Consider the following 54927-nt stretch of genomic DNA (forward strand, 5'->3'; position numbering starts at 1 on the left):
GCCTGGCCGGGTCTGACCTTGCGGTCGGGGGCGATGCGGATTGCCGTGCCGTCCTCGAGGCGGGCGGCGGGTTCACCGTTTTCGCCGTCGACCGTGCCGTCCAGCATGTTCATCGCCGGCGATCCGATGAAGGCGGCGACGAAGAGATTGGCGGGCTTCCGGTAGAGTTCGAGCGGCGTGCCCTGTTGCTCCACCCTGCCCTGATTGAGCACGACGATGCGGTCGGCCAGCGTCATCGCTTCGATCTGGTCGTGGGTGACGTAGATCGAGGTCGTCCTGACCTTCTGGTGCAGCGTCTTGATTTCCGAGCGCATCTGCACGCGCAGCTTGGCATCGAGGTTGGACAGCGGCTCGTCGAACAGGAAGACGGCGGGATTGCGCACGACGGCGCGGCCCATGGCGACGCGCTGGCGCTGGCCACCGGAAAGCTGGGCCGGCTTACGGTCGAGGAGTTCGGCGAGATCCAGCATGCGGGCGGCTTCGGCGACGCGGAGCTCGATCTGGGGTTTCGCAACGCCGGCGAGCTTCAGATTGAAGCCCATGTTTTCAGCCACGGTCATGTGCGGATAGAGCGCATAGGACTGGAAGACCATGGCGATGTTGCGTTCGCGCGGCGTCATGGCGTTGACGACCTTGCCGCCGATCGCGATCTCGCCATCGGTGATCTCCTCGAGGCCGGCGATCATCCGCAGCAGTGTCGATTTCCCGCAACCGGACGGCCCGACGAGGGCGACGAATTCCCCATCCTCGATATGAAGCGAAATGCCGTGGATGACGTCGACGGCGCCATAGGTCTTGCTGATATCGGTGAGTTCAACGGATGCCATGATTGCAGCTCCAATGGTGGTTCGGCTCAGGACTTGACGGCGCCGGCTGTCAGACCGGCGATGATGTGTCTCTGGGCGACGAAAAAGACGATGATGGTGGGAAGGATGGTCAGCGTGATGAAGGCCAGCACCAGCTGCCATTCCGTGCCGTATTCGCCGCGATAGACCATGATGCCGAGCGGCCAGGGATATTTCGATTCCGAGTTCAGCATGATCAGCGGCAGGATGTAGCTGTTCCAGCTGCCGACGAAGGAAATGATGCTGACGGTGGCGACGATCGGCCGGGAAAGCGGCAGCGAGATATGCCAGAAGAAGCGGAGATAGCCGCAACCGTCGACGAAGGCCGCCTGAAACAATTCTTCCGGAAGGTTGCGGAAATAGTTTCGAAACAGCAGGATGCTCATGCCAAGGCCGAAGGCCACCTGCGGCAGCACCACGCCCCAATAGGTATCGAGCAGGCCGAGATCGCGGATGCGGATGAAGAGCGGCAGGATCGCGGTCGCCGCGGGAAACATCAGGCCGAGCAGGAAATAATTGAGCAGGAACGACGATCCGAAAAACCGGACATGGGCAAAGGCGAAAGCCGCCATCGACGAGACGATCAGCGTCAGGAGGACGGTGAGCGACGCGATCACCAGCGAATTGCCGATCTGCAGCCAGTAGCGCTCACCGAAAAGAATATCGGTATAGTTCGCCCATTGCCACTCCGTCGGCAGGCCGAAGGGATTGGTGCGCAGGTCACCCAGCGTCTTGAAGCCGCCGAGTGCGGTCGTCAGCAGCGGCACCAGCACGATCGCGGCAATCAGGCTCAGCGACACGTAGAGATAGACGCGCGTGGACGTGCTCATGCGGATGGAAGAGCTCATATCAGTCATGGCGCATGAAAATCCTTTTGTAACCGAAGGCGAGCGTCACGCAGATGACGAAGAGCACGACACCGACGGCGCTGCCGAGGCCGACCTGCATGCGCATGACGCCATAGGTGTAGAGGAAGGTGACCATCGTCTGGGTGGAGTTGGACGGCCCGCCGCCGGTCAGCGGCATGATCATGTCGAAGAGCTGCAGCGAACCGACGACGGCAAAGAAGATCGAAAGACGCAAGGTCGAGCCGAGCAGCGGCAGGGTGACGTAGCGGAACTTCTGCCAGCCGGTGGCGCCGTCGATTTCGGCGGCCTCCAGCACGCTTTTGTCGACGGATTGCAAGCCGGCGATGAACAGCATCATGTGGAAGCCGAAATATTTCCAGACGATGACCCCAAGCACGGCATAGATCGCCACGTCCTTGTCGGCGAGCACGTAAGGGTTGGCGAAGCCGAAGAAGTTGGAAACGGCGGCAAACAGGCCATAGTCGCCATCATAGACGAAGCGCCAGATAAGGCCTGCGGCAACGTCTGCCAGCACATAGGGCAGGAAGAAGATCAGGCGGAAGCCGACGACACCCGGAATGCGGTGCGCCAGCATGGTCGCCAGCCAGATGGCCAGCGGCACCTGGATGCAGATCGAGATGACGATGATCAGGCCGTTATTGACCAACGCCTGGGTGAAAGCCGCATTTCGAAACAGAACCTGGAAATTGCGCAGCGCGATGAACTCGGTCGGCGTGCCGTAACCATTCCACTTGTAGAGGCTGTACCAGGCCGCCTCGCCCATCGGCATGATGACGAAGAGGGTGAAAAGCAGCAGCGCCGGCGGCAAAAAGATCAAAAGCACCGTCAGCCGGTCATGGGCGACCGAACTCCTGCTGTTTGCGGCTTTTCTTGCCGGCCTTGCGGCCGTCGTTATCGATGGGACTGAGATATTGGCCATGGTTCCTGCTTTCGCATCTCGTCGGCAGCAATCCCGGCGCCCGCTTTCAACAGGAGCGCCGGGAGGATCTGCAGGCGCTGGTTATTGTTCCAGTTCGAAAGCGTCCTGGATCATCTGGGCGCCGTCCTTGGAATTCATCTGACCGGAGACGATTTCCACCGATACGTCGTTGACAACACGGCCAACGGCCGCGCCGAGATCCTGGTCGAAATAGTTCTGATGCCAGGTCGAGCCGGCAAGCTGTTTTGCCGATTCGGCAAGCAGCGGGTTGGTGACGCCGTCACCGGCGCCGACGGCAACGGGCAGCAACATGCCGGCCTTGGCCATCGCCCGCTCGTTGTCGGCACTCGTCAGGAAAGCGAGGAAATCGATCGCTTCCTTGGAGGCCTTCTTGGTGACGGCCCAGCCGTTCAGACCGCCGAGCGTATCGGTCGGCTTACCGGCGCCGCCATCGACCGCCGGGAAGGCGAAACGGCCGATATTGTCGGGTGCGAGGCCCTTGCCGTCGCCGGCATTCTTGCGCTGATTGGCCTCGGTATTTTCAAAGCCGAGGATGATCGCTGCCTTGCCGTCACCGAAAACCCCGAGCGCCTGCGGCCAGGTCGAACCGAGATAGCCGGGCTGGAAAGGTTCGAGCTTTCCGAGTTCGGCAAGATCGTCACCAGCCTTGATGATCGCCGGATCGAGGAAACCTTCTCCCTGTCCCGTCTTGGCCGCTTCGAAGACCTTCTGGCCGCCTTCGCGCATGACGAGATAGCTCCAGTAGAAGTGGATCGGCCACTTCTCACCGCCGCCGCCGGCGATCGGCACGATGCCGGCCGCCTTGATCTTCTTCACTGTGTCCAGAAAATCAGCCCAGTTCTTGATGTCCTCGGCCTTCACCCCGGCCTTGGCGAACAGTTCCTTGTTGTAGAAAAAGCTGACCAGGCCGACCTTGTAGGGAATGGCCCAGGTCTTGCCGTCGAATGTCAGGCCGCTGACCGAAGCCGGGCTATAAGCGCTGCGCAGCTTGCCGCCATCGGCATCGAGTGCCGCTGTCACATCCTGGAGCGCGCCGGTCTCGGATTGCTGCTTCAGGACGCCGCCGCCCCAGCTGAAGAAGAAATCCGGCACGTCGTCGGACTGCAGCAAGGTCGGCAGCTTGGCCTTGAAGGCCTCGTTTTCGAGAAACTGCATCTGGATGTCGACGTCGGGATGCTGGGCTTCGTATTTCTTGACGATGTCTTCCCAGGCCGCGACGTATTTGGGGTCGAGCTCGAGATGCAGCCACTTGACCACCGTCGTCGCCGAGGCCGCACCTGCCCCGGCCAGCAACATGCCGGCGGCCGCGGCCATGGATGCGATGCGTCTGCCGCCGAGACCGGCGCTCTTCAACATAAAATTCATGATTTTTCCTCCCAGGGGCCTGTCCTCACAATTTTTCCCCTATGCGGATTAATTCAACGGAGCTTTGACGCAATGTCAACCCAATGCCTGTATTTTTATCAAATGCGCTTGACAGAGCCGCCGAATTGCCCGCTATTTATTTCGTAACCCGTTAAAAATATTTGGGTCCCGACCCAACGAAACGATCGCCTGGCTAGACCCAATGAAGACCGCAGATCCAGAATTAATGCGCGCGATCAATCGCTTGAACGTGCTCGATACCGTCCGGCGCCATGGTCCGATCTCGCGTATCGAGATCAGCGAGCGTACCGAACTCTCCACCACGACCGTTTCCGCCATCACCGCCTCGCTGCTCGACGACGGGCTGATCCTGCCGCGTCATGAAGGCGATATCCGCAACGAGGCTGTGCGTGGGCGCCCGCGGGTGATGCTGGAACTCAATCCCGATGCAGCCCGCGTGGTGGGCGCCAAGATCGCCGCCAACCGGATGGTCTTCGTCGTCACCAATTTCCGCGGCGACGTGCTGTCGAAGCTCGCTCTGCCGATCCGCATCGACCGGCAGCCGATCGGCGTCATCGCCGATCTGGTCGAGGATGGAGTGAGGCGCTGCGTCGTCGATGCCGGGCTGTCGCTGGAGGATGTTGACAGCGTCTGCCTCGGCTTTCCCGGCGTCATCGAGCACCGCACCGGCTACATCAGAAGCAGCCCGATCTTTCGCGACACCAATGTCGATTTCGCCGCCGAGATGTCGGCGCGGCTTTCGACGCCGACCATTGTCGAAAGTGACGCCCATGCCATCACGCTTGGCCATCACTGGTTCGGCAAGGCACGCGATCTCGAGGATATGGTGCTGATTTCGCTGGAACAGACGCTGGGGCTCGGCGTGTTGCACGGCAACAGCCTGTTTCGCGGCGCCGGCGGTCTCAGCCACAATCTCGGCGACCTCGTGCTCGGCATGGGGCCGAATGGCGTCGTGCGGCTTTTCAGCCAGGCCGGCGAAAGTGCCATCCTCGGCGAACAGCAGGCCGACGGGCGTTTTGCCGAAGCGATCCGCCTCGGTCGCGGCATGAACCATGCCCAGGCCCTGATCAAGGCCGATGACGACCGGCTGATCAGCGCCGCCATCCGCGCCGGCGAAGCGGTCGGATTGACGATTGCCAATATCGTCACGCTGTTTGCGCCGCCGCGGGTCATTCTTGTGGGATCGAGCCTGGCGCTCGGCGAACCCTTCCTCAACAGCCTGCGCGATGCCTATGCGCTCGCCATTCCGCCGTCGCTGCGCGGCGTGAGCGAACTCGTCTTCGACGATTCGAGCGATGATTTCTGGGCGCAGGGTGCGGCTGCGGTGGCGCTCTACGAACTCTACGAATCGCCCTGGAACACGACAGGGCCGGCGCTCTGACGGGCGGCACAATCAAGATTGAATGGAGGAATTCATGGACAAAGTCGGTATCGGCATCATCGGATGCGGCAATATTTCTGGCGCCTATCTCACGGCGATGGCGTCCTTCCCTATCCTGGACATCCGCGGCGTCGCCGATCTCAACCGGGAGCTGGCGGAAGCAAAAGCCGCGGAATTCAACGTTCCCGTCAAATCGGTCGAGGAGCTTTTCGCCGACCCCAAGGTCGAGATCATTGTCAACCTGACGATCCCGAAGGCCCATGTTGCGGTGGCGTTGCAGGCGCTCGAGGCCGGCAAGCACACCTATTCGGAAAAGCCGCTCGGGATTAATTTCGCGGAAGGGAAAAAATTGGCGGAGGCCGCCAAGGCCAGGAATCTGCGCATCGGCGCTGCTCCCGACACCTTCCTCGGTGGCGGCCACCAGACGGCCCGCGCCTTGATCGACCAGGGCGTCATCGGCCAGCCGGTCGGCGGCTCAGCCACCTTCATGTGCCCGGGCCATGAGCGCTGGCATCCGAACCCGGCCTTCTTTTACGAAGTCGGCGGCGGGCCGATGCTCGACATGGGCCCCTATTACATCACCGATCTCGTCAATCTTCTCGGACCTGTTGCGCAGGTTGCAGGCTTTGCGACGACGCCGCGATCGGAACGGCTGATATCAAGCGAACCGCGCAATGGCGAGCGCATTCCCGTGCATGTGCCGACCCATGTTGCCGGCATGATGGCTTTTGCCAACGGCGCCGTCGTCCAGATCGCCATGAGCTTCGATGTCGCCGGCCACAAGCATGTGCCGCTCGAAATCTACGGAACGGAGGGCACGCTTCTTGTGCCCGATCCGAACAAGTTCGCCGGCCCGGTGGAATATCTGAAGAAGGGTGGTTCGTTCGAGGACCAGCCGGTCACAGCGCCTTATGCCGACGGCAATTATCGCTCGCTCGGCGTCGCCGACATGGCGCATGCGATCCGCTCCAACCGGCCGCATCGGGCCAATGGCGATCTGGCGCTGCATGTGCTCGAAGTCATGGAAGCGTTCCATACCGCAGCCGCGACCGGCCGGACAGTGGCGATCACCACGGCAACGGAGCGCCCTGCCCCCTTGTCCGATTCCATCGTCGACGGACGACTGGCGAAATAAGTTTCAGGAGGAAAGACTATGCGTGAAGCACTGATCGTCTGGGGCGGCTGGAGCGGGCATGAGCCGCAGGAATGCGCCGAAATCATCAAGACCATGCTCGAGGAAGACGGTTTCAAGGTCTATCTCGAACACGGCACCGAGGCTCTTGCCGATCCTTCCGTCCATGATCTCAGCCTCGTCGTGCCGATCATGACGATGTCGAAGATCGAGAAGGAGGAGGTGAAGAACCTCGCCGCGGCAATCGAAAGCGGCGTCGGCATTGCCGGCTATCACGGCGGTGCGGGCGATGCCTTCCGCGATTCCGTCGACTATCAGTTCATCATCGGCGGCCAGTGGGTGGCTCACCCCGGCAACATCATCGACTATACCGTCAACATCACCCGACCCGACGACCCTCTCGTCGAAGGGATCGCCGATTTCCCTTATACGTCAGAGCAATATTACATGCATGTCGACCCCTCGAACGAGGTTCTGGCGACGACGAAATTCACCGGCGAGCACGCCTACTGGATCGACGGCGTCGTCATGCCGGTCGTCTGGAAACGGAAATACGGCAAGGGCCGCGTCTTCTATTCCTCGCTCGGCCATCAGGCCAAGGAGTTCGACGTGCCCCAGATGAAGACCATCTTCCGCCGCGGCGCCAACTGGGCGGCGCGGTAAGGTTGTCCGGTTTGGACCCGAGACGCAGCCCCTCACCCTAACCCTCTCCCCGTAAACGGGGCGAGGGGACGTGCCCTGCGAGAGGCCAGTGGGGAACGGAGAGTTTGCGACATATCCCCTTCTCCCCGCCTGCGGGGAGAAGGTGGCGGCAGCCGGATGAGGGGCAGGCGGCGATCTCATCGGGCGAGCAGACCCCGCGCTCACCCAATAATCAGCGCAGTGCCATAGAGCCCCAATGCAAACACCGTATGAGCCAGCAGGTTGAAGCAGCGGACCTTGTTCGGGGTCGGGTGTTTGGAGGCGGCCCAGCCGATGCCGAGGCCCGGCTGCAGCAGGAACCACCCTGCCCCGACGGTGACGATGCCGAAGATCCAGGCGGGAAGAAATGTCGGGGCCGCCAACCAGGCGGAGCCCATGATGATGGCAAAGATCACCCCATAGAGAATGCCGACGGCGTAATGGCTGATCCAGCCGAGCGCCAGTTCATTGGCATAGGGCTCGGCATCGGCGATGCTGTCGTGAAAGACCTTGCCGCGGCGAAGGTGCCAGAACCATCGGCCGACCGGTGCCCAGTTGGGCGCCGCCTGGCCGAACTGGGTGAGCAGGATCGCCCAGAGGTCCATGAGGATGGTTGCGCCGGCGCCGATCACCAGGCCGCGCCACAGAATATCGAACATTGGGAATCACCGGAAAGCGTTGCGATTGCAGGAGGCTACAAAACCATTGCAGACGCGTCGGCGCAATGGCTCCGGTGAATTCACCGCCACATCAAGCAAGGATTCCGAGGTTAACCCGGTTGCGGTCCGCCCTCGCCCTGCGTTTCCCCCGCGCTGCTGCCGATATCGCCGCTGATATCCTTTGCAAACCTCCGCATGAGCCGCACGAGTTCATTGAAGTCCTGCTCGTCCCAGGTCTCGAAGATGGCGCGGCCGATCCGCTCGCGGGCGACATCGATGCGATCGGTCATTGCCTTGCCCTTGGGGCTGATGACCGCCTCGCGCACGCGCCGGTCGGCGGCACTGCCGCGGCGCTCCACCAGATCGAGGCTTTCGAGCTTGGCGACCTGGCGGCTGACGGTGGTGTAGTCGCGTCCGGCGCGGTCGGCGAGTTCGACGACCCCGATGGGACCGAGCCGCTCTATCGTGACCAGCAGCGGAAACAGGGCGCGATCGAGCGAAATGCCCGCCTCGCGGACCATCTGCTCGTCGCGCTGCGGGCGGTTCATGACGCTGACGATCTCGATCAATGCTCCATGCAACTCGCGCAGCTTCTCGCTTATATGTGTATTTTGCACATTCTTTGTTGACGCCATGCCGATTCTCCTATTATGTGCATAATACACATATGGAGAAAACAATGACAGAGAATTCGACAGTCGACGTGCTGATATCGGGCGCCGGTGCGGCCGGCCTGACGCTGGCGATCGAGCTCGCGCGGCGCGGCGTATCCTTCCGCCTGATCGAGAAATTGAACGACCCGTTCCGCGGTTCCCGCGGCAAGGGCATCCAGCCGCGAACCCAGGAGGTCTTCGAGGATCTCGGCATTCTCGACCGGATCGTCGCACTCGGCGGCGCCTATCCCCGACAGCGGGAATATCGCGATGACGGCAGCTTCTGCGAATCCGACGCCGTGGTGGGTGAGGAGCCGACGCCGGCCGAGCCCTATCATCTTCCGCTGATGGTGCCGCAGTTCCTCACCGAAGGCGTGATGCGCGGGCGCCTGCTCGAGCTTGGCCACCGGCCCGAATTCGCCAGCGAACTCATCGGCTTCGAACAGGATGAGGCCGGCGTGACTGCGCGGCTCAGCGGTCAATCCGGCGAAGAGACCGTCCGCGTGCGCTGGCTGGTCGGCGCCGACGGCGGCCGCAGCTTCGTGCGCCATGCGCTCGATGTCGGTTTTCCCGGCAAGACGCTCGGCGTGCGCGCCATCGTCGCCGATGTCCTTCTAACCGGACTGGATCGCGACTCATGGCATCGCTTCGGCCAAGGTGACATGCAGCGGCAAATCGCGATTTGCCCGCTCGCCGGAACGGATCTGTTCCAGATCCAGGCACCCATCCCGCTCGAAGGCGAGGTCGATCTTTCCGCGGCAGGCTTGTCCGCCCTAGTCAAGGAGCGCAGCGGCCGCGACGACATCGAGGTCCAGTCGGTCTCATGGGCTTCGGCCTTCAACATGAATGCAAGGCTTGCCGATCGCTACCGGCTGGGCCGCGTCTTCCTGGTTGGCGATGCCGCCCATACGCATCCGCCGACCGGCGGACAGGGTCTCAATACCAGCGTTCAGGACGCCTATAATCTCGGATGGAAACTGGCGGCGGTCGAAGCGGGCGCCCCCGACGCGCTGCTCGACAGCTACGAGGAAGAGCGCCGCCCCGTCGCAGCGACGATGCTCGGTCTCGCCACCAGTCTTCTCGACGCTCTCAAACGCGGCGAGATGCGGCGCGGCCGCGAGGTCCATCAACTCGACATCGGCTACCCCGAATCCTCCTTCGCGCTGGAAAAGCCGGAGCGACATGGCGGCCTGCTTGCGGGCGACCGTGCGCCGGATGCGCCGATGCGTGGCGCCGCCGGCCAGCCGGTGCGTCTGTTCGAGCTGTTCAAGGGCGCGCACTGGACGCTGCTCGGTTATGAAGTCGAGCAAGCCGCCTTGCCGCCGCGCACAGGCCTGCACATCCACCGGATCGGGCGGGGCGGCGATCTGATAGACCACGGCGGCCATTTCCGTGACACCTATGCCCCCACAGCGGGCGACTGGGTGCTCGTGCGTCCGGACGGCTATGTCGGCGCCATCGTCGCCTCCGCAGATGTGTGGGCGCTGGAGGCCTATCTCGCGAATGTCGGCCTGACGGGATAGGCGCCAATTCAAAGAGGCCCGGGGTCATCGCCGGGTCCGATAACAGGCGGCGCGGAGCCCCGGCTGCGGGAAAACCACCGCGATCGCGGACGAGCCGGATGTGTACGCCTATGCGGGTTTTTCGGAACGGGCGCATGTCACGCGGCCGATTGCCGCTCCGGATCGCCTCCGTTTCAGAGGGCGTCGCGCTCGTATCGCGGCGTCCAACCGCGGGCCATTCCGCGGCTCATCATGCTTTCCGCCAGCGCCAGTTGCTGGCGGAGATGTTTGCAGTCGTCGAGCAGCGAGCGTATCGCCGCCTTGGCATTGTCGTCATGCCAGGCAAGCACGGCTTCGACTTCCCAAGCCTGATCGGGCCAAGCTTGATCCGAGGAGGCTTGATCAGGCCCAGCTCGGTCGGACAATGCCTGTTTCGTGCTTGCCCGATTGGGTTCCAAGATCGTTGCCGGCTGCATCAGTTCAGCGCCAGCGGCAATTGAACCGGACGCGGCAAAGGCGGCAGCGGCCGGCTGAGTTCGACCTTCTTCTGCCAGGCGGCACGCCGCAGCTGATCCCGCTCGCGCGCTGCGCGGGACGCTTCGACAAGCGCAAGGGCGTTGGCGATCACCTGTTCCGTATGCGTCATGATCATCTCCAATGTTCCTGTTTTGTTCTAAAATAGAACTTTGGCCGAAGAAGTCAAGCGCTGGGTGATTTCGGGTTCGGGACGGGCGTATCAAGCTGGCGGCTTGGGCGCGGCCAACATTCAGTCCGCAGCCTCTATGACGGCGATGCCCGCCTCCTGCGCCGCCCGGATGAATGCCGCCCGCACTTCGTCGGGCGGGAGATCGCCGATGATCGCATCCAGGCATGACTTGACGGCCTCGAGATAATCTTCGCCGTCATCGACGGGCCAGTCGTGCAAAAGCGTACGCGCGGCGTCCCACACAGAGTTGATAACGGCATAATGACCGAGCCCCATCGAGGCCAAGCCGACCGGTCGAAAATGTGCCGTCTGTCTCACTTTGCTACAGCTTTTCCCAATTTCGGTGGAGCTTATGAGTGCGATGCAATTTGCGTGCCGTTGCCAGGCTGGGTACAGCCGAAGCGTGGTGCACGGATTTGATGTTGGAACAGACGTGTCTCTCCATCCCTTCAGTCTCCCGGCCCTGCGGTGTCCCGGCCCGCCAGATCTCCCGGCGTCCTTGAAGATGAAACGCCTGAAGCCTGCTGAACGGCCGCCAGAGTCCTGCGATCAGCCACTAATCGATCAATTATGGTAAAAATCGGGTTCACATCCAGGGTTGACTGATTAAAACTCAAACATCTCCTTTCTATACTCCAAATGGTTTACAGCAACGCCATGTTTTTCTGAAAGAAAGAGCATTTATGATCATTCCTTGACTGTGCCATAGATGGACGGAGTTGCCTCCAGGTCGTACAATGCCGTCCATCTCTCACGCGGCGGATCTGGGAGGAGCGCGCGATGCCTATCTTCATGGACCGGCACTATCTCGAGGGAACGTCAGCCGCCGACGTCGCCCGGGCGCATCGCATGGATCTCGACATTCAGGATCGGTACGGCGTCAAGTTCCTCACCTACTGGTTCGATCAGCGGCGCGGAACCGCCTTTTGCCTGGTGGATGCGCCGGACGCGGAAACCGCGCAATGTGTGCATCGCGAGGCGCACGGCTTCGTCGCCAACGAGATCGTCGAGGTCGCCTTGTCAGCCGTCGAGGCTTTCCTCGGCCGCATTCACGATCCTGAGCCGGCGCCCGGCCAATCCTCTGTCGACGTGGATCCCGGCCACCGGGCAATCCTGTTTACCGATATCGTCGGCTCGACCGCGATGACATCACGCCTCGGCGACCGCATGGCGACCGAAATGGTCCGGGCTCATGACGCGATCGTGCGCCGGTGCCTCAGCCAGAATTCAGGCCGGGAAGTGAAGCACACCGGCGACGGCATCATGGCGGCCTTTGCCACGACGGCTGCAGCGGTGGAATGCGCCATGGCGATTCAGCGCGAATTCGATCGTTACAACGGCGGAAACGCCGAGCCGATTCATATCCGCATCGGACTGGATTGCGGCGAACCGGTCGAGGACAGCAATGACCTTTTCGGCTCGACCGTGCAACTTGCCGCGCGTCTCTGCGCAGCAGCCTCCAGCGACCAGATCCTCGTCTCGGAGAATATTTTTCGGGAATACGGCGCCGCCGATCTTTTCGGTCACGCAACGCGCCGACGGCTCAAAGGGTTTTCGAAGCCTGTGCTGGCCTTCCGATGCGACTGGGCCAGTGCGGGCGCGGCCTAAGTCTGCTGAGAACCGACAACCGCCTGCCTCTTACAGGTGCTTGTCGCGGTGCTTTGTGGCCAAGAAATAGGCGATGGTCAGATCCGTAAATACCGAGACCAGAACGCGCCGCAACTGATGTTACGGCGCGTCCTCGCCTGCGGGATAGGCCCGTTGACGAGCCTATATCTCGTTAAGCATTGCCGACAGTTCGCTCGTTCATCAGCCGCTCGAATTTGGGGGCAGCCTCGACGTTTGCCAGCACGCCCGACATTTTCAGAAAACGCCGAAAATTCTCGCGCGTGGCGCTCAGCGGGAAACGGCCGCTGGCCGTATCCCTGCACGCCTTCAACAGCGTGTCATATGCCAAACCTCGTTTGTCCTCCGGCCATTCGTCCAGGAAATCCAGGATTTCATCGAGGCACGTGATTTCATCGATGAAATGCTTGCGATGAAGCAAAACCGGGTCAAACCGAGCTGAAGACATAGTATCCTCCCATTTATAATACTTTTTATGCTATAAATTTACTGAAAAAACGTGTTTAATTCAAGTCAAAATTGGTTACGTCACGCTCAAAACGCCATTGAAACTACTTCCATAATGGCAGAATAGCCCGATTAGATTAAAGAAGAATAGATTTGAACATCAATCGAGCCTCGACGCATCACGAAGTGAGATCGATTGATCAATGTAACGAATGCTTCAGATCAAGTGAGCGTGATCAAGCCGGCCGGAAGTTTTCGTATAGGCTCGTGTTGGCATAATAGGTTGCGACCATGACAATCTCGCAAGGAGAATTTCAAATGAACCGATTTCTTTCATTTGTAGCCGCCGCAGCGCTGCTCGGTACATCCACGATTACTTCTGCCTGCACGTCGACGCCAAGGCCCGACAACCAGGATTTTCAATATCAACGCGATAGCTCGATAAACCCTGCCTGCGCGGGTGGATTCAGACCCGGCAATGCGCGCTCGTGCAGCTATTGAAGCACAGACGGCCGACATTCGTTCAACGCTTCGCTGCTGAGATTGTCTAACCGCCGAGGCGCAAGCAGCTGCTGAACCCTGCTTTGCAAGAAAACAGCCGTTGAACGACTGCGTCGCGAGAGAAGGCGCGCTGCAGCAATCGGAATGGTTAGGGAACCGCAAGCCCCGCCCCGCATTACGTCATCGGGTCACGGTTGGCTCGATCTAACAGGAGAACGGTTCCCCATGAACAATTTGATCTGGCTTGTCGGCGCTGTCGTTATCGTACTCGCGATTTTGAGTTTCTTCGGCTTTCGCTGATCGTCGCTGATGTAAACATGGCGGCTCGACCGCGCTTTCTCCGCCCGGCGATTCCGCCGAGTGCAACTGCAATGTCTTTTGCATTTAATTAAGAAGCGTCGAGGTCATCGAACGGCCGCCGTTTCTTCAACAATCCACAGAATGCCGAGTAAAGAGTGCATATCACCCCCTTCGACTTCCTTTACAATCCGTCGTTTCGGCCTCCGAGGCAGATCGCAAGGGGAACTCGATGGATCGTCTTATTGGCGCAGATGAAGCGGCTCAATCGGAAAAACGGGCTGCAAAGGCGGATCAACGGGATGGCCTTGCTCGGGATGTTACGACCATCAAACTCGGCGACTGCCTGCTGGGATACAAGGTCGTACAGCGACGCATGCGGGTCAGCCGCTGGAACCATTTCCGGGGCCGGGTGCGCGAGATCGAAAAACTGATCAGGCATCGTCACGGCGACATCGTGCCGGAGGCGGATGACGCATTGATCTACGTCGAGGTGATCGCCAGCCTCGCGTTCGTCGAATTCAGGCAAGAGTTCGTCGACGTGGTGCTTGGCTGGTCGGCGCGCTGGCTTCCATGGGCTGGAAAAGCCGATATAGAGGACATCATCTACGAGCGGACAAAGGTGCGTTTTTCCTCATTGTCCGCCGACGCTCTCGGTCATGCCCTGCATCTGAGTTACTCAGAGCGGAGCGCACTCGACATTCGCACCATTGGTGCATTCGATGTGCCGAAGCGGAAAAGAACAAAACTTCAAAACGAAAAGCGGCGGCAGCGGGACCGAGCCCGAAAAGAAGAGCGACGGCGTGCGGCAGGCGCGCTGCCCAGAGCTGACTATCTTGCCAACGCCCTTAGCCAAGCGCGCGCCTGGGAGGCTTTCGGCATCAGCCGCCGCACCTGGGAACGCCGCGGCAAACCGATGCCCGAGCCCGAGACGATTTTGGATTGCGGTTCGATTTCGCTCGCCGCATAGGCCAACAGCTCACAAATTCTCGGTCCTTAGCCGGCTGGTCCGAACCAGCTATTCATCGCATCTTGCAGACCATCCTGCGTCCCGTCACCCACCCACGCCACGTAGCCATCGGGCCGGATCAACACCGCGGCCGGCGCGGAAACAATGCCTAGTGCAGGCAGTTCCCATGGACCGTCATATCGGGCATCGACCAAGGTGACGCGGTCCGACCACGGCGTGATGTCGACGCTGCCGGGTGCGCCGAAATTCACGAGCGCTGGCCGTGCATTATGGAGGAGCGTAAAGAGACGCAAAGGACCATCCGGCGTGGCGAGCTCAAGGTCAGGCATGCGGCGGCCGAGCAGCGGATGGCCTTTGCCGAGATCGTAATGAATCGCCAGTCCGGACATCTCGGCCGCGATCCTTTTGCGAGGCTCCTCCATGCCTAGGAGCTCCGTTATCATCTCACGCAAGGCTTCCGTTCGATCGTCCGTCCGTTGCAACGCGACCTGCGCCATCGTCGCCCGCAACACCCGGGCGGCCACCGGATGCCGTTCGGCGTGGTAAGTATCGAGCAGGGCTTCAGGCGACATTCCTTTCACCACCTGGGCCAGCTTCCAACCGAGATTGACGGCATCCTGCACACCGGTATTGAGGCCCTGTCCGCCCACCGGAGAATGCACATGAGCGGCATCGCCGGCCAGGAACACCCTGCCCTCGCGGTATGCCGCCGCCTGGCGCGACATGTCGGTGAATCTGGAAATCCACTTGAGGCTATGGATGCCATAATCTGTCCCGCATGCGGCAATCAGGGCTTCCTTGAGATCGCTGAGCGTCGGTTCGCCCGTGCCGCCGACCGTCTTTTCCGTTACCATGACATTGATCGGGCCTTCACTGGCAAAGACGACCTTGCCGTCGCGAATTTCATACTCCTCCCGGCCGAAGGCATGCATGCCAAGGGCCGTGCGATGGATGCCCAATGGCGGCTCCTCCTCCATCTCGGCTTCGGCGAGAATGTTGCTGGTCGTCGCATCCCATCCTGGAAATTCTATGCCGGCAATCTTGCGAATCAGACTGCGGCCACCATCGCAGCCGACGAGATAACCTGCCCTGAGCGAGGCGCCGTCGGAGAGTTCGATGGTGATGCCGATATCGTCCTCAGCAAAACCCGTAACATCACGGGCGCGATAGATCGGCACCGCCAGCTCCTCGACCCAGCCGGCCAGAATGCGCTCGATATGCTTCTGCCGCAGCGCCAGCCCGTAATTGTGCCGGGTCGGAAAATCGCTGATATCCAGACGCGTGACCGCAAATCCCGTAACCTGGGCGATCTGCCCTTCGGCGAGGAACCGGTCGACGATCCCACGCTGATCGAGAACCTCGAGCGTGCGCGCACTCAAACCGCCGGCCCGCATACCGGCAAGCTCCTGGTTGGGACGGCGTTCGACGATCGCCACGTCGACGCCTGCCAAGGCCAACTCGCCTGCCAGCATCAGGCCTGTCGGACCTGCTCCCGATATCACGACGACATGTTCTTTCATCCGCAAACTCCCCTGGGCCTGGTGTCCCAATGCAATATCTCAAAGCCTCGGACAGGCGGCTTCTTCGCAATCTAAATGATCCCACCTACGTGCCGATTTTCTCTGTCGCAGGTTGTTCTCCCTATAATATTATCTTCTGACTGGTTGGAACGACTTGCGACAGGATTTCCGGCTTGCTTTCCAAAGCCATGTTGGTCGCCACTTGCGGATCTTTTGCCGAGGAGCGCGGGCCTTTCAACACGACCTGACCAGGTGCGCGCCGGATCTGGCAAGCACCTTTCCCGGTCATCATTCCCACGGCGGTCAATCCATTAACTGGTACAGCGCATCTCACTGCGGAGCCGTGGCTTTTTCCGGAATCGTCTCGGCTGCCGGTCGCTCGGACGGATCGGCGGGATGGCCATAGAGCGTGTAGACGGCGCCGGCTAGAATGCCCAAGACGAGAAGAGCGATGACGTACAGCATCATTCCGCGGATGGCCGTCTTCGGTGTCTTGTCCATCAGGATCTCCAAGATTGCTCAGCGGTCAAATTCACCGCGGGCACTTTTGGTTCCGGCGTAGCTTGCTCAATCTTTCCGTGGAGGTTGTTCAAGCGAGCAGCTACTCACGGAACGATCAGGTCCGGATCTGGTTTGCCCCAAGACCCTGGTTTCTATGGAGGTCACCATGTGGGCAATCCTGATCGGAGCCGCTCTCATCATCGGCGGGCTTCTTTTTCTATTTACGTCGGCGCTTCGTCGAAATCCGAGTAATCCGCATCAAATGATGCCGCAAGGCGGCACGACGCTGGAACCGCGGCGCCAAGGCCTCAGATTCCTCGGGATATCCCAAAACTGGCCAGCCCTGGCGGTTATCGCAATCGGCGTACTTCTCTTGGCTTTCGGTGGATATTCGTGACATCCGAGCGCCCTTGATCGCCGTAGCTCCTTCGGCAAAAACCCGGCTTTCGCCGGGTTTTTGTTCAGGCACTACCAAGTCTGGCGACCGGTCCAATCATCGATGTCGCGTTTGATACGGTCCTTTTCGATGCCATACCGCTCCTGGATCTTGCCTTCCAGCTGGTCGCGCTTGCCGGCGATCTGATCGAGATCATCGTCGGTGAGTTTGCCCCACTGCTCCTTGATCTTGCCCTTCGCCTGCTTCCAGTTTCCTTCGATCCGATTCCAATCCATGGTCGATTTCTCCTCTTTGCTGATGAGAAGAAAACGGACCGCAGCGGAAGTTGGTTCCTGAGTTCTAACTGATTTCGTAAGCCGTCGCGTCACATGACAGAGGCTGGGGCGGGCCGGAGCCCGCCCTCCGTTCACATCAAACTGCGAACAAAGTCACCAGAATAAAGAGAATCGGCGAGGAAATCCGAAAGCGGAATCCCTTTCCTTAAAGGACAACAAAGTCCATCGTGACCCCGTTAAATGAGGCCGGAGCGCACCGGCAATGATCCGGAACGCCGATCGATCTGCAGTGAAAGTCGTTGCGCGTCTGCGGCGCTGTATCCGCGTTTAAGGCGGTCCTGGCCGCAACGGTGGCGCCGGATTGATCAGAGAGGCTTGTCCATTCCGGTTGGCTTTCAGAGAGTCAGCTCCGTGGCAGCACTGCGTCACACCAGTCAAAACAGCTGGCAGTTTCGCTAACATATTGATCATGAAATATTTATGGTGAGAGCGTCGGGGTTCGAACCCGAGACCTACTGATTAAAAGTCAGTTGCTCTACCGGCTGAGCTACGCTCTCCCTCTCCGCGGGTGTGACCACCCCGGCTGGAAGTGGGCGGAACATAGGCAGGTGACCCATTGCGGTCAACCGAAAAATTTGCCTTTTTCCGACGGTCGGCACATTTCTTGCCGGCGCAAGACGGATGTCTCGCGTGCAAAGACAGATTTCTTGCGCGCGCAAAAAGGTGATTGGCAATCCCGGGCCTGCAAAGCTAGGAACATCACGCAGATTGCAGCCGGAGAGAATGCGTGTCGATTGCCGATATTTCCCTGTGGAGCGCGCTGATTGCCGGGGCGCTTTCCTTTCTGTCGCCCTGCGTGCTTCCCCTCGTCCCGCCCTATCTCTGCTATATGGCCGGCATTTCAGTCGAGCAGTTCCGCGGCGGCGGTGCGGTTGTGGTCGCGCCCGGTGTCAGGCGCAGCGTTTTCTTCTCCGCACTCTTCTTCACGCTCGGCTTTGCCACCGTCTTCGTGGCGCTCGGCGCCGGCGCTTCCAGCATCGGCATGGCGCTTCGCCAGCATCTCGACCTCCTGTCGAAGATCGGCGGGCTGATCATCATCGTCATGGGGCTGAATTTTCTCGGCCTCTTCCGAATCGGACTGCTGACCCGCGAGGCGCGCTTCCAAGGCGGCGGCAAGCCGACGACGCTGACGGGCGCCTATATCATGGGCCTTGCCTTCGCCTTCGGCTGGACGCCCTGCATCGGGCCGGTGCTCGGCGCCATCCTCGGCGTTGCCGCCTCGCGCGAGACGGTCGGCTCCGGCGCCGGGCTGCTCGCCATCTATTCGCTCGGCCTTGCCATCCCCTTCTGGATCGCCGCCGGCTTTTCCGGCGCCTTCATGCGCTTCCTGTCGCGCTTCCGCCGCCATCTCGGCACGGTGGAAAAGGTGATGGGTCTCTTCCTGGTGCTTACCGGCCTCGCCTTCCTGTTCGGATGGGTCAGCAATGTGGCGATCTGGTTCCAGCAGACCTTTCCGGTCCTGATGCAGATCGGCTAGGCCACCGGATACCGATTTTCCAGGTCGTGTGGGTGGCGGTATCGGAAGCCGCCGCGAGATCGGCTTCGTCGCTTCCTCCCGCGCCGTCGGTCGTCGTGTGCAGGATCAGACGGGCAATGCGGATTTTTGCGGGGGCCTATCGGGGAAAGTGTCCCACGTTGCGGGATCGCCCATTGGTCAAGGGGACGCTCTTCAGCATGTTGAGAATATCTGGCATCCGCACGCCGACGCTGTCATAAATTGATTTCATCGAGGGAGGCATGATGATGCAGAAGAACGCGCCGGACTTCAGCCTTGAGGGCAAGGTGACTTTGGTGACGGGAGCGAGCCGTGGCATCGGTCGAGCTTGCGCACTTGCCTGTGCCGCAGCAGGTTCCGATATTGTTTTAGGGGTCCGCGATGTCGCAGCGTCGGCGGGCCTGGTTGCCGAACTCGAAGGCACAGGACGAAGAGTTCTCCCTGTTGAACTGGACATTCCCAACAAGGCCCATATCGCGCAGGCCGTCGACGCGGCGCTTGCTACGTTCGGTCGGATCGACGTCCTCGTCAACAATGTCGGGGTGGCTCCGGGCAATCTCGCAGAACTCGTCGAGGAGAAGGACCTTGACGAGATACTCGATGTCAACATCAAGGGCACCTTTCTGATGACGCAGGCTGTGGGCCGCCACATGATCAAGCGCAATGGGGGCCGGATCATCAACATCAGCTCACAGGCCGGTACCGTCGCACTGCGCGGCGAGGCAATCTATTGCATGAGCAAGGCGGCAATCAATCACCTCACCCGCTGCCTTGCCGCCGAATGGGCAGCCTATAATGTCACCGTAAACACCGTATCGCCAACGTTCATCCACACCGATGGCACAGAACCTTTTCTGTCCGATGCCGACAATCGCAAGGCGACGCTCGATCACATTCCGCTCGGCCGGATCGGCGAAACCGATGATGTGGTGGGTGCCGTCGTCTTCCTGGCATCACCGGCTGCGAGCCTGATCACCGGCGCGAACCTGCTGGTGGACGGTGGATGGTCCGTCGCCTGAGGCGAGGCGGAACCTGCAGCGCAAATCTTGTCCGGACGAAAACAACGATTTCCCCCGACAAGGATCTCTTCGGCGACTTGCGGACGCCGATGAGGGATCTACATTCCCTGGATGAAAATCTTCGAATCCGGCGACGGCTCTCAGCAGAATTCGCTCCGCCAGGTGCTGCGAAAGCTCGATAGGGCCGACGGCAGACAGGCGGTCGCCTTTCGGCTGGTATTTGCTGCCATTGACGTTGCCATTCTCGCCTTCTTCCTGCTCGGCCCATACCTGCGATCCGGTCCGTCCTATCTGATTATCGACTATGCGATAGCAGTGTGGATCGCCGCCGAGATGGTCGGCCGGGCGATCGCCGCATCCTCCGTGCGCGAGTGGATTCGGCGGCCGATGACCTGGATCGACTTCGTGGTGCTGGCCACGCTGTTGCTGCCGGACCTGCTCTTCAATTTCGCTTTCCTGCGGATCATGCGGTTCTGGGCGATCGGCACGAGTCCGCTGCTCAAGGACTTGCTGCGCAAGGCCGGCTATTTACACCTTATCGACGTCGTCCGGGCGGTGATCAATTTCCTTGTGTTCCTCTTCATGGCAACCGGGTTCGTCTATACGTCCTTCTTCTACAACAGGGAGGGAGGCGAAGGATTCGTCGATGCGCTATATTTCACGGTCGCGACGGTGACGACGACGGGATTCGGAGACATCACGCTCCCGGGAACGCTGGGCAAGCTCACTTCCGTGGTGACGATGATCGTCGGCATCTCCCTATTCGTCAGGCTTGCTCAGGCAGTCGTCCGGCCTCACAAAGTGACCTTTGCCTGTCACCGATGCGGCCTCCAGCGCCATGACGCCGACGCCGTTCATTGCAAGGCGTGCGGAGACGTCTTGAACATACCGGACGAGGGATCGTGACCGTCGGCCCTGGCGTGAGGATGCGGCTAGACATTTGTGGCGAGCCCATTCACAGGCTTGCCGCGTTCGCTGAACTGATCGACTCCGCGCTCGTCCAGCATGCCGCCAGCAGTAAGAAGCGAGGCCCGCACCTATTCGGTGGTATGGCTTGCCCTGTCCCTCGGCCCCACCCGCCCTTATCCCTCGACCCAATCGATCGCAAACACGCCTCCATGTAGCGTCGTCGATGCCGTGTTTGAGGCGGCGGTCAGAAGGAGACGAACATGAACCTTGAGACAAAGATGAGCCTGGAAAACACCGCACACACCGGCAGACCTCGGCTCGACGAACTGGTTCCGTCGCGCTACGCGGTGCAGGTCGGCGAGATTGAGGTGCTGGTGATCAGCGATGGCGTGCTACCGCTCCCAACCGCGATGCTGGGACACAACATCGATCCCGCCGTCCGAGCGGCCTGGCTGAAAGACATGTTCCTGCCGCCGGACGCTTTGGATTGGGCGCTGAACGTGGTCGTGGTGCGCAGCGGCGACCAGACCATACTCCTCGACGCCGGGTTGGGGCTCGACCCGGACTTGCACCTGCCGCGGGCCGGGCAACTGATCAAGCGACTGGAGGCCGCCGGCATCGATCTTGCGTCGGTGACCGACGTGGTCCTGACCCACATGCACATGGACCACATCGGCGGACTGCTCGTCGACGGGGTGAAGGAGCAGCTGCGTCCGGACCTGCGGATCCACGTGGCGGCCGCCGAGGTCAAGTTCTGGGAGGCGCCCGATTTCTCCCGGGTCTCCATGCCGCCGGGGTTCCCGGACGCGCTTCGGGCGACCGCCAAGCGGTTCGCGAAAGAGTATCGCAGCCATCTCAGGCTGTTCGATGATGAGTACGAGGTGGCGCCGGGCGTGGTCGTCCATCGCACCGGCGGCCACACGCCCGGGCACAGCGTGATCCGCCTGGCGTCCGGCGGCGACCGGCTGATGTTTGCCGGCGACGCCGTGTTCGCGGTCGGGTTTGAACATCCGGACTGGTTCAACGGCTTCGAACACGACCCCGAGGAGGCGGCGCGCGTTCGGGTCCGCCTTCTGCGGGAGCTGGCGGAGACTGGCGAGCAACTGGTGGCCACTCACCTGCCGTTCCCCTCCGTCGGCCGGGTGGCGGTCGACGGCGACGCCTTTCGCTGGGTAGCGGCCTTCTGGGACTACTGACGGCCTGTTGGGTTGGGATCGTTGAGCGTGTACTCGTAGCGATAACGGGTCCACGCTCTATCGATTTAGTTTACGCAATTCCGGGGGCAAAAACGCTACACACTTTTGCTGGAATTGCTCTTGTCTCTGCGCAATTCCAGACGCAAAACCGCTACACACTTTTGCTCGAATTGCTTATGTCAGATCCTGACCCGCCGATCATCCCCGCGCACTGGAAGACCTCTTGGCCGATATCGTCAGCCTGCTATTGCCGTTCTTCGGCCTGATCCTGATCGGCTACATCGCAGCCAAGGCGACCAAACAGCCAGCCGAAGCGTTGGGATGGCTGAACACTTTCATCATCTACGCCGCCCTGCCCGCCCTGTTTTTCAAGCTGGTCTCGCGCACGCCGATCGAGGAGCTGACGCGCGTCGATTTCATCGTCACCGATATCGCGGCGACCTATGCGGTCTTCATCCTGCTGTTCGCCATCGGCCGCATTCTGCGCGGCAATTCGCTCGCCGATTGCACCATCCAGTCCTTTGCCGGCGCTTACGGCAATATCGGCTATATGGGGCCGGGCCTGGCGCTCCTGGCGCTCGGCGAAGGTGCCGCCGTGCCGGTGGCGCTGATCATCTGCTTCGAGAACGCGCTGCATTTCATCGTGGCGCCGGCGCTGATGGCGGCGGCCGGCGACGACAAGCGTTCGGCCAGCCAACTCGCCGCCGACATCGTGCGCAAGGTGGCGCTGCATCCTTTCATCCTGTCGACGGCGGCAGGCTTTGCCGTGGCCGCCCTTGATATCGACCAGCCGCTGGCCTTTCAGCGCCTCGTCGATTACCTCGCCCAGGCGGCCGCGCCCTGCGCGCTCTTTGCCATGGGCGTGACTCTGGCGCTCCGGCCGCTGAAGCGGATCCCGGCAGAGATCTCCTATATCGTGCCGGCGAAGCTGATCCTGCATCCGATCGCGGTTTTCGTCGCACTGACGGCGGTTGGCGGTTTCGAGCCGGTTTGGATCCAGGCGGCCGTGCTGCTTGCCTGCCTGCCGACGGCGACCAATGTCTTCGTCATCGGCCAGCAGTACGGCGTCTGGCAGGAGCGCGCCTCGGCGACGATCCTGATCACGACAGTGCTATCGGTGGTGACTGTTTCGCTCTGGCTGATCGTGATCCGCTCAGGCCTTCTTCCGCTTCAGCTTTTCCCGTAGAGCATCCGGAATATCCCGGAAGCCGCGGCCGGGCTCGATGCCTTCGCGCATGACGATGTTGCGCAGCGGCGGAATGGCCGAGAGAATATGCAGGCCGGCAGCGCGCAGCATCTGGACGGGCAGGAAATCCGAAAGCAGCGAGCGGTTGAGGAGATCGACGCTGGCCGTGCGCGTCATGATGTCGGCGCGGCGCCTGCGGTCGAAGCTGTCGCCGGCATCGGCCGGCACCGGCAGTTCCGCCCTGTCGCAGAGGATATCGGCGAGCGCCATGATATCGCGCAGGCTGAGATTCAGCCCCTGCGCCCCGATCGGCGGGAAGACATGGGCGGCCTCGCCGATCAGCGCGATACGTCCCTTGCCGAAACGATGCGCCATCATGCCGGAGAGCGGCCAGACCTGGACGCCCTCCTCGACATCGATCTTGCCGAGCATGGATTGCATGCGCGCCTCGACAAGAGCCCCAAGTTCGGCAAGCGGCAAATCCGCGCGGCTTGCCGCTTCCGCGGGATCCTGCACCCAGACGAGGCTGGAGCGGCTTCCCGGCAGCGGCACCTGGGTGAAGGGGCCGTGTTTGGTGTGGAATTCGGTCGAGATGTTCTGGTGCGGCAGCGAATGGGCGAAATTCAGCACCATGGCCGATTGCGGATAGGACCAGTTGCGCACGCCGATGCCTGATGTTTCGCGCAGCTTCGAGCCGCGGCCGTCGGCGCCGACAGCAAAATCGGCCGAGAGCGTCTCCCCGCCGGCAAGTGTGATCGAGACCGTATCGCTTGATATTTCGATCGATTCGGCCATGTCGGAGAAGCGAGTGATATTGCCCTCGCCTGATATAGCCGCCTCGAGGATGTCGGTCAGGGCCTTGTTGGGGAAATTGTAGCCGAAGGCATTCAGGCCGACGTCGGCGGCGCGGAAGGTGGTCGTCGGCGCGCGCAGCAGCCGGTCGGTGCCGTCGACGATGCGCATGCTGGTGAGAGGAGCGGTTGCAGGCCGAAGCTTTTCCCAGAGCGTCAACCGGTCGAGGAAGCGGATCGACTGGTCCATCAGCGCCGTGGTGCGCCGGTCTTCCTTCGGAGCGAGAGGAGCGACCAGCGCCACGTTGCGACCGCCGCGCGCCAGCGCGATTGCGGCGATCATGCCGGCAAGACCGCCCCCGATCACCGCCACTTCGAATGTCTTCATGCTACTGTTCCGCCATCGTAAAAGGGCGGACCGTCCGCTTATGCGGCCGGCTTCGCCTGACGGCGCCAACTATAACCCTTGCCGGCGTCGGCGTCACGCACTGCCGGCTGATAATGATGGGGAATGGCGGGAAGACGGTTTTCGGAAAGCCGCTTCAGCGCCGTGGCGTTGGTGACGGCAAAGCTGTCGATGCCGACGCGCAGCATCAGCGGCACCTGATCGATCAGCACGTCGCCGACGGCGCGCAGCTCGTTGGTATAACCCAGGCGCTGGCGCAGCAGCGAGGCATGGCTGAAGGCGCGACCGTCGTTGAACGCCGGAAAGGCGACGGCGACGATTTCGAGGCGATCGAGATAGGGCTCAAGCCTGCGCACATCGTCGGCCGGCTTGATCAGCACGCCGAGGCCGACATCGTTGCTTTCATCGGCCTTGGCGATCAATTCGTCGAGACCGAGCAGCGGCTTCTGCTCCTCGGTCGCCTTCACCTCGTCGGTTTCGATCACCCAGGGATCGTTTTCGACAAAACCGGTTTCTCTCCAGATCTTCGTCATCATCCCCTCCTTATGCCGCTTCGGCGGCCGAGCCGTAGAGCGCGGTCTTGAAAGGCTGTGGTCCGACGCGGCGATAGGCGGCGAGGAAGTTCTCGGAATGATCGAGGCGCAGGCCGAGATAGGTGTCGACGATCGTCTCGATCGCGTCGGTCACCCGGTCCGGCTCGAAGCCGCGGCCGATGATCTCGCCGATCGAGGTATGTTCATCGCCGGAGCCGCCGAGCGTGATCTGGTAGAGTTCGGCGCCCTTCTTCTCGACACCGAGCAGGCCGATATGGCCGACATGGTGATGGCCGCAGGCATTGATGCAGCCGGAAATCTTGATCTTCAGCTCACCGATCTCCGCCTGACGCTCGGCATTGCCGAAGCGGCGGGAGATTTCCTGCGCGAGCGGAATGGAGCGCGCATTGGCGAGCGCGCAGTAGTCGAGCCCGGGACAGGCTATGATGTCGGTGATGAGACCGGCATTGGCTTCCGCCAAGTTGATGGCGACGAGGCCGCGATAGAAGGCTTCGAGATCGGCCAGCGCCACATGCGGCAGGATCAGGTTCTGCTCATGGCTGACGCGGATTTCGTCGAAACCATATTCCTCGGCGAGATCGGCGATCGCATCCATCTGCGCATCGGAGGCGTCGCCCGGAATGCCGCCGATCGGCTTCAGCGAGATCGTCACCATGCCGTAATCGGGGTTCTTGTGCGGCTGCACGTTCTGCTGCACCCAGCGGGCGAAGCCGGCATCGGCCTTCTTCCAGCGAGCAAGGTTTTCCCAGCCTTCGGCGCGTTCGGGCAGAGCCGGCGGCGCGAAATAGGCAGCGATTGCCTGGACATCCTTTTCCGGCAGCTTGAGCTCGCTATCCTTCAGCGCGGCGAATTCGGCTTCCACCTGGCGCGTCAGTTCCTCGGTGCCGGTTTCGTGCACCAGGATCTTGATACGGGCCTTGTACTTGTTGTCGCGGCGGCCGTGCAGATTGTACACGCGCACGATAGCCGTGGTGTAGGAGAGCAGGTCTTCCTCGGGCAGGAAGTCGCGGATCAGCTTGGCGATCATCGGCGTACGGCCCTGGCCGCCGCCGACATAGACGGCAAAGCCGATCTCGCCCTTGTCGTTCCTCTTCACGTGCAGGCCGATATCATGGACCTGGATCGCGGCGCGGTCGCGCTCGGCGCCGGTGACGGCGATCTTGAACTTGCGCGGCAGGAAGGAGAATTCCGGGTGGACCGACGACCACTGGCGCAGGATCTCGGCGTAGGGGCGCGGATCGGCGATCTCATCGGCGGCGGCACCGGCGAAATGATCGGCCGTGACGTTTCTGATGCAATTGCCCGAGGTCTGCAGCGCATGCATCTCGACGCTGGCAAGATCGGCGAGCGCATCGGGAATGTCGGACAGCTTCGGCCAGTTGAACTGCAGGTTCTGGCGCGTGGTGAAGTGGCCATAACCGCGGTCATAGGTGCGGGCGATATGGGCGAGCATGCGCAGCTGGCGCGCGCTCAGCGTGCCATAGGGAATGGCGATGCGCAGCATATAGGCGTGGAGCTGCAGGTAGACGCCGTTCATCAGACGCAGCGGCTTGAACGCGTCCTCGGCGAGCTCGCCGGAAAGGCGGCGCTGGACCTGATCGCGAAACTGCTCGACGCGCTCGCTGACAAAGGCATGGTCAAATTCGTCGTAACGGTACATCGTCTTCCTCAGACTGCAATGAATTCGGGATCGGCCGGAGCGTAGCCCGGGGCATATTCCATGGTCGGCCCTTGAGCACGGATGCGCTCGCGAAGGCGAAGCGGCCATAAAATGCCGTTGGTTTCCTGAACGTCGACGACGGCGACGTCAACGACCTCGTTGTCGGCATAGGATTTCTTGCCGATCGCCTCCAGCGCCGCAACGGCTTCGGCGTGACGGGCAACGAGCGCCTCCTGCAGCGAGGTGGACCACTTCCCGTTCGCATCCAGCCAGACGGCAATGCCGTCCGTCAGCCGGTTGGCGGTCAGAACCTTGTCACCCATATTCAGCTCCTTGCAAGTTCCTCGAGCCGGGCGTTTGCGCGCACCAGGGGCTCGGACAGTTCGAAATTGGCGCCGGCGACCGCATCGCCGATAATGACCATGACAGGTCCTGTCAATTCGTCGCGGTGCTGCAGATCGGGCAGATCAGCGAGCGTGCCATGCAGCAGGCGGCGATCGGCGCGGCTGGCATTTTCGATGACGGCAACGGTGGTCTCAGCGGGAATGCCCGCCTGCATCAGCCGCTCAGCAACGGAGGCTGCAACCGTGCGGCCCATATAGACGGCAATCGTCGCGCCTGACACGGCAAGGCTTGCCCAATCGGGCAGCACGTCGCCGGTCAAATCATGGCCGGTCGTGAAGACCAGCGAGGAGGCGACGCCGCGCAGCGTCAGCGGCAGCTCGAAATCGGCAGCGGCGGCGAAAGCCGAGGTGATGCCGGGCACGACCTCATAGGTGATGCCGGCAGCGCGCAGCGCGGCCATCTCTTCCCCTGCCCGGCCATAGACCAGGGGATCGCCGGATTTCAGGCGGACGACGCGCTTGCCCTGGCTGCCGAGATCGACCAGCAAGTCGTTGATTTCTTCTTGCGATTTCGAGTGGCAGCCCTTGCGTTTGCCGACGGAAAGCCGCTCGGCATCGCGGCGCCCCATATCGACGATCGCCTGCGGCACGAGGGCGTCATAAACGATGACATCGGCTTCCATCATCACGCGCTGGGCACGCAGCGTCAGCAGATCCTCGGCACCCGGACCGGCGCCGACCAGCCAGACGTGGCCTGCGACCTTGTCCACCGCGCCCAACAGCCCATCGGCCGCGTGATGCGCCTGCGGCAGGTTGCCATTGGCGACAGCATCGGCAACGGGGCCGGAAAAGAAGCGGCGCCAGAAGACGCGGCGGGAGACGCCGCGGGGCACCCGCTGTTCAACGGCCTTGCGATAGCTGGTCGCCAGTGCTGCGAGGCGGCCGAGCGAGGGTGACAGAAGCTGATCGATCTGCGCACGAATCATCTGCGCCAGAACCGGCCCTGCCCCTTCGGTGCCAATCGCGACGGCAACGGGGGCGCGATTGACCAGCGCCGGCGTGAAGAAATCGCAGTAATCGGGCTGATCGACGGCATTGGCCGGAATTCTGGCGGCACGCGCAGCATCGACGATATCGCGGTCGTCAGTGTCAGTGCCGGTTGCGGCGAAGACGAGTGCCGAACCCTCGACCTGTTCGGCGGAGAACGCAGCGCGCACGGTTTCGATACGGTTGGCGATCAGGAAGGCGTGGTAATCGGCTTCCGGCCGCTCGGCATAGGCGACAATCCGCGCCCGTGTGTTGAGCAGCAGCCGCACCTTGGCGAAAGCTTCGTCGCCATTGCCGAAGACAGCCGTCTTCTGGCCTTCCACGCGAAAGAAGGCGGGAAATACCGAAAGCTGTTCAGTCTTGGGAGGCATCATCAATCCACTTCGAAGTTGGCGGAATATGCCCTTGATCGACAAGGGATTGAAGGAACAGAAATTCGAAAGCCCAAGCAAGCAGGTATTCTTTTGCTCGTGCCGTCAATGATTTGAGAAAAGTCACCCGTGCTGCCAAAAAGCCGCATATCTCAAGCCCGCTTGCTGCAGTGCAGTATAAAGCCTGTGACAAAAGACGTCCACCGGTGCTTGACGCATTTCACTCGCGCCGCCAAGGCGATAGACTGAGGAAAACTGGAGTGCCCTCATGCCTGATAAGACCATTGCCTCCCGCCTGCTTTCGGTCATGGAAGACAATATCCTGCCGCTGACGGAGCGTGGCGTTTCGCTTGGCAATAAGGTGTTCGGTGCGGCGATCCTGCGGAAGTCCGATCTTTCGCTCGTCGTCGCCGAGACCAACAACGAGCTGGAGAACCCGCTCTGGCATGGCGAGGTGCACACGCTGAAGCGCTTCTACGAACTTGGCGACAAGCCACCGACCAAGGATTTGATCTTCCTGTCGACACACGAACCTTGCACCATGTGCATGTCGGCGATCACCTGGGCGGGCTTCGACAATTTCTACTATTTCTTCAGCCATGAGGATTCCCGCGATGCCTTCGCGATTCCGCACGACCTGAAGATCCTGAAGGAGGTCTTCGGGCTTGAACCCGGCGGCTACCGCAGGCAAAACGCCTTCTGGAACAGCTTTGCCATCGCCGATCTCGTCGAGACCGAAGAGGCTCAACTGAGAAACGCGCTGAAGACGCAGACCGCCCGCATCAAGGCGCGCTATGACGCGCTGTCCAGCTCCTACCAGTCGTCGAAGAGCGCCAACGACATTCCGCTCAACTGAGGCAACATGGAACCTTCCAAAGATATTTCGCGGCTGATCGAGATCATGGCGGCGCTGCGCCATCCCGAAACCGGCTGCCCCTGGGACATCGAGCAGAACTTCGAGACCATCAAGCCCTATACGATCGAAGAGGCCTATGAGGTCTCCGATGCGATCGAGCGCGGTGATATGGACGATCTCTGCGACGAGTTGGGCGACCTGCTGCTTCAGGTGGTCTTCCACGCGCGGATGGCCGAGGAGGCCGGCGAATTTTCCTTCGGCGACGTCGTCAACGCCATCACCGCAAAGATGATCCGCCGCCACCCGCACGTCTTTGCCCGCTCTGCAGCGGATACGCCTGATGCAGTGAAGAAGCAGTGGGACGAGATCAAGCAGGCGGAGAAACGCGAGCGCGCCGAGCGCCGGTCACGGCGCGGTATCACCGAGGACTTCAAGAGCGGCTTCCTCGGTTCGGTGCAGCGCAGCTTCCCGGCTTTGACGGAAGCGCTGAAGCTGCAGGAACGCGCCGCCAAGGTCGGTTTCGACTGGTCGGCACCCGAACCGATCCTCGACAAGATCGAGGAGGAGATCGGCGAATTGCGCGTGGCGCTTCGGGAAGGCGACCAGGCCAAGGTCAGCGACGAACTCGGCGACCTGATCTTCGCCGTCGTCAATATCGGCCGGCACGTGAAGGCGGATCCGGAACAGGCTGTGCGCGGAACCAATACAAAATTCCGTCGTCGCTTCAGTCATATAGAGCATGTTCTTGAAGCAGAAGGCGAAACACTGGAAGACGCGACGCTGGAGCGGATGGAGGAAATCTGGCAGGCGGCGAAGGCGATCGAACGGGCTGTTTTGATTGGGTAGGTTGGATCGAGTTTGGCGAGAGGCCAGCCCCTTCACCGTCATCCTCGGCATTGAGCCGAGGATCCATGGCGGGCTGCTGATGGACGCGGGTGGATGCTCGGCTCAAGGCCGAGCATGACGGAGGGTGCGGCTGGCCCTGTCGCCGACCAGCGGAGGCGGAACATGCCACATCTTCCTTCTCCGCAGGGGGCCGAAGGAAGTCTTGATTTCGCTCACCGCTCCCAATCTTCCTTATCAGGCTTCGGTCCGTTGCCGATGCGGCGCTCGAGTTCGGTCGCTTCGGTTTCGGAGAGGCGCAGGTCGAGGGTGATCGAGCCGTCCTCATTGTCCTCACGACCGTCGACGATGGCATGATCGTAGAGCCAGGGCAGCAGCGCCAGCTTGTCGACCGGAAGGCGGATCTTTGCCTCGGTCATCACGCCCGACAGTCTGCGGCTGATTTCTTCCATCAGCGTATCGACGCCCTCGCCGCTGACGGCCGAAACCGCGACGACGTTGTTGGCGCCGGCGGCTTTCTGTACCATGGTATCGTGGACCTCGGGCTCCAGCCGGTCGATCTTGTTCCAGACCTCGATCAGCCGCTTGGCCGATTCGGCTTCGTCGATGCCGAGGTCGTTCAGGATGCGCATCACATCGGAGCTCTGCGCCTGATTGTCGGCATCGGACATGTCGCGGACATGCAGGATGAGATCGGCTTCCAGCACCTCTTCCAGCGTCGCCCGGAATGCGGCGACGAGGTGGGTCGGCAGGTCGGAGATGAAGCCGACGGTGTCGGACAGGATGACGGTGCGGCCGTGCGGCAGCTTCATGCGGCGCAGCGTCGGGTCGAGCGTGGCAAAGAGCATGTCTTCGGCCAGCACGCCGGCGCCGGTGATGCGGTTGAACAGCGTCGACTTGCCGGCATTGGTATAACCGACGAGCGCTACGATCGGGTGCGGCACCTTGCGGCGCTTGGCGCGATGGAGCTGGCGGGTGCGCACGACCTGTTCCAGCTCGCGTTCGAGCTTGATGATGCGATCCTGCAGCAGCCGCCTATCGGCTTCGATCTGGGTTTCGCCCGGGCCGCCCATGAAGCCGCCACCGCCGCGCTGGCGTTCAAGGTGGGTCCAGCTTCGGACCAGACGGCCTTTTTGATAGTTCAGATGGGCGAGGTCGACCTGCAGCGTGCCTTCCTTGGTGGAGGCGCGGCGGCCGAAGATTTCGAGGATGAGGCCCGTCCGGTCGATGACCTTGGCGTTCCATTCCTTTTCGAGATTGCGCTGCTGAACCGGCGTCAGCGGATGATCGACGATGACGAGACCGGAATCGCGCTCATCGAGCAACGCCTTGATCTCCTCGATCTTGCCGGTGCCGAGCAATGTGGCCGGTCTCGGGTCGTTGACCGGGACGATCGAGCCGTTGACGACATCGAGGTCGATCGCCTGGGCAAGGCCCGTCGCCTCTTCGAGCCGGCTTTCCGGCGTGCGGGTCGAGGCCGATTCGGACTGGCCGCCGCGACTGCGCGATTTCAGAACCGGCACGACGACAGTCGCGCGCATGTCGTCCCTGTGCTTGGCGGCTTCAGGGATGATCGAATCGTTCTTGGTATCGCGTGTCGAAATGACGGCTGATCCTGTTAGGACGCTGCTTCTTCGCTCTCGAACATCTGCATGGGCTGGCCCGGCATGATCGTCGAGATCGCATGCTTATACACGAGCTGCGAATGGCCGTCACGGCGAAGAAGAACACAGAAATTGTCAAAAGACGTAACAACGCCCGTGAGTTTCACGCCGTTGATCAAAAAGATTGTCAGGGAAATCTTTTGCTTGCGAACAGTATTGAGAAATAAGTCCTGCAGATTCTGAGAACGTTCCGCCATCGCGCCGCTTCTTTCTTTATTGCCGACCTGATCTGGTCGGTAGAATATCAATCAACCTCACCATGCAAGACCGGCAGCACCCTCATTCCACCCGTCCAGCAAATCTTGGTATCAAATCGCAATCTTTTCCGCAACGTCGAAAAAGGCTTCGCGGACTTTCTGCGAAACACTGCCCGGATGACCATTGGCGATAGGCTGGCCATCGACGGAAACGACCGGAAAACAAATGCTTGTGGCTGCAGTCAGGAAGACCTCGCGGGCTGCGAGCATCTCGGAAACGGAGAAATTCCGCTCCGTGATTTTCAACCCGAGCTTGGCTGCGACATCCATCAATGTGGTGCGGGTAATGCCGCGCAGAATTCCGTGTTCGGCAGGCCGCGTCACCAGCGTCCCGTCCCGGTCGACGATCCAGACATTGGTCGCCGCCCCTTCCTTCACCATGCCGTCGCCATCGACATAGATCGCCTCCTGGGCCCCTGCCTCCTTGGCTTGCTGACGGGCCATGGCATTCGGCAACAGGCCGACGGATTTGATGTCGACGCGGTCCCAGCGATTGTCGGCAAGGGTGATCGCCTTGATGCCGTTGGCGTTCTTGGCAGCAATGATTTTGGGATCTGTGCTCTTGGCAGTGATGACAAGCGACGGCGGCGTGCCCTCGGCCGGGAAGACATGATCGCGGCGGGCGACACCGCGCGTCACCTGCATGTAGAAAAGCCCGTTGCGGACATGGTTGCGGCGCAGCGTCTGACGAATGACCTGGGTCAGCGCCGCCCGGCCCATCGGCCAGGCGATGCGCAATTCGCCGAGCGACCGGTCGAGACGGTTCAGATGGCGCGTCAGGTCGACGATGTAGCCGTGTCGGACCTCGCAGACCTCGTAGACGCCGTCGGCGAACTGATAACCGCGGTCCTCGATATGGACGCTGGCATCGGAATGCTTGACGTAGCGGCCATTCACATAGGCAATTCTCGGCATGGGAAACCTGGTCTTCTAAGAATCAGGATGGGAAGGATGCGGCGCGGCATCCGCCGCGCCTTCGCATGATCAGACGCCGAGCGACTTCAGCTTGCGATGCAGCGCCGAACGCTCCATGCCGACGAATTCCGCGGTGCGCGAGATATTGCCGCCGAAACGGTTGATCTGGGCGATCAGATAATCCTTCTCGAACATCTCGCGGGCTTCGCGCAACGGCAGCGTCATGATGTGATAGTCGTTCTTGGCGGAAACCTTCGGCAGCATGTCGCCGAGATCGGTCGGCAGCATGTCGGCGGTGATCGGCGCATCCGGCCCGTCGGTGCGGGCAAGGATCATCAGCCGCTCGATATTGTTGCGCAGCTGACGGATGTTGCCCGGCCAATCATGCGCCTGCAGCACCGCCATGGCGTCGTCGCCGATGCGGCGCGGACGAATGCCGGCCTGCTCTGAGATCTGGCGCATCAGCTGGTCGACAAGGAAGGGAATGTCCTCGCGCCGCTCGGCAAGCGCCGGCACCCGCACCGGCACGACGGCGAGGCGATGATAGAGATCCTCGCGGAACCAGCCTTCGGCGATGCGGCTTTCGAGGTTGTAGGCGGTCGAAGAGATGATGCGGACATCGACCTTGACGCGCTTGGAGCCGCCGACGCGCTCGAACTGCTGATCGACCAGCACGCGCAGGATCTTGTTCTGCGTCTCGCGCGGCATTTCGCCGACTTCGTCGAGATAGAGGATGCCGCGATGGGCTTCCTCGAGCGCGCCGATCTTGCGCGCCTGGCCAGGCGTGCCCTCGGTGCCGAACAGCGCCACCTCCATGCGTTCGGGCGTGATGTTGGCGGCGTTCAGCGCAACGAAGGGGCCGTTAGCGCGGGTCGACTTCTTGTGGATCATCCGCGCCACCAACTCCTTGCCGGAGCCCGAGGCGCCGAGGATCATGATGCGGCTGTTGGTCGGCGACACCTTCTCGATCGTCTGGCGAAGCTGCGAAACGGCGACCGAGGTGCCGATCAGCTCCAGCGCATCGCCGGTGCGGCGCTTCAGCTCGGAGACCTCGCGCTTCAGCTTGGAATTCTCCAGCGCGCGTTCGGCGATCAGGATCAGCCGGTCGGCCTTGAAGGGCTTCTCGATGAAATCGAAGGCGCCGCGCTTGATCGCCGAGACGGCGGTCTCGATGTTGCCATGGCCCGAGATCATCACGACCGGCAGTTCCGGATGGCGGGTCTTAATCTCGTCGAGCAGCGACAGGCCGTCGAGCTTGCTGCCCTGCATCCAGATATCAAGGAAGATCAGCCGCGGCACGCGATCTGATATCGCCGCCAGCGCACTGTCGCTGTCGTGGGCGGTGCGCGTCTCGTGCCCCTCGTCCGAGAGAATGCCGGAAACGATCTCGCGAATATCGTGCTCGTCATCGACGACGAGAATATCAGAGGCCATAAACGCTTTCCTTGTCATTGGCTGCGGGAGCAGCAGGCGACGGATCCAGGCGTGGCAGATGCACGCGGATCATGGCCCCTCTTCCCCGGTCAAAATCGGCGGGCGCATCATGCAGCTCGAGCTGCCCGCCATGTTCCTCGATGATCTTCTTGACGATGGCGAGGCCGAGGCCAGTGCCCTTCTCGCGCATCGTCATATAGGGCTCCAGAATGCTGTGACGGTTCTCCACCGGCAGGCCGCGGCCATTGTCGATCACGTCGACGGTGAAGCGGTCGCGGCTGGTATCGAGTGCGGCGCGGACGAGAATCTTGCGTTCGTCCCGTTCGTCGCTCGGCACGGCCTCGATTGCTTCGACGGCATTCTTGATGAGATTGCCGAAAGCCTGGCCGAGCATGCGGCTGTCGAACAGGCCCTCCAGCGGCTGGTCGCCGAAATCCTGCGCGAAGGTGACGTGATGATTGCCCATCTCGCGCAGGAAGATCGCGTCGCGCAAGATATCGCGCAGGTCGCCCGGCTCCTTGGTCGGCTTCGGCATGCGGGCGAAGGCGGAGAATTCATCGACCATACGGCCGATATCGCCGACCTGGCGGATGATCGTATCGGTGCACTGGTCGAAGACGGTCCGGTCGCCCTGGTCGATCTGCTTGCCGTAGCGGCGCTGGATGCGCTCGGCGGACAGCTGGATCGGCGTCAGCGGGTTCTTGATCTCATGGGCGATGCGCCTTGCGACGTCGCCCCAGGCAGTCGAGCGCTGGGCGATGACGAGATCGGTGATGTCGTCGAGCGTGATCACGTAGGATTCGCTCATGTCGCGCACTTCTTCGCGGGTGACCTGCACGCTCAGCGTCCGCACGGTGCCGCCGCGCACCAGCGCGATCTGCTTGCGGAAATCGCCGCGATGACGCGCCGCAGCCTCACTCAGCACGTGATCGACCTCGGGCGCGATGTCGGCCAGCTGCTTTCCGAGCATCTCGTCGGCCGACAGCGACATTAGCGTCTCGGCCGAACTGTTGACGATGGCGATGCGGCGGTCCTGCTCGACGCCGATGACGGCGGCGGTGACGCCCGACAGCACCGCTTCGATGAAGCGGCGGCGGTCGTCGACCTCGTCCTTGGCTTCGAGGATCTCATCGCGCTGGGTGCGGATTTCCGAGATCATCTTGTTGAAGGTGCGCGAGAGATTGGCGACATCGCCATCGACCGCGTGCACCGGCACGACGATATCCATATTGCCCGATGCAACGCTGTCGGCCGCCGTGATCAAGAGGCGGATCGGCCGGACGATGCGGTCGGCGACGGCAATCGCGGTCCAGATCGCCGCCAGGAGCACGATCAGCGCGAATCCGATATAAAGCACGGCAAAGGCGACCTGCAGCGAGAAGCGGTTGGCCTCCATCGAGCGGTATTCGGTGGCGTTCTCCTCCATCATGCGCATGGCGCCCATGACCTTGGGATCGACGGCGCGCACGGTATAGAGAAAGGTGCCCTGGATGGCATCGAGCTTGATGATGGCGCCGACGAGATTGGTGACGCCGGGCGGAATCAGCGTCGGCTGGCCGGCAGCGGCCTTTTCCAGCGCATCCTGCGGAATGGCCGGCAGCGGCTTTTCGGTGGCGATGTCGGCCTGGACGTTCACGGAACCGTCGCGCTCGACGAGGAAGGCGCCGAGCAGGCCGCGTCCCCTGGCCTGGCGCGTCATCAATTCGGCGAAACCCGTCCTGTCGAGGCTGTAGAGCGCGCGGTTGCGCTCCAGGTCGTTGGCCATGGAAACCGTCTGCCCCTGCAGGTAGCTGGCGTTCTCCATCATGTAGGCCTGGCCGATATTGCGCGACGAGCTGACGATCGACTGGGTGCGCAGCGCGAACCAGCGGTCCAGGCCGGCATTCAGCGTGATACTGGCGAAGATGGCGACGAGGATCGCCGGCGTGATCGCGACGATCGAAAAAAGCACGACGATGCGGATATGCAGGCGCGCGGCAGCCCGGCCGCGGGTACGCGCCTTGAGCAACCGTGCCACCTCGCGGCCGATCAGGGCGAGCAGCGTCAGGACGAAGAAGGAATTGACGATCACCGAGGTGATGACGACATGCGAAGTCGGCGCGATCGGCGTGAAGCCGAGCAGCACGAAAAGTGTCGCCGTCGCGCAGAGCAGCGCGCCGCCGGCAAGCACCAGGCCGGGCACGGCGAAAAGGGCGCGGCGATCGGTCACCGTCGTCACCGTCTCGCTCGCCGCCGCCGGCGATACCCCATCCTGCGTCATTCGGCCTCTCTTCAGGCGGCACCTGCCGCCCTCGCCATCGATCGAAACCAAGCAACGCCGGCTCAGAAAGCCAGCGCGCAACGACTCGATCGGGAGCGAAATACCTAAACCCTTGCGTGACCTTTAAGCAACGCATTGTGGCGAAAATGCAACGCACCCCGTCACATTGTCAAGCCGCGCCACCTCGTTCTGCGACGGTATCCACGTCCAGTCTGACGCCCGGCCGCGAGCGCCCGGTCCATTCCAGTGATGTGCCGTTGTCTGCAATCCAGCAAAGCTTTGCCAGCCCCAGCAAACTTTCGGGAGATTGGCGCGTTAACATCGCGCATTTCGACAGACAGGGACCGCAGATGATCAAAGGATCTCGATTTGATATGCTTGCCAAAGGCGGCTACGCGGCGCGCGGCATCGTCTTTCTGCTTGTAGCGGGGCTTGCCCTCTTCTCCGGCGTGGCAGGCGGCCGGCCCGAGACGAAATCGGCGCTTTCGACGCTCCTTGGTCAGCCGCTCGGCCGCGTCTGGGTCGGAGTGATCGGCCTCGGCCTTCTTGGTTTTGTTGCCTGGAGGCTTGCCCAATCGCTGGCGGATACAGACGGCCACGGGAGGGACGCAAAAGCATTGGCGATTCGGGCCGCCCTCCTCGGCAGTGCCATCACTTACCTCGGAGTTGCCGGCTATGCCCTTGGAAATGCTCTTTTCCCGGGGGGCGCCAGCGACGGTTCGGGTGAGAAGGGCCTGGCGGGATGGATGATGTCGCAGCCGTTCGGTTCCTACCTTGCGATCGCCGTCGGCGTAGGTTTTGTCATCGGCGGCGTCGTGACAGCTTTGAAGGGCATCACCAGGAAGTTCGAGCGCTACCTTCGGGTTCCTGACAACAAGGGTATCGTGACGTTCGTATGCATTTACGGCCTGGTCGCCCGCGGCGTAGTCTTCGCGGTTACCGGAATACTTTTCGCCTATGCAGGTTTCCGGGTGGATCCCAGACAGGCCGGCAGCATGGGCGATGCTCTGGAATGGCTCCACCAGCTTCCGCTCGGGTCATTTCTGTACATCGCCGTCGCCGTTGGCTTGGCGGCTTTCGGAATCTACAATCTTGTAGAGGCACGGTACCGCATCGTCCGGAGTCCATCGATAGCCGAGGCGAAGCGTTCGATCTCGGTGGCGGGTTAACGTCGCTTTGCCAGCGGCAAGGTGCCGATATACCGAGGTTGAGCCGGCAGAAACTGCGTCCGCAATGGCGAGGGCGGGACATACCGGCGTCACGGGTGAGCCACAGGCAGGTTTATTTCAACCTGAACACCTTCGCTCCGCGCGACTCGCGGAGACACCATCTTCACATCGGCTCCGATGCGATCGGCGATGGCCGTGACAATGGCAAGCCCTACACCGCTTCCCCCGATTTTGACATTCCCCCGCTCAAAGCGCTGCATCAGTCTGTTTATGGCATCGGGGGACAGCGTCGGGCCGTCATTGGCAACGATCAGCAGGCCGCCCCGCTGAAGTGAAACCTCGACCTTTCCATCTTGCGCTCCGTGTTTCAGCGCGTTCTCAACCAGATTGCGGCAGAGAATGCCGACTGCGTCCGGATCCAGCATCGAAAGCACCGGCACCATCGGCGCTGTCAACGAGACTCGTCCCTCTCCGGCCCGGGCAAAATCCTGAAGGACCATCTGCAGGACGGTTCTGAGATCGGAAGGCTCGTCACTTTGCAGACGTCCACCCTCGGCACGAGCAAGCTGCATCAGTTTTTCCGATATGCGCATCAACCGCTTCAGCGTAGTCTCGATCTCCGTCGCCCGCTGGCTCGTCAGCTTTTCCTTGGTTTCAGAGCGAATGCGTTGCGCCTGCGCGATTGCGCCGGCCACCGGCGTACGAAGCTCGTGCGCGGCATTCGCAGCAAATGCGCGCTCGGCGTGGAATGCTGCTGTCAGGCGGTCGAGAAGCTGGTTGACACCTGCCGAAATCGGAAGAAGCTCGGTTGGCAGGCCACTGTCGGTGACGGGCGACAAATCCTGCGCGCCGCGATTGGCCAGTTCCTGCCTGAGTGCGCGCACCGGGCGCAAGGAGCGGCGCACCGCGAGATAGATTGCGAGCAGGCTGAGAGGGATCACGACGATCAGCGGCAGGACGAGACCCAGCAGCATCTTGCGTGACAATTCCGTGCGATGGTCGAGCGGTTCGGCAACGGCAATTGTCAGGTTGCCGTCGAAGCTCGCATCGTAATAGAGCTGGTGCGTTTCGGTTCGAAGAAAGCCTCGCTTCGTGAACGGCGGGAAGCTTGAGGCATCAGCACCCTTCGAACCGAGCAGCACCTGCCCGTTTTGATCACGCACGATGAAGCTTACGTCTTCGCCGTAGCGTGCCTCTCGGCCGAGGCGTGCATCACCGTCGTCGTCCTCAACATTGTCGTCGTGGTCAGTCGCATCGCGGTTTTGATGGCCTTCGCGCAGGTCGTGCCGGGCAATCGGCAAAATGCGCTGCGCTGTGGCCTTCAGCCCATCGTCGAACACCTCTTCCATCTGCCCGCCTAGGCGGTGCGCCGTCACGGCTGCCGCCGCAAGCCACAGCAGCGTCACCGAAAGGCCGAGGGCGAGCGCCAGGCGCGTCTGCAGCGAAGCGCCGATTCTCATGGCCGCCCCAGACGATAGCCGAGCCCGCGCTCGGTCTCGATCACATGCGTGCCGAGCTTCTTGCGCAACCGGCTGACGTGGACCTCGATGGCGTTGCTGTCGATTTCCCTATCGAAGGAATAGAGCCGCTCTTCGAGTTGCGCCTTCGAAAGAAGCTGGGCGGGACGTTGCAGGAAGGCCTCAAACAAGACCCATTCTCGCGCCGTCAGAACCACAGCCTTGCCATTCAGCGTGATGCTTCTGGCGGCGAGGTCGATGGCAAGCGGGCCGAGCGTGATGTTGGGATTGGGATTGCCGGCATAACGGCGCGCCACCGACCCGATCCGCGCCGAAAGCTCCGCGAGATCGAAGGGCTTCACCATGTAATCGTCGGCGCCGGCGTTCAATCCGGCAATACGGTCGGAGACCTGATCGAGCGCGGTCAGGATCATGACAGGTGTCACGTCACCCCGCCCGCGCAACGCCTTCAGGAAGGGAATGCCAAGCCCATCGGGCAGCATCAGATCGAGCAGCACCAGATCGTAGGCAGCGGCAACGATCGCATCGTTTGCCTGGTCGAGCCGGTTAACCCAATCGACGGAATGTCCGTCGGCGGCGATCTGGTCGTGAATAGCCGCGCCCAGCGCCGTATCGTCCTCGATTAGCAGAACCCGCATCGCTTTTTCCGTTTCTCTCATCTCCTAGTCCACCGGCCAGCTTACGGGAAGCTGAAGCAATGTCGCGCCGCTTGTCAGGTACCGGTCAGTTTAGGACGCGATTGAGACGCTCGAAACGAGAGGAAGGTCGTCCCGCTCGATGAACGCTGCGCGGATCGCTGCCCCTCTCCCGAGCAAGATGCCCAACCGGAGATCACATATGATGTACCGCAAAATTCTTCTGGCCGCATACGCCAGCATCGGCTTCTTCGCCGCCTTTGGCAGTCAAGCCATGCCCTTCCCCCCACTGACGACGAGCGCCGGCACGGTATTGGCCGGTTACCAAGAAAGCGACGACGATGATCACCAGAAAGAACTGCAGCGCCGGCATGACGACGACGGCCGTTATGCCGCCGATGACTGCGAAGACGAGGATGTCGAGGCCTGCGGTCGGGGCAGCGCGGCGCAGCAATTGAACGCCACTCCGCCAAACAACGGCCTATTCACACCTGGTTCCAGGCCGCAAGCCCAGACGAACTGAAGCGCCAGTCCTGCCAAGGAGAATATCGATGAGAATGAAATCCTTTCTTGCCATGCTTGCAGTCACCACGGCCCTTACCGTTCCCGGCCTTGCCATGGCGCGTGAAGTGACCCTCACCACCAGCATGCGCAACTATGGCGGGGATGGCGCCTATCTCGCCTATTACGTGACCGATGCGCAGAACAAATATGTCGGCAGCCTCTGGATGGCAGGGGGCAAGACCAGGTATTACGAGCATCTCAGCGGCTGGTACCGCGCCACCGGCGGCGATACCACCCAGATCAACGGTATCACCGGCGCCAGCGTTGGTGCAGGCCGCTCACTCAAGGTCACGGTCGATCTTGCCGATACACTGTTCGATGCCGGCTATCAGCTTCATATCGATTCCGCCGTGGAAGACATGCGCGACAGCCCGAACGAGATCGTGGTGCCGCTGACATCGGCAGGCTCGGGCCAAAAGGTGAAGGGTACGCGCTACATCGCCGCCTTCACCTATGCGCGTTGAGCAGGAGGACACCGGTTATGAACCGCTCGCTCCACCGCTGGTTCGGGCTGATCGCCGCGGCGCTTCTCACCGTCCTCGCGCTGAGCGGCGCCCTACTCTCTATCTTCCCTGCCGCAGAGGCGCTCACCATGCCTGCCGCGCAACGCGTCAGCGTCGCGGAACTCGCCGCGCGAGTCCGGGCGGCAGAGCCTACGGTGGAACAGATCAGACGGGCGCCGTCCGGGCAGATCACCGCCTATTACTACGAAGGCGACCAACCCGCCTCCGCCGTCACCGACTCTGCCACCGGCATGCCGGTCGGTAGTGGCGAAACCTCGGCGCTGGAGCGCTGGTTGATCAATCTCCATCGATCGCTTTTCCTTGACGATACCGGAAGGCTCATAGCGGCTGGCGGTGCGGCCACTATGCTTGCCCTTGCAATTTCCGGACTGTTCCTGACGGCAAGGCGCGCCGGCGGCTGGCGCTTCGTTCTGAAATCCGTTCGCGGCACAGGTGATGGACGATTACATGCCGTGGTCTCGCGCCTTGCCCTGCCTGGCCTCTTCCTCTCCGCGCTCACTGCGCTCTGGATGACGGCTGCTGTTTTCGGGGTATTGCCGGAAGGCGCCGGTGCACCGGCCTTCCCTGCCGACGTCAGCGGCAATACCGGCGTGGCGCTCACCTCTGTCCCTCTGTTTCGAGAGACGCCGGTCGATGATCTGCTCTCGTTGAATTTCCCCGCTACGGGCGACGCGACCGATGTTTTCACACTCAAGACTGCAAGGGGAGAAGCTTATATCGACCAAGGCAGCGGTGCGCTGCTGGCCTGGTCGGACGCCGGTTGGGTCGACACGGTCACGCGCCTCATCACGATGCTGCACACGGGGCACGGGCTGGCTTGGCTCGGGCTCATCCTCGGGTTCTCCGCGCTTGCGGTACCCGTCCTCGGCTGGACAGGCCTATGGGTCTGGCTCAGGGGACGCCGCGACCCGAAGCTCGCCTCGGCTGCCGCTAGCGAGGCCGATACAATCCTGCTTGTCGGCAGCGAGAGCGGCACGACCTGGGGTTTCGCCAATACGCTGCAGACCGCTCTTTCCGCACAGGGCGTTCGCGTCTACGTCGGCCCGATGTCCAAATTCGAGCCGGGCCGCTGGTTGAAGGCGCGGCGTGTGATTCTGTTTGCCGCCACCTATGGCGATGGTACAGCACCCGCCTCCGCCAAAGGCTTCATCGAGCGCTTCGGGGGAGCGCATGCAAGCGCCGGCCTGCCGCTCGCGGTACTCGGTTTCGGGGATCGCAGCTTCCCGGCCTTCTGCGGGTTCGCCGCCGAGGTTGCGAGAATTGCCAAGGACAAGGGCTGGGCCTCCCTTATACCTTTCGACACGGTAGATCGCCAATCGCCACAGGATTTCGCCCGCTGGGGACGGCGCCTGGCCGAGACGCTTGGTCTCGATTTCGAACTGAACCACCAACCGACTGTTCCGAAGACCTGGAGATTGCCGCTCATATCCCGCCGCGACTATGGCGCAAGCATACAGGCCACCACCGCCATCCTCTGCTTTGCCCTGCCGAAGACTTCGCTCTGGCAGCGTCTGGCGGGCAAGGCATTCCCGCGGTTCGAGGCGGGAGATCTGGTCGGCATCGTGCCGCAGGGCTCGGATCTGCCGCGCTTCTACTCGCTTGCTTCCGGTCTCAAGGATGGCTTTCTCGAAATCTGCGTCCGCGAGCAAGTGGGAGGGCTTTGCTCGAGCCAACTCATCGCATTGAAACCCGGTGATACCATTGCGGCCTTCGTGAGGCCAAACCCCTCGTTCCGCCCGGCCCGGGGAGGCAAACCCGTCATTCTCATCGGCGCCGGCGCCGGAATCGGTCCTCTTGCCGGCTTCGCCCGCCGAAACCGGGCGGGCCGCGCCATGCACCTCTATTTCGGAACTCGCCATCCAACCAGCGACGCGTTTTACGCCGAGGAGCTTTCCCACTGGAAAAAGGATGGCCGGCTGACCTCGGTATCGACCGCCTTTTCGCGAACTGCGAGCCCGGCCTACGTGCAGGATATTCTGCGCAAGGACGCCGAGCGCATCGGCAAACTGATCGCCGCAGGCGGTCAGGTTCTCATCTGCGGCAGTCGGGATATGGCGGCGGCGGTCGCCGCCGTGCTCGCCGACATATTGGCGGCGCAGGGCTTCAACCTCACACGCCTGAAAGCCGACGGCCGCTATGCCGAGGACGTCTACTAAGATGAAGCGCTACACGATCAACGGTCCGACCATGGGTGCGCGCTGGTCCGCCGTCTTTCACATGCCATCGGATTTCGATGTCTCTTCCGCCCGCAGGGCGATGATCGACGCCGTGACGGAAGTCGACAAACAAATGTCCAACTGGAGGCCTGAAAGCGACCTGAACCGCTTGAACGCCGCCCGGCCCGGTGGATGGGTTGCCCTCCCCGACGGGCTGCTCACCGTGCTGGGAACTGGTCTTGCCATCGGCCACATTTCAGGCGGCGCCTTCGATATCGGCATGGGTGATGCCACCGCCGCATGGGGTTTCGGTCCGGCGGAGGCAAGCGAGGACCGGATCAGGACCGCCCGCCTTGCGAAACGCAGCCCGGCTCATGATGTTCTGGAGCTGGACAGGGCCGCCGGCCGCGCCCGCAAGCACTCCGAGATGTGCTTCGATCTCAATGGCATCGCCAAGGGCTATGGCGTCGATCAGCTGTCGAAGGCTGCGCGTCAGCACGGTATCGAAGCCGGCCTCTTCGCCATCGACGGCGAAGTGCGAGCGCTCGGCACTCAGCCCAACGGTCGCGGCTGGAGCGTCGCCGTCGAGACGCCAAACCCGGAAGTGCGCGCCGCGCATTCCATGCTCGAGCTACAGGATTGCGCTGTGGCAACGTCCGGCGACTATCGACACTGGATCGACGTCGCCGGCTATCGTCTGTCGCACACTATGGACCCGCAGCTCGGCATGCCGCTTAGAGATCCGCCTGCCTCAACGACCGTGCTCGCCTGCGATTGCATGAGCGCCGACGCCTGGGCGACGGCAATGATGGTTCTCGGCGAAGCGTGCGGTCTTGCCCTCGCCGAAAAGCTTGGTCTCTCCGTTCTCTTCCTCAAGCATGACCAGCCGACAGGAATCGGATGCGGCCTGTTTGCGCGGTGATCACCTTCCGAACGGCCAGATCAAAGGTCATCTGCCACGCAGCTTTAGACCAACCATCCAAGTGGTTTGATCCAGCGCAATGTGTGAAGCCGGGATGCATCCTACTCTCAATCGCCTCTCCAGTTCGTGGAGGATAGTGCTCAAAGAGGAGACGAAGTATGTCCATGGTCAGACTGCCAACGATCACTCTGCTGGCCTTGCTCGGTGCGGTCGGCGCTTTCGGCACCGCGTCCGCCCAGACGAAAAGTCCAGACCCGGCCTCGTCGGAGGATAAGCCTGGGGCCGACGAAACGGAAATGATGCCAGGCATGATGGGCCGCAACATGATGCCACCGGGCATGTACGAAAGAATGCGCATGATGGGACCAATGCGCGGTCATATGATGAAGATCATGTTCGCCATCACAGATAGCGACGGGGACGGCGCGGTTTCTTTCGAAGAGTTGACCGCAATCCACAAGCGCGTCTTCGACGCGGTCGACGCGAACAATGACGGTAAGGTTACGCCTGAGGAAATGCAGGCCTTTATGCAGGACATGTGATCGGAGACTCGGCATTTGCCGGCCGTTGCAGGGAAGCGACCGCCGAAAGGAGACTTCTCATGACCTATACGCTCGATAGAACCCTCTGGGCGATCAGTTTCGACGATGCGGTCGGCAGAACGAGATCCGCTCTCATCAAGCACGGTTTCGGGGTTCTGACGGAGATCGATGTCAAGGCGACCATGAAGAAAAGGATCAATGCCGACATCGACGATTACCTCATCCTCGGAGCCTGCAATCCTCGCATGGCGTTCGAGGCGCTGAAACTGGAACCGAAGGTGGGGGCGATGCTGCCGTGCAATGTCATCCTGCGCGCCGTCGACGGCGGCAATGTCATGGTCAGCGCCATCGATCCGGTCGCGTCGATGCAGGCAATCGACAACGAAATGCTGACCTCTCTGGCAGGCAAGGTCCGCTCGATGCTTGCGGATGTTGTGACGGACGTTTGAAACCCACCCAACGGAGAGCCGGCTACAGAATCCGTTTCGTATGTGGATCGGAGAATACGGTGACGGCCGCGGCAGAGAAATAGACCAATCCTCGCATCTGACCCGTCCGGTCAGACTGCGGTGCCAACCAGCGCTCCGATTCCGGCCGTCAGCGCCATCGCGAAGGCGCCCCAGAAGGTGACGCGAGTCGTGGCTCTCAGGACATTTGCGCCACCCGCTTGCGCACCGATCGCGCCCAGCAGCGCGAGGAAAGCCAAAGACGCGCCTGCAACGCCATAGACCAGCATCCAGGCGGGTGAAAGGACAACCATCATCAGGGGTAATGCAGCTCCCACCGCGAAGGTGACGGCCGACGTCAAGGCGGCCTCAATGGGCCGGGCTGCCATGTGATCAACGATACCGAGTTCGTCACGCGAATGCGCGTCGAGAACGTTATTGGCCGTCAGTTGGACCGCGACCTGCCTGGCCAGATCGTGGCTGAGGCCGCGTTTAACGTAGATTTGCGTCAACTCATCGAGTTCAGCATCGGGCTGCGTCTCCAACTCCGTCCGTTCCCGCGCGAGATCGGCTTCCTCGGTATCGGCCTGCGAGCTCACCGACACGTATTCACCGGCTGCCATGGACATCGCGCCCGCAACCAGACCAGCCGCGCCCGCGACAAGGATCTGCGAGGTTCCGGCGGATGCGGTGGCGACGCCCATCATCAAGCTCGCCGTCGAGACGATCCCATCGTTTGCGCCGAGGACGGCGGCCCGGAGCCAGCCGATGCGGGAGACGAGGTGATTTTCCGAATGCAATCTGCTCATGAGGGTCTCCAGGATGCGACATTAACGAAGGGCAGCAACATCGAACATGAGCAACGCCGCACGCGCGATCACACAGCCAATTTCATATCGGTCCTCGGCCAACAAGGATTTGACAACGATCAACTTGGCCGGGGCAATTGCGTTACATCAATGCCGAATGGCGAAGAATGGAGATAGATGATTGCAATCGTGGCGGTCCGCGAGAGATGGAGCAGGACATGTCGGCACAATATTTTCTCCCGCTATCAACATATCCCGATTCAAGTTCGGGACTGATCATTTCAAACGCTGTAGCGTTTGCCGGGCACTACGGTGCCAGTCTTCATGCCTGCGCGCTGAGGGTCGGGATTCCGCACATTCCAAACGCCTGGTCATCGCTACTGCTCGATACTCCAAAGATGATCGAGCATGCCGAGACCCTGAGCCGTGAGCGCGCCGAAACGCTGATTGCAGCAGCGACCAACCTCGCAGCGAACGCCAAGGTCGAACTATCTTGCCGAACGGTCAAAACCACCGTGCCGCTGCTGCACGAGACCTCAGCCATCGAAGCACGTTTTTTCGATCTGGCCATTCTCGAATGTGTCGCGGATGTTCCCGACACTCGTATTGTCGCCGAAGCGGTCATATTCGGCTCCGGCCGACCGGCCGTCATCATCCCCAACAAGACCCTGGCGGGTCCGATCGACCATCTGGTCATCGCCTGGGACGGAAGCCGAGCCGCCGCTCGGGCCGTCAGCGATGCAAACCCATTCATTCGCAAGGCCAAGCGGGTTACGGTCCTATCGCTGACGGGCGAAAAGCCGCTGCCGGAGACAAGCGGAGCGCACCTTGTTGAGATCCTGGTTTCGAGCGGCGTCAATGCAAGCGCAACGGCCGCTCGCGTTACTTCGCCGTCGATCGGTCAGAGCATTCAGCAAACGGCACTGGAACTGAGCGCCGATATGCTGGTCATGGGAGGATTTGGACACTCGAGGTTGCGAGATTTCGTCCTGGGCGGGGCAACCGATGGCGTCCTGGAAAAGCCTTTGCTGCCAGTGCTCATGTCGCATTGACGGAAACTGTCCGGATGGATCCATGACCTGCTTCTGCCGTTTCCGATTCAACGCCGTCGGCGAAAAGCCAAACTGAAACAGCACCTGCAAGCTGGCCTTCGCCCGAGGAAATCTCGACACTGGCCAACCGAAAGCCAGCTTGATGCGGATCAATGCGACGGACGCCCAACACGCCTAGGTTTGCGGCTCCCGTCAAGGGCAAGACTTCCCAGTAAAACAAGGTGTCGGTCGCGAATATGAGGCCGGCCGGAGAACGTCCATGCAGAAGCATTCCTCCTCGCAAACGAGGCAGCATCTCGAAAAGCACAAGGCGATCCTTGACCAACGCCGGCGCGAGCTACAAACCCGCCTGCAAGCGATCGAACATGATTTTGTGCAGCCTCGGAATCCTGATGACGATGATCGCGCCACAGAGCGCAATAACGATGAAGTCCTGGAAGAGCTCGGCGAGGCTGGACAGAAGGAACTCCTGGCCGTACAGGCGGCACTGGAACGGATACAAGCCGGAACCTTTGGCACTTGTGTAAAGTGCGGCAGGCCGATCAGCGAGAGGAGGCTTGACGCCGTTCCTCACACACCTTTCTGCCAGTCTTGCGCGCAGTCGATCTGAAGCCTGAGTTGCAGGGTCACCATGCTGGTGAAGCGATGTCCGACATCAGGCCAACTCAGTCGGAGCGTGCGCCGATGAGCCATTCATAAACGTCCTCGCGACCCGGAGCCCGGCCAGAGCCCGCTCAGGCGGTGCGGGAGCTCCTATAGACCGACACGCCAAGTTCCCTGATCTTCTTGCGCAAGGTATTTCGATTGAGACCAAGGAGATCGGCGGCCTTGATCTGGTTGCCGCGCGTCGCCGTCAGGGCGGCGAGGATCAGCGGATATTCCAGTTCGGTCAGCACGCGGTCGTAGAGGCCGGGCGGCGGCAGGTTTTCGCCGAAGCTGGCGAAGTAGGTGCGCATATTCTCCTCGACGGCTTGCGCGATCGTCATCGAGCCGCTGCGGATCGGCCCCTTGTCGATCGGGCTGTCGGGCACGTCGGAGCGCAGCTCGGCGTCGATGATCTCGCGGGTGATGACATCCTGCGGATAGAGCGCCATCAGACGGCGGATGAGGTTTTCCAGCTCGCGGACGTTGCCAGGCCAGGCATAGGCCTTCATCAGTTCCAGGGCTTCCTGATCGAAGCGCTTGGAGCCGAGGCCTTCCTTTTCGGCCTGCTGGATGAAATGGCGCACGAGATCGGGAATATCCTCGGCGCGGTCGCGCAGCGGCGGCAGGCGCAGCGGCACGACATTGAGCCGGTAATAGAGATCCTCGCGGAACAGGCCCTGGTTGATCGCCTGCTTCAGGTCCTTGTTGGTGGCGGCGACGATGCGCACATCGGTGCGGATCGGCGTGCGGCCGCCGACAGTGGTGTATTCGCCCTGCTGCAGGACGCGTAAGAGCCGCGTCTGGGCGTCCATCGGCATGTCGCCGATTTCGTCGAGGAAGAGCGTGCCGCCTTCGGCCTGCTCGAAGCGGCCGGTCGAGCGGGTCTGCGCGCCGGTAAAGGCGCCCTTCTCGTGGCCGAAGAGTTCCGATTCGATCAGGTCGCGCGGGATCGCCGCCATGTTGATGGCGACGAAGGGACCGTTGCGGCGCTTGCCATAGTCATGCAGCGCGCGGGCGACGAGCTCCTTGCCGGTGCCGGATTCGCCGGTGATCATCAGCGTCAGGTCCGTCTGCATCAGGCGGGCGAGCACGCGGTAGATTTCCTGCATCGCCGCCGACCGGCCGACGAGCGGCATGCCGTCCTGCATGTCCTCTTCGAGCTTGGCGGGCTTGCGCTTCGGCTCGGCGAGCGCACGGCCGATAATGCCGATCAGCTCGGTCAAGTCGAAGGGCTTCGGCAGATAGTCGTAAGCGCCCTTCTCCGAGGCCTTGATGGCGGTCATGAAGGTGTTCTGCGCGCTCATGACGAGAACCGGCAGGTCGGGACGCGCCTTCTTGATGCGCGGCAGCAGGTCGAAGGCGTTCTCGTCGGGCATCACCACGTCGGTGACAACAAGATCGCCCTCGCCGGCGGAAATCCAGCGCCAGAGGGTAGCGGCGTTGGAGGTGATGCGGACGTCATAGCCGGCGCGGCTCAAAGCCTGGTTGAGCACGGTCCGGATGGCCGCATCATCATCTGCAACAAGGATCGTGGCTGTCATCGAGAAGGTCCTGTCGAGCTTGCGGTAGTGGCGTCTTCGAGCGAGGCGTCCTTCGACGCCGGCATGAGAACGCGGAATGTCGTGCGGCTGTTCTGGCTGTCGCATTCGATAATGCCGCCATGATCGCCGATGATCTTGGCGACCAGCGCCAGGCCGAGGCCGCTGCCGTTCGGCTTGGTGGTAATGAACGGGTCGAAGAGATGCGGCAACAGATCGGAGGGAACGCCGGGACCATTGTCGTGGACGCAGAATTCCAGCGGCAGCGAGATCTTTTCGCGGGTGCCGGCGACCGACAGACGGATGCCGGGGCGATAGGCCGTCGTCAGCATGATCTCGCCGTCCGGCCGATCGCCGACCGCTTCGGCGGCGTTCTTCACCAGATTGAGGAAGACCTGCACGAGCTGGTCGCGATTGGCATAAACGGCCGGCAGCGACGGGTCATAGCTCTCGGTGACGCGGATGTTGCGGGCAAAACCCGCCTTGGCGACCGCCTTCACATGATCGAGCACGGAATGGATATTGACCGGCATTCGGTCGACGGGACGTTCGTCGGAAAAGACTTCCATGCGATCGACCAGCGAGACGATGCGATCGGTCTCGTCGCAGATCAGCCGGGTCAGCGCCCGGTCGTCGTCGATCGCAGACTGCTCGAGCAGCTGGGCAGCGCCGCGTATGCCGGAAAGCGGGTTCTTGATCTCGTGCGCCAGCATCGAGGCGAGGCCGGTCACCGAGCGGGCAGCAGCGCGATGCGTCAGTTGCCGGTCGATCTTATCGGCCATCGAGCGTTCCTGAAAGACGATGACGACGGCGCCGGGTTCGCTGAGCACCGGGGCGACGTAGAGATCGACGAGCTTGTCCTGGCCAAGGCGCGGCGAACTCAGGTCGACGCGATATTCGTTGACCGGCGCCTTGCGCTCGCGCACCTGATCGATCAAGGCCAGCAACGGGCTGCCGAAGGGAATGAACGTCGAAATCCGGTACCGCGCCAGATGCGAGGCGCTGGCGCCGAAGAAGGCCTCCGCTTCCCAATTGGCGAAAACGACGAAGCCGGATTCGTCGACCATGATAACGGGGTTCTGGATGGCGTTCAGCACGGCCATGGCGACGGTGGTTCCGCCGGCCTGATCGGTCGGAGATGTCATATCCTTCGTCATGCCGCCTCCCGGCTGTCGACAACACCTGCCGCCAATGCATCGTAAAGCCGTGCAGCCACCTCGCTGGGATTGCGCGAGGTCATGATCGCAGCCTTTTCGCCGCCGGCGAGATCCGGGGCGAAACGCTGGAGATACCAGCCCAGGTGTTTGCGGGCATGGCGGATCGCCACCGCTTCGCCGTAAAAATCCAGCATCATCCGATAGTGCTCGACGGCGATATCGGCGATTTCAAGCGACAGCGGCTCGGCCGCACCTGATATGACGCCGGCATGCCACGGTCTGCCCTGGCAGCCCCTGCCGATCATGACGGCATCGGCGCCGGAGCGGCGCAATATTTCCTGCGCGTCGCCTGCGGTTTCGACATCGCCATTGGCGATCAGCGGTATGGAGATCACCTCGCGGACAGCGCGGATCGCGTCCCAATCGGCACGGCCTTCGTAGAATTGCATGCGGGTACGCCCGTGAATGGTCACAAGCTGGATACCGGCCGCCTCGGCGCGGCGCGCGATGTCGGGCGCATTGATCGAATTCTCATCCCAGCCGAGGCGCATCTTCAGCGTCACCGGAATGTCGACGGCCTTGACCGTCGCCTCGATGAGGCCGAGCGCGTGATCGGGATCGCGCATCAGCGCCGAACCGGAATAACCGCCGATCACTTTCTTGGCCGGGCAGCCCATATTGATGTCGATGATATCGGCACCATGATCGGCGGCGATCTTGGCGGCTTCCGCCATCCAGTGCGCCTCGCGTCCGGCAAGCTGCACCATATGCGGCCGGAAGCCCGCAGCCCGCAGCCGCGACCATGATTCGGCCGTGTCATTGACCAATTCGCGGCTCGCCACCATTTCGGTGACGACGAGGCCGGCGCCGAAGCGCCAGGCAAGCTCGCGGAAGGGCATATCCGTGACGCCGGACATCGGCGCCAGCACAACGCGGTTCCGCACGGACACAGGTCCGATTCGGAAAGGCGCTGCGAGGTCCTTGGAAATCAAATGATTATCTTTCGGGCACACAATAGAACTGCATTATTTTTAGCCACTATTCCCTAGCTTGCCAAGGGGGCTGGGATGGGAATTGATATTTTTCGGGCAGATGCTGGAAAACGCCAAAGCAAGACGTTAGAGCACTCGGGTCAATTCCGCATAATTAGGGGATTTATGCTGCAAATGCCTTCTAAGCAACCGATATCGGCTGGAATTGTCATCGTCGCCGCCGGCCGCGGCGAGCGCGCAGGATCCTCCAAGGAAGGCCCCAAGCAGTATCGCATGATCGGCGGCAAGCCGGTTATCGTCCATACGCTTGAAAACTTCATGACATGGGAAGCGGCAAAGCAGATCGTCGTCGTCATTCATCCCGATGACGAGGCGCTGTTTGCAAGAGCTTTCCGCCACATCATCTCGGCAACGCCGATCGAAACGGTGCATGGCGGCGCGACCCGGCAGCAATCCGTGCTGGCCGGCCTCAGATACCTCAAGGACAAGCAGATCAGCCACGTGCTGATCCATGATGCCGTGCGGCCGTTCTTCGACCATGAGCTTCTGGATCGTATTGCCGACAGCCTTGGCAACGGCGCGCAGGCGGTGTTGCCGGCGATCCCGGTCACCGATACGCTGAAACGCGCCGACAGCACCGGCACCGTGCTGGCGACGGTTTCGCGCGAGCACCTCTATGCGGCGCAGACGCCGCAATCCTTCGCCTTCGAAACGATCCTCGATGCGCATGAGAAGGCGGCCGCCAGCGGACGAAGCGATTTCACCGACGATGCTTCGATCGCCGAATGGCTGGGCATTCCGGTGACGATCGTCGAGGGCACGGCCGATAACGTCAAGCTGACGGTCAAGGACGATATCGCCATGGCCGACGGTAAGCTGTCGGCTTCGCTGCTTCCGGACGTGCGCACCGGCAACGGCTACGACGTGCACCAGCTCGAAGCCGGCGATGGTGTCACACTCTGCGGCGTGTTCATTCCGCATGACCAGAAGCTCAAAGGCCACTCCGATGCCGACGTCGCGCTGCATGCGCTGACGGATGCGCTGCTTGCCACCTGCGGTGCCGGCGATATCGGCGATCATTTCCCACCGTCCGATCCGCAATGGAAGGGCGCGCCCTCAAAGATCTTCATCGAACACGCTGCCCGGATTGTGCGCGAGCGCGGCGGCACGATCATGAATGCCGATGTCTCGCTGATCGCCGAAGCGCCGCGGGTCGGCCCGCATCGCGACGCCATGCGGGCGAAACTGTCGGATTATCTCGGCATCGATATCGAGCGCTGCTCGGTCAAGGCGACGACCAACGAGACGATCGGCTTCGTCGGCCGGCGCGAAGGCATTGCGGCGATTGCGACGGCAACCGTCGTCTATCGCGGGAGAAAGTGATGAGCCTGTTTCCTCCGGATATCATTTCGACGGCGGAGACGATCATCCGTGAGTTCACGGCCGCCGGGCTGATGCTGTCCACAGCCGAATCCTGCACCGGCGGGCTGATCTCCGGGGCGCTGACTGAGATATCGGGCTCCTCCGCCGTCGTCGATCGCGGCTTCGTCACCTATACGAATAGCGCCAAGGTGGACATGCTCGGCGTGCAGGCGGAAACGCTGCAGCGCTTCGGGGCGGTCTCCGAGGAAACGGCGCGGCAGATGGTGCATGGCGCCCTCTTCCGCTCGCGCGCCGAGATCGCCGTTGCCGTCACCGGTATTGCCGGCCCCGGCGGTGGATCGGCGGAAAAACCGGTCGGCCTCGTGCATCTCGCCGCCAAATCGCGCGCCGGCGCGCTCATCCACCGAAAGATGCTCTATGGCGAAATCGGCCGCGGCGAGGTTCGGCTGGCGACGGTCAGGACGGCGCTGGAGATGGTGCATTCGCTCTTCGCCGGCTGAAAGGGTAATCGTCCCGTCAGGCCGCAGCGTAGATCCTGTTTGCCCTGGTCTCGAAGGCTTCGGTGAACATGCGGAAGGCGCGGTCGAACATCGAACCCATCAACGCGCCGAGAATGCGGCTCTTGAACTCGTAATCGATGAAGAAATCGACGGTGCAGCCGCCAGTCGGCATCTCCGAGAAGTGCCAGCGATTGTCGAGATATTTGAAGGGGCCATCGATATATTTGACCTCGATGACCTGCTCGGCCCGGTTCAGAAGCACCTGTGTGGTGAAGGTCTCGCGGATCGCCTTGTAGCCAACCGTCATGTCGGCGACGAGCAGGATCTTGCCGTCGCGCTCCTTGCGGCTTCGAATGGTCAGCGCTTCGCAGAGCGGCAGGAATTCCGGATAGCGCTCGACATCGGCGACGAGATCGAACATCTGTTCGGGCGTGTGCGGGACGGGACGGTGCGTTTCGAATTGCGGCATAGGCGGCAATTAAGCGGGCGCGTGGAGAAGATCAAGAAGCTCGCGCACCTCACGACGGGATTTTAGCTGGAGAACGGGCACATCAGGGCCGTGCTCGGCCATGCCGGAGATAATGCGAGGCACGAACTTGTCTTCGAAGGTCCAGATGAAGCGGAGAAACTCCCAATCGATCTTCTCAATGCAACCCGCCGCCATTTCCGGCCGGGTGCGGCCGATCCATCTCACCCACCGACTGACCACGCCCCAGATGCAGAGAAGCCGCGGCATGCGCACCCAGATGACGAAATCGGTGCGCGGTAGCCGAATGTCTAAGGAGGATGGGTTCGTGCCGTCCATTATCCAACGTTCTTCGAGTATCCGGCTGGCGATGATATTTCTCTGCTCGCCCCTGTCGCGCGTCACCCAGCCGGGAAGCCAAAAGACGTCGCGGTCAAGCGAAATATAGGAAAGCCGGAAGCGTGTGGCGATCTTCAACGACAGAGTGGATTTACCGCCGCCCGAGCAGCCCATGACGAGGATGCGGCGTGCTGTACCGATATGCTGCGCAGCCAGTCTGAGATCGGCGATCTGCTGTCGCGGTGTCAGCTCTGCCCTCAGGTCCATCATGCAACTCCCTTGAGCCCATGCGCGAGAACGGCGAAGCGGCGAGCTGCCTTTCGCGATCTTATGATGACAGTGGAATTGAGAAGCCGATAATCCCGAAGTGCTGCTTCGATCAAGGGGGCGGCATCCCGCTCGAAATTCCAGATATAGGCAAGTAAGCCCAGCGAGAGGTGTTCGGGACAGCCGGCAGGCAGCTCGGGACGGTTGCGCCCGAAATAGCGCAAGCCTCTCGATATTGCTCCGTACAGGCAGGCAGATCTGGGCAACCGAAGCCAAATGACGGTTTCGGCACGCGGAAGGCGCAAATGGAAGGAACTGAGCCCGGTTCCATCCATGATCCAGCATTCTTTCGCCACCGCCTTGGCGATCAGGCTGTCGATCTCGTCGCGCTGCCTCTTTCGCCACCCCGGTAGCCAGTAGAAGTCGCGATCCATCGATATGTAATCAAGGCCGAGCGCTTGCGACAGCCGCTTTGCCAGCGTGCTCTTGCCGCTGCCGGGACAGCCGATCACCAGGATACGGTCGGCTTCGACCAGCGTCGATTTCAATCCGGATGTGCCGTTCATCGTCGATTGCTTAAAGAAAAACCGCGGCAAAAATCGCCGCGGTTCATTCAAAAAGCAAGTACCGGATCTTACTCGGCGGCCATCAGCAGCTTCTTCTCCCGTGCCGCCCGCAATCGCGCGAAGTCGTCGCCGGCATGGTGCGAGGAGCGGGTCAGGGGGCTCGAGGCGACCATCAGGAAACCCTTGCTGTAGGCGACGGTCTCGTAGGACTTGAACTCGTCG

Annotated in this window: 58 protein-coding genes and 1 tRNA gene (2 of these 59 running past the window's edge); 25 read left to right on the forward strand and 34 right to left on the reverse strand. The window is 61.7% G+C overall.

Going from position 1 to position 54927, the window contains the following annotated elements; translation table 11 throughout:
• The 4 genes from FHT69_RS07610 to FHT69_RS07625 all read right to left on the reverse strand — a co-directional run.
• On the reverse strand, positions 1-968 hold the 5' portion of the coding sequence (locus FHT69_RS07610) for an ABC transporter ATP-binding protein (RefSeq protein ID WP_409527527.1). The gene continues 247 nt to the left of window position 1, outside the view; only the first 968 of its 1215 coding nucleotides appear in the window; the start codon lies at positions 966-968; its stop codon lies off the left edge, out of view.
• Entirely contained in the window at positions 854-1702 is an 849-nt protein-coding gene (locus FHT69_RS07615; protein WP_003539503.1) for a carbohydrate ABC transporter permease, read from the reverse strand. Before FHT69_RS07615 ends, FHT69_RS07610 begins: the two co-directional genes overlap by 115 nt.
• Positions 1695-2633, reverse strand: a complete 939-nt coding sequence (locus FHT69_RS07620) for a carbohydrate ABC transporter permease (protein WP_097594543.1) — start codon at positions 2631-2633, stop codon at positions 1695-1697. Before FHT69_RS07620 ends, FHT69_RS07615 begins: the two co-directional genes overlap by 8 nt.
• 81 nt (positions 2634-2714) lie before the next feature.
• The gene (locus tag FHT69_RS07625; RefSeq protein ID WP_028758106.1) at positions 2715-4019 is read right to left on the reverse strand and encodes an ABC transporter substrate-binding protein; all 1305 of its coding nucleotides are present in this window, start codon (positions 4017-4019) and stop codon (positions 2715-2717) included.
• A 202-nt stretch (positions 4020-4221) separates the two neighbouring features.
• On the opposite strand from FHT69_RS07625, the gene FHT69_RS07630 reads away from it, so the two are divergent.
• From FHT69_RS07630 to FHT69_RS07640, 3 genes are read left to right on the forward strand one after another with little or no spacing between them, the layout of a single operon-like run.
• Positions 4222-5421: an ROK family transcriptional regulator gene (locus tag FHT69_RS07630; RefSeq protein WP_028758105.1), complete on the forward strand. Its 1200-nt coding sequence runs from the start codon at positions 4222-4224 to the stop codon at positions 5419-5421.
• A 34-nt stretch (positions 5422-5455) separates the two neighbouring features.
• Positions 5456-6556 (forward strand): Gfo/Idh/MocA family protein, encoded by a 1101-nt coding sequence (locus FHT69_RS07635; protein WP_183905147.1) that lies wholly within the window; start codon positions 5456-5458, stop codon positions 6554-6556.
• Between the two features lie 18 nt (positions 6557-6574).
• Positions 6575-7216, forward strand: a complete 642-nt coding sequence (locus tag FHT69_RS07640; protein ID WP_028758103.1) for a ThuA domain-containing protein — start codon at positions 6575-6577, stop codon at positions 7214-7216.
• A 200-nt stretch (positions 7217-7416) separates the two neighbouring features.
• On the opposite strand, the gene FHT69_RS07645 is transcribed toward FHT69_RS07640, so the two are convergent.
• Positions 7417-7893: a DUF2938 domain-containing protein gene (locus tag FHT69_RS07645; RefSeq protein ID WP_028758102.1), complete on the reverse strand. Its 477-nt coding sequence runs from the start codon at positions 7891-7893 to the stop codon at positions 7417-7419.
• A 110-nt stretch (positions 7894-8003) separates the two neighbouring features.
• Complete coding sequence (locus FHT69_RS07650) at positions 8004-8528, reverse strand: MarR family winged helix-turn-helix transcriptional regulator (protein ID WP_028758101.1); 525 nt, start codon at positions 8526-8528, stop codon at positions 8004-8006.
• A 44-nt stretch (positions 8529-8572) separates the two neighbouring features.
• On the opposite strand from FHT69_RS07650, the gene FHT69_RS07655 reads away from it, so the two are divergent.
• Positions 8573-10069, forward strand: coding sequence for an FAD-dependent oxidoreductase (locus FHT69_RS07655; RefSeq protein ID WP_183905148.1), 1497 nt, complete (start codon positions 8573-8575; stop codon positions 10067-10069).
• Between the two features lie 173 nt (positions 10070-10242).
• On the opposite strand, the gene FHT69_RS07660 is transcribed toward FHT69_RS07655, so the two are convergent.
• The 3 genes from FHT69_RS07660 to FHT69_RS34105 all read right to left on the reverse strand — a co-directional run bounded on the left by FHT69_RS07660 (position 10243) and on the right by FHT69_RS34105 (position 11072).
• Positions 10243-10524, reverse strand: coding sequence for a hypothetical protein (locus FHT69_RS07660; RefSeq protein ID WP_028758099.1), 282 nt, complete (start codon positions 10522-10524; stop codon positions 10243-10245).
• The gene (locus FHT69_RS07665) at positions 10524-10694 is read right to left on the reverse strand and encodes a hypothetical protein (RefSeq protein ID WP_164735986.1); all 171 of its coding nucleotides are present in this window, start codon (positions 10692-10694) and stop codon (positions 10524-10526) included. Before FHT69_RS07665 ends, FHT69_RS07660 begins: the two co-directional genes overlap by 1 nt.
• Before the next feature lie 120 nt (positions 10695-10814).
• Entirely contained in the window at positions 10815-11072 is a 258-nt protein-coding gene (locus FHT69_RS34105) for a DUF982 domain-containing protein (RefSeq protein ID WP_028758098.1), read from the reverse strand.
• Between the two features lie 462 nt (positions 11073-11534).
• Between FHT69_RS34105 and FHT69_RS07675 the strand changes: the two genes are divergently transcribed.
• Positions 11535-12362 carry a nickel-binding protein gene (locus tag FHT69_RS07675; RefSeq protein ID WP_028758097.1) on the forward strand — a complete coding sequence of 276 codons (828 nt, stop codon included), beginning with the start codon at positions 11535-11537 and terminating at the stop codon, positions 12360-12362.
• Between the two features lie 172 nt (positions 12363-12534).
• On the opposite strand, the gene FHT69_RS07680 is transcribed toward FHT69_RS07675, so the two are convergent.
• Entirely contained in the window at positions 12535-12828 is a 294-nt protein-coding gene (locus FHT69_RS07680; RefSeq protein ID WP_047615054.1) for a DUF982 domain-containing protein, read from the reverse strand.
• 1029 nt (positions 12829-13857) lie between these two features.
• On the opposite strand from FHT69_RS07680, the gene FHT69_RS07685 reads away from it, so the two are divergent.
• Entirely contained in the window at positions 13858-14595 is a 738-nt protein-coding gene (locus FHT69_RS07685; RefSeq protein WP_183905149.1) for a hypothetical protein, read from the forward strand.
• A gap of 26 nt (positions 14596-14621) precedes the next feature.
• On the opposite strand, the gene FHT69_RS07690 is transcribed toward FHT69_RS07685, so the two are convergent.
• On the reverse strand, positions 14622-16115 hold the full coding sequence (locus tag FHT69_RS07690; protein WP_047615052.1) for an FAD-dependent monooxygenase: 1494 nt from the start codon (positions 16113-16115) through the stop codon (positions 14622-14624).
• Positions 16116-16445: 330 nt separating this feature from the next.
• Positions 16446-16616, reverse strand: a complete 171-nt coding sequence (locus FHT69_RS07695) for a hypothetical protein (RefSeq protein WP_179874667.1) — start codon at positions 16614-16616, stop codon at positions 16446-16448.
• A 166-nt stretch (positions 16617-16782) separates the two neighbouring features.
• Here FHT69_RS07695 and FHT69_RS07700 point away from each other — a divergent pair, with 166 nt between their 5' ends.
• The gene (locus FHT69_RS07700) at positions 16783-17013 is read left to right on the forward strand and encodes a membrane protein (RefSeq protein WP_028758089.1); all 231 of its coding nucleotides are present in this window, start codon (positions 16783-16785) and stop codon (positions 17011-17013) included.
• Between the two features lie 71 nt (positions 17014-17084).
• Here FHT69_RS07700 and FHT69_RS07705 read toward each other — a convergent pair whose 3' ends face one another.
• A complete protein-coding gene (locus tag FHT69_RS07705) occupies positions 17085-17288 on the reverse strand; it encodes a CsbD family protein (protein WP_028758090.1) in 204 nt (67 codons plus the stop codon).
• A gap of 481 nt (positions 17289-17769) precedes the next feature.
• A tRNA-Lys gene (locus FHT69_RS07710) sits at positions 17770-17845 on the reverse strand.
• Positions 17846-18075: 230 nt separating this feature from the next.
• Here FHT69_RS07710 and FHT69_RS07715 point away from each other — a divergent pair.
• The 5 genes from FHT69_RS07715 to FHT69_RS07735 all read left to right on the forward strand — a co-directional run bounded on the left by FHT69_RS07715 (position 18076) and on the right by FHT69_RS07735 (position 23153).
• Positions 18076-18825 carry a cytochrome c biogenesis CcdA family protein gene (locus tag FHT69_RS07715; RefSeq protein ID WP_183905150.1) on the forward strand — a complete coding sequence of 250 codons (750 nt, stop codon included), beginning with the start codon at positions 18076-18078 and terminating at the stop codon, positions 18823-18825.
• Between the two features lie 266 nt (positions 18826-19091).
• Positions 19092-19862 (forward strand): SDR family NAD(P)-dependent oxidoreductase, encoded by a 771-nt coding sequence (locus tag FHT69_RS07720; protein ID WP_168334103.1) that lies wholly within the window; start codon positions 19092-19094, stop codon positions 19860-19862.
• Positions 19863-19973: 111 nt separating this feature from the next.
• Positions 19974-20768 (forward strand): potassium channel family protein, encoded by a 795-nt coding sequence (locus FHT69_RS07725; RefSeq protein ID WP_168334102.1) that lies wholly within the window; start codon positions 19974-19976, stop codon positions 20766-20768.
• A gap of 263 nt (positions 20769-21031) precedes the next feature.
• Positions 21032-21967, forward strand: a complete 936-nt coding sequence (locus tag FHT69_RS07730; protein WP_047615040.1) for an MBL fold metallo-hydrolase — start codon at positions 21032-21034, stop codon at positions 21965-21967.
• A gap of 223 nt (positions 21968-22190) precedes the next feature.
• Positions 22191-23153: an AEC family transporter gene (locus FHT69_RS07735; protein ID WP_097594546.1), complete on the forward strand. Its 963-nt coding sequence runs from the start codon at positions 22191-22193 to the stop codon at positions 23151-23153.
• Here the strand turns inward: FHT69_RS07735 and FHT69_RS07740 are convergent.
• From FHT69_RS07740 to cysG, 5 genes are read right to left on the reverse strand one after another with little or no spacing between them, the layout of a single operon-like run.
• Positions 23121-24332 carry a UbiH/UbiF family hydroxylase gene (locus FHT69_RS07740; protein WP_047615037.1) on the reverse strand — a complete coding sequence of 404 codons (1212 nt, stop codon included), beginning with the start codon at positions 24330-24332 and terminating at the stop codon, positions 23121-23123. The genes FHT69_RS07735 and FHT69_RS07740 overlap by 33 nt on opposite strands.
• 38 nt (positions 24333-24370) lie before the next feature.
• Complete coding sequence (locus FHT69_RS07745) at positions 24371-24883, reverse strand: DUF934 domain-containing protein (RefSeq protein WP_047615398.1); 513 nt, start codon at positions 24881-24883, stop codon at positions 24371-24373.
• 10 nt (positions 24884-24893) lie between these two features.
• Positions 24894-26564 (reverse strand): nitrite/sulfite reductase, encoded by a 1671-nt coding sequence (locus FHT69_RS07750; RefSeq protein ID WP_183905151.1) that lies wholly within the window; start codon positions 26562-26564, stop codon positions 24894-24896.
• 8 nt (positions 26565-26572) lie between these two features.
• A complete protein-coding gene (locus tag FHT69_RS07755) occupies positions 26573-26887 on the reverse strand; it encodes a DUF2849 domain-containing protein (RefSeq protein WP_011651871.1) in 315 nt (104 codons plus the stop codon).
• A 2-nt stretch (positions 26888-26889) separates the two neighbouring features.
• Positions 26890-28326 carry a siroheme synthase CysG gene (gene cysG, locus FHT69_RS07760; RefSeq protein WP_097594682.1) on the reverse strand — a complete coding sequence of 479 codons (1437 nt, stop codon included), beginning with the start codon at positions 28324-28326 and terminating at the stop codon, positions 26890-26892.
• Between the two features lie 268 nt (positions 28327-28594).
• Between cysG and FHT69_RS07765 the strand changes: the two genes are divergently transcribed.
• Both FHT69_RS07765 and mazG read left to right on the forward strand, forming a co-directional pair.
• A complete protein-coding gene (locus FHT69_RS07765; RefSeq protein WP_183905152.1) occupies positions 28595-29182 on the forward strand; it encodes a deaminase in 588 nt (195 codons plus the stop codon).
• Positions 29183-29188: 6 nt separating this feature from the next.
• Positions 29189-30028, forward strand: a complete 840-nt coding sequence (gene mazG, locus FHT69_RS07770; RefSeq protein ID WP_132574621.1) for a nucleoside triphosphate pyrophosphohydrolase — start codon at positions 29189-29191, stop codon at positions 30026-30028.
• Positions 30029-30240: 212 nt separating this feature from the next.
• Here mazG and hflX read toward each other — a convergent pair whose 3' ends face one another.
• The 5 genes from hflX to FHT69_RS07795 all read right to left on the reverse strand — a co-directional run bounded on the left by hflX (position 30241) and on the right by FHT69_RS07795 (position 36555).
• A complete protein-coding gene (hflX, locus tag FHT69_RS07775) occupies positions 30241-31566 on the reverse strand; it encodes a GTPase HflX (RefSeq protein WP_183905153.1) in 1326 nt (441 codons plus the stop codon).
• 77 nt (positions 31567-31643) lie between these two features.
• Complete coding sequence (hfq, locus tag FHT69_RS07780; protein ID WP_003539403.1) at positions 31644-31886, reverse strand: RNA chaperone Hfq; 243 nt, start codon at positions 31884-31886, stop codon at positions 31644-31646.
• Between the two features lie 111 nt (positions 31887-31997).
• Positions 31998-32861, reverse strand: a complete 864-nt coding sequence (locus FHT69_RS07785) for a D-amino-acid transaminase (RefSeq protein WP_047615029.1) — start codon at positions 32859-32861, stop codon at positions 31998-32000.
• A 69-nt stretch (positions 32862-32930) separates the two neighbouring features.
• Complete coding sequence (locus FHT69_RS07790) at positions 32931-34295, reverse strand: sigma-54-dependent transcriptional regulator (protein WP_047615027.1); 1365 nt, start codon at positions 34293-34295, stop codon at positions 32931-32933.
• Positions 34285-36555 carry a PAS domain-containing sensor histidine kinase gene (locus tag FHT69_RS07795; RefSeq protein WP_183905154.1) on the reverse strand — a complete coding sequence of 757 codons (2271 nt, stop codon included), beginning with the start codon at positions 36553-36555 and terminating at the stop codon, positions 34285-34287. The genes FHT69_RS07790 and FHT69_RS07795 overlap by 11 nt, the downstream gene beginning before the upstream one ends.
• Before the next feature lie 350 nt (positions 36556-36905).
• On the opposite strand from FHT69_RS07795, the gene FHT69_RS07800 reads away from it, so the two are divergent.
• Positions 36906-37724, forward strand: a complete 819-nt coding sequence (locus FHT69_RS07800) for a DUF1206 domain-containing protein (RefSeq protein WP_183905380.1) — start codon at positions 36906-36908, stop codon at positions 37722-37724.
• 89 nt (positions 37725-37813) lie between these two features.
• On the opposite strand, the gene FHT69_RS07805 is transcribed toward FHT69_RS07800, so the two are convergent.
• Positions 37814-39073, reverse strand: coding sequence for a sensor histidine kinase (locus FHT69_RS07805; RefSeq protein WP_246780699.1), 1260 nt, complete (start codon positions 39071-39073; stop codon positions 37814-37816).
• A 107-nt stretch (positions 39074-39180) separates the two neighbouring features.
• Positions 39181-39840, reverse strand: a complete 660-nt coding sequence (locus FHT69_RS07810; protein ID WP_183905155.1) for a response regulator transcription factor — start codon at positions 39838-39840, stop codon at positions 39181-39183.
• Between the two features lie 199 nt (positions 39841-40039).
• Between FHT69_RS07810 and FHT69_RS07815 the strand changes: the two genes are divergently transcribed.
• From FHT69_RS07815 to FHT69_RS07840, 6 genes are all read left to right on the forward strand, one after another.
• Positions 40040-40360 carry a hypothetical protein gene (locus FHT69_RS07815; RefSeq protein WP_063475526.1) on the forward strand — a complete coding sequence of 107 codons (321 nt, stop codon included), beginning with the start codon at positions 40040-40042 and terminating at the stop codon, positions 40358-40360.
• 34 nt (positions 40361-40394) lie between these two features.
• The gene (locus FHT69_RS07820; protein ID WP_047615764.1) at positions 40395-40865 is read left to right on the forward strand and encodes a DUF2271 domain-containing protein; all 471 of its coding nucleotides are present in this window, start codon (positions 40395-40397) and stop codon (positions 40863-40865) included.
• A gap of 17 nt (positions 40866-40882) precedes the next feature.
• The gene (locus tag FHT69_RS07825) at positions 40883-43081 is read left to right on the forward strand and encodes a PepSY domain-containing protein (protein ID WP_183905156.1); all 2199 of its coding nucleotides are present in this window, start codon (positions 40883-40885) and stop codon (positions 43079-43081) included.
• 1 nt (position 43082) lies between these two features.
• A complete protein-coding gene (locus FHT69_RS07830) occupies positions 43083-44003 on the forward strand; it encodes an FAD:protein FMN transferase (protein WP_183905157.1) in 921 nt (306 codons plus the stop codon).
• 158 nt (positions 44004-44161) lie between these two features.
• Positions 44162-44545 (forward strand): membrane protein, encoded by a 384-nt coding sequence (locus FHT69_RS07835; RefSeq protein WP_047615757.1) that lies wholly within the window; start codon positions 44162-44164, stop codon positions 44543-44545.
• 59 nt (positions 44546-44604) lie between these two features.
• On the forward strand, positions 44605-44994 hold the full coding sequence (locus FHT69_RS07840; RefSeq protein ID WP_183905158.1) for a DUF302 domain-containing protein: 390 nt from the start codon (positions 44605-44607) through the stop codon (positions 44992-44994).
• 110 nt (positions 44995-45104) lie between these two features.
• Here FHT69_RS07840 and FHT69_RS07845 read toward each other — a convergent pair whose 3' ends face one another.
• Positions 45105-45800, reverse strand: coding sequence for a VIT family protein (locus FHT69_RS07845; protein ID WP_183905159.1), 696 nt, complete (start codon positions 45798-45800; stop codon positions 45105-45107).
• Positions 45801-45967: 167 nt separating this feature from the next.
• Between FHT69_RS07845 and FHT69_RS07850 the strand changes: the two genes are divergently transcribed.
• A complete protein-coding gene (locus tag FHT69_RS07850) occupies positions 45968-46852 on the forward strand; it encodes a universal stress protein (protein WP_063475521.1) in 885 nt (294 codons plus the stop codon).
• Between the two features lie 259 nt (positions 46853-47111).
• Positions 47112-47462, forward strand: coding sequence for a TraR/DksA family transcriptional regulator (locus FHT69_RS07855; protein WP_047615750.1), 351 nt, complete (start codon positions 47112-47114; stop codon positions 47460-47462).
• 124 nt (positions 47463-47586) lie between these two features.
• On the opposite strand, the gene ntrC is transcribed toward FHT69_RS07855, so the two are convergent.
• From ntrC to dusB, 3 genes are read right to left on the reverse strand one after another with little or no spacing between them, the layout of a single operon-like run.
• Positions 47587-49038 (reverse strand): nitrogen regulation protein NR(I), encoded by a 1452-nt coding sequence (ntrC, locus tag FHT69_RS07860; protein WP_047615004.1) that lies wholly within the window; start codon positions 49036-49038, stop codon positions 47587-47589.
• Positions 49035-50192, reverse strand: coding sequence for a two-component system sensor histidine kinase NtrB (locus FHT69_RS07865; protein ID WP_047615002.1), 1158 nt, complete (start codon positions 50190-50192; stop codon positions 49035-49037). The genes ntrC and FHT69_RS07865 overlap by 4 nt, the downstream gene beginning before the upstream one ends.
• Entirely contained in the window at positions 50189-51205 is a 1017-nt protein-coding gene (dusB, locus tag FHT69_RS07870; protein WP_176707382.1) for a tRNA dihydrouridine synthase DusB, read from the reverse strand. Before dusB ends, FHT69_RS07865 begins: the two co-directional genes overlap by 4 nt.
• Positions 51206-51349: 144 nt before the next feature.
• On the opposite strand from dusB, the gene FHT69_RS07875 reads away from it, so the two are divergent.
• Both FHT69_RS07875 and FHT69_RS07880 read left to right on the forward strand, forming a co-directional pair.
• Positions 51350-52567 (forward strand): bifunctional 2-C-methyl-D-erythritol 4-phosphate cytidylyltransferase/2-C-methyl-D-erythritol 2,4-cyclodiphosphate synthase, encoded by a 1218-nt coding sequence (locus FHT69_RS07875; RefSeq protein ID WP_047614998.1) that lies wholly within the window; start codon positions 51350-51352, stop codon positions 52565-52567.
• Positions 52567-53067, forward strand: a complete 501-nt coding sequence (locus FHT69_RS07880) for a CinA family protein (RefSeq protein WP_183905160.1) — start codon at positions 52567-52569, stop codon at positions 53065-53067. Before FHT69_RS07875 ends, FHT69_RS07880 begins: the two co-directional genes overlap by 1 nt.
• Before the next feature lie 16 nt (positions 53068-53083).
• On the opposite strand, the gene FHT69_RS07885 is transcribed toward FHT69_RS07880, so the two are convergent.
• From FHT69_RS07885 to lipA, 4 genes are all read right to left on the reverse strand, one after another.
• Entirely contained in the window at positions 53084-53536 is a 453-nt protein-coding gene (locus tag FHT69_RS07885; protein WP_047614994.1) for a type II toxin-antitoxin system RatA family toxin, read from the reverse strand.
• Between the two features lie 9 nt (positions 53537-53545).
• Positions 53546-54142 carry a hypothetical protein gene (locus FHT69_RS07890; protein ID WP_063475518.1) on the reverse strand — a complete coding sequence of 199 codons (597 nt, stop codon included), beginning with the start codon at positions 54140-54142 and terminating at the stop codon, positions 53546-53548.
• On the reverse strand, positions 54139-54705 hold the full coding sequence (locus tag FHT69_RS07895) for an AAA family ATPase (RefSeq protein ID WP_183905161.1): 567 nt from the start codon (positions 54703-54705) through the stop codon (positions 54139-54141). The genes FHT69_RS07890 and FHT69_RS07895 overlap by 4 nt, the downstream gene beginning before the upstream one ends.
• Positions 54706-54773: 68 nt before the next feature.
• Positions 54774-54927 carry the 3' end of a lipoyl synthase gene (gene lipA, locus FHT69_RS07900; RefSeq protein ID WP_063475516.1) on the reverse strand. Its footprint extends 818 nt past the window's final position, so the window shows 154 of its 972 coding nt (coding positions 819-972); its start codon lies off the right edge, out of view — the gene reads right to left on this strand; it ends in the stop codon at positions 54774-54776.

It is taken from the genome of Rhizobium sp. BK008, assembly GCF_014197345.1.
Classification (GTDB): Bacteria; Pseudomonadota; Alphaproteobacteria; order Rhizobiales; family Rhizobiaceae; genus Rhizobium; species Rhizobium anhuiense.

Excerpts from the sequence above, each read along its gene's own strand:
- FHT69_RS07615 (WP_003539503.1), bottom strand. The coding sequence starts at position 1,702 with ATGACTGATATGAGCTCTTCCATCCGCATGAGCACGTCCACGCGCGTC.
- FHT69_RS07620 (WP_097594543.1), bottom strand. The coding sequence starts at position 2,633 with ATGGCCAATATCTCAGTCCCATCGATAACGACGGCCGCAAGGCCGGCA.
- FHT69_RS07625 (WP_028758106.1), bottom strand. The coding sequence starts at position 4,019 with ATGAATTTTATGTTGAAGAGCGCCGGTCTCGGCGGCAGACGCATCGCA.
- FHT69_RS07630 (WP_028758105.1), top strand. The coding sequence starts at position 4,222 with ATGAAGACCGCAGATCCAGAATTAATGCGCGCGATCAATCGCTTGAAC.
- FHT69_RS07635 (WP_183905147.1), top strand. The coding sequence starts at position 5,456 with ATGGACAAAGTCGGTATCGGCATCATCGGATGCGGCAATATTTCTGGC.
- FHT69_RS07640 (WP_028758103.1), top strand. The coding sequence starts at position 6,575 with ATGCGTGAAGCACTGATCGTCTGGGGCGGCTGGAGCGGGCATGAGCCG.
- FHT69_RS07645 (WP_028758102.1), bottom strand. The coding sequence starts at position 7,893 with ATGTTCGATATTCTGTGGCGCGGCCTGGTGATCGGCGCCGGCGCAACC.
- FHT69_RS07650 (WP_028758101.1), bottom strand. The coding sequence starts at position 8,528 with ATGGCGTCAACAAAGAATGTGCAAAATACACATATAAGCGAGAAGCTG.
- FHT69_RS07655 (WP_183905148.1), top strand. The coding sequence starts at position 8,573 with ATGACAGAGAATTCGACAGTCGACGTGCTGATATCGGGCGCCGGTGCG.
- FHT69_RS07660 (WP_028758099.1), bottom strand. The coding sequence starts at position 10,524 with ATGCAGCCGGCAACGATCTTGGAACCCAATCGGGCAAGCACGAAACAG.
- FHT69_RS07665 (WP_164735986.1), bottom strand. The coding sequence starts at position 10,694 with ATGACGCATACGGAACAGGTGATCGCCAACGCCCTTGCGCTTGTCGAA.
- FHT69_RS07675 (WP_028758097.1), top strand. The coding sequence starts at position 11,535 with ATGCCTATCTTCATGGACCGGCACTATCTCGAGGGAACGTCAGCCGCC.
- FHT69_RS07680 (WP_047615054.1), bottom strand. The coding sequence starts at position 12,828 with ATGTCTTCAGCTCGGTTTGACCCGGTTTTGCTTCATCGCAAGCATTTC.
- FHT69_RS07685 (WP_183905149.1), top strand. The coding sequence starts at position 13,858 with ATGGATCGTCTTATTGGCGCAGATGAAGCGGCTCAATCGGAAAAACGG.
- FHT69_RS07690 (WP_047615052.1), bottom strand. The coding sequence starts at position 16,115 with ATGAAAGAACATGTCGTCGTGATATCGGGAGCAGGTCCGACAGGCCTG.
- FHT69_RS07695 (WP_179874667.1), bottom strand. The coding sequence starts at position 16,616 with ATGGACAAGACACCGAAGACGGCCATCCGCGGAATGATGCTGTACGTC.
- FHT69_RS07700 (WP_028758089.1), top strand. The coding sequence starts at position 16,783 with ATGTGGGCAATCCTGATCGGAGCCGCTCTCATCATCGGCGGGCTTCTT.
- FHT69_RS07705 (WP_028758090.1), bottom strand. The coding sequence starts at position 17,288 with ATGGATTGGAATCGGATCGAAGGAAACTGGAAGCAGGCGAAGGGCAAG.
- FHT69_RS07720 (WP_168334103.1), top strand. The coding sequence starts at position 19,092 with ATGCAGAAGAACGCGCCGGACTTCAGCCTTGAGGGCAAGGTGACTTTG.
- FHT69_RS07725 (WP_168334102.1), top strand. The coding sequence starts at position 19,974 with ATGAAAATCTTCGAATCCGGCGACGGCTCTCAGCAGAATTCGCTCCGC.
- FHT69_RS07730 (WP_047615040.1), top strand. The coding sequence starts at position 21,032 with ATGAACCTTGAGACAAAGATGAGCCTGGAAAACACCGCACACACCGGC.
- FHT69_RS07740 (WP_047615037.1), bottom strand. The coding sequence starts at position 24,332 with ATGAAGACATTCGAAGTGGCGGTGATCGGGGGCGGTCTTGCCGGCATG.
- FHT69_RS07745 (WP_047615398.1), bottom strand. The coding sequence starts at position 24,883 with ATGACGAAGATCTGGAGAGAAACCGGTTTTGTCGAAAACGATCCCTGG.
- FHT69_RS07750 (WP_183905151.1), bottom strand. The coding sequence starts at position 26,564 with ATGTACCGTTACGACGAATTTGACCATGCCTTTGTCAGCGAGCGCGTC.
- FHT69_RS07755 (WP_011651871.1), bottom strand. The coding sequence starts at position 26,887 with ATGGGTGACAAGGTTCTGACCGCCAACCGGCTGACGGACGGCATTGCC.
- cysG (WP_097594682.1), bottom strand. The coding sequence starts at position 28,326 with ATGCCTCCCAAGACTGAACAGCTTTCGGTATTTCCCGCCTTCTTTCGC.
- FHT69_RS07765 (WP_183905152.1), top strand. The coding sequence starts at position 28,595 with ATGCCTGATAAGACCATTGCCTCCCGCCTGCTTTCGGTCATGGAAGAC.
- mazG (WP_132574621.1), top strand. The coding sequence starts at position 29,189 with ATGGAACCTTCCAAAGATATTTCGCGGCTGATCGAGATCATGGCGGCG.
- hflX (WP_183905153.1), bottom strand. The coding sequence starts at position 31,566 with ATGCGCGCGACTGTCGTCGTGCCGGTTCTGAAATCGCGCAGTCGCGGC.
- hfq (WP_003539403.1), bottom strand. The coding sequence starts at position 31,886 with ATGGCGGAACGTTCTCAGAATCTGCAGGACTTATTTCTCAATACTGTT.
- FHT69_RS07785 (WP_047615029.1), bottom strand. The coding sequence starts at position 32,861 with ATGCCGAGAATTGCCTATGTGAATGGCCGCTACGTCAAGCATTCCGAT.
- FHT69_RS07790 (WP_047615027.1), bottom strand. The coding sequence starts at position 34,295 with ATGGCCTCTGATATTCTCGTCGTCGATGACGAGCACGATATTCGCGAG.
- FHT69_RS07795 (WP_183905154.1), bottom strand. The coding sequence starts at position 36,555 with ATGACGCAGGATGGGGTATCGCCGGCGGCGGCGAGCGAGACGGTGACG.
- FHT69_RS07800 (WP_183905380.1), top strand. The coding sequence starts at position 36,906 with ATGATCAAAGGATCTCGATTTGATATGCTTGCCAAAGGCGGCTACGCG.
- FHT69_RS07805 (WP_246780699.1), bottom strand. The coding sequence starts at position 39,073 with ATGGAAGAGGTGTTCGACGATGGGCTGAAGGCCACAGCGCAGCGCATT.
- FHT69_RS07810 (WP_183905155.1), bottom strand. The coding sequence starts at position 39,840 with ATGCGGGTTCTGCTAATCGAGGACGATACGGCGCTGGGCGCGGCTATT.
- FHT69_RS07815 (WP_063475526.1), top strand. The coding sequence starts at position 40,040 with ATGATGTACCGCAAAATTCTTCTGGCCGCATACGCCAGCATCGGCTTC.
- FHT69_RS07820 (WP_047615764.1), top strand. The coding sequence starts at position 40,395 with ATGAAATCCTTTCTTGCCATGCTTGCAGTCACCACGGCCCTTACCGTT.
- FHT69_RS07825 (WP_183905156.1), top strand. The coding sequence starts at position 40,883 with ATGAACCGCTCGCTCCACCGCTGGTTCGGGCTGATCGCCGCGGCGCTT.
- FHT69_RS07830 (WP_183905157.1), top strand. The coding sequence starts at position 43,083 with ATGAAGCGCTACACGATCAACGGTCCGACCATGGGTGCGCGCTGGTCC.
- FHT69_RS07835 (WP_047615757.1), top strand. The coding sequence starts at position 44,162 with ATGTCCATGGTCAGACTGCCAACGATCACTCTGCTGGCCTTGCTCGGT.
- FHT69_RS07840 (WP_183905158.1), top strand. The coding sequence starts at position 44,605 with ATGACCTATACGCTCGATAGAACCCTCTGGGCGATCAGTTTCGACGAT.
- FHT69_RS07845 (WP_183905159.1), bottom strand. The coding sequence starts at position 45,800 with ATGAGCAGATTGCATTCGGAAAATCACCTCGTCTCCCGCATCGGCTGG.
- FHT69_RS07850 (WP_063475521.1), top strand. The coding sequence starts at position 45,968 with ATGGAGATAGATGATTGCAATCGTGGCGGTCCGCGAGAGATGGAGCAG.
- FHT69_RS07855 (WP_047615750.1), top strand. The coding sequence starts at position 47,112 with ATGCAGAAGCATTCCTCCTCGCAAACGAGGCAGCATCTCGAAAAGCAC.
- ntrC (WP_047615004.1), bottom strand. The coding sequence starts at position 49,038 with ATGACAGCCACGATCCTTGTTGCAGATGATGATGCGGCCATCCGGACC.
- FHT69_RS07865 (WP_047615002.1), bottom strand. The coding sequence starts at position 50,192 with ATGACGAAGGATATGACATCTCCGACCGATCAGGCCGGCGGAACCACC.
- FHT69_RS07875 (WP_047614998.1), top strand. The coding sequence starts at position 51,350 with ATGCTGCAAATGCCTTCTAAGCAACCGATATCGGCTGGAATTGTCATC.
- FHT69_RS07880 (WP_183905160.1), top strand. The coding sequence starts at position 52,567 with ATGAGCCTGTTTCCTCCGGATATCATTTCGACGGCGGAGACGATCATC.
- FHT69_RS07885 (WP_047614994.1), bottom strand. The coding sequence starts at position 53,536 with ATGCCGCAATTCGAAACGCACCGTCCCGTCCCGCACACGCCCGAACAG.
- FHT69_RS07890 (WP_063475518.1), bottom strand. The coding sequence starts at position 54,142 with ATGATGGACCTGAGGGCAGAGCTGACACCGCGACAGCAGATCGCCGAT.
- FHT69_RS07895 (WP_183905161.1), bottom strand. The coding sequence starts at position 54,705 with ATGAACGGCACATCCGGATTGAAATCGACGCTGGTCGAAGCCGACCGT.